The organism is Micromonospora yasonensis (assembly GCF_026013475.1).
Classification (GTDB): domain Bacteria; phylum Actinomycetota; class Actinomycetes; order Mycobacteriales; family Micromonosporaceae; genus Micromonospora; species Micromonospora yasonensis.
Map to the genome: position 1 here is coordinate 1 of NZ_JAPDPH010000015.1, position 57,671 is coordinate 57,671.

At 69.0% G+C, this 57,671-nt stretch carries 37 protein-coding genes and 1 pseudogene (1 of these 38 running past the window's edge); 11 read left to right on the forward strand and 27 right to left on the reverse strand.

What is annotated here, in order from left to right; all coding sequences use genetic code 11:
* The coding region (locus tag ONA70_RS05565; protein ID WP_265005248.1) for a LutC/YkgG family protein at positions 1–415 on the forward strand (415 nt) is incomplete at its 5' end.
* Between the two features lie 96 nt (positions 416–511).
* Positions 512–1,189, forward strand: coding sequence for a FadR/GntR family transcriptional regulator (locus ONA70_RS05570; protein WP_265005249.1), 678 nt, complete (start codon positions 512–514; stop codon positions 1,187–1,189).
* Positions 1,190–1,351: 162 nt separating this feature from the next.
* On the opposite strand, the gene ONA70_RS05575 is transcribed toward ONA70_RS05570, so the two are convergent.
* The 3 genes from ONA70_RS05575 to ONA70_RS05585 all read right to left on the reverse strand — a co-directional run bounded on the left by ONA70_RS05575 (position 1,352) and on the right by ONA70_RS05585 (position 10,782).
* Entirely contained in the window at positions 1,352–4,081 is a 2,730-nt protein-coding gene (locus ONA70_RS05575) for a beta-N-acetylglucosaminidase domain-containing protein (protein ID WP_265005250.1), read from the reverse strand.
* Positions 4,081–6,315 carry an alpha-L-fucosidase gene (locus ONA70_RS05580; protein ID WP_265005251.1) on the reverse strand — a complete coding sequence of 745 codons (2,235 nt, stop codon included), beginning with the start codon at positions 6,313–6,315 and terminating at the stop codon, positions 4,081–4,083. The genes ONA70_RS05575 and ONA70_RS05580 overlap by 1 nt, the downstream gene beginning before the upstream one ends.
* A gap of 123 nt (positions 6,316–6,438) precedes the next feature.
* Positions 6,439–10,782: an alpha-L-fucosidase gene (locus ONA70_RS05585; protein ID WP_265005252.1), complete on the reverse strand. Its 4,344-nt coding sequence runs from the start codon at positions 10,780–10,782 to the stop codon at positions 6,439–6,441.
* Between the two features lie 1,063 nt (positions 10,783–11,845).
* On the opposite strand from ONA70_RS05585, the gene ONA70_RS05590 reads away from it, so the two are divergent.
* Entirely contained in the window at positions 11,846–14,065 is a 2,220-nt protein-coding gene (locus ONA70_RS05590) for a family 20 glycosylhydrolase (RefSeq protein WP_319956154.1), read from the forward strand.
* A gap of 296 nt (positions 14,066–14,361) precedes the next feature.
* Complete coding sequence (locus ONA70_RS05600) at positions 14,362–15,312, forward strand: DMT family transporter (RefSeq protein WP_265005253.1); 951 nt, start codon at positions 14,362–14,364, stop codon at positions 15,310–15,312.
* Positions 15,313–15,748: 436 nt separating this feature from the next.
* Here the strand turns inward: ONA70_RS05600 and ONA70_RS05605 are convergent, their stop codons facing one another.
* The 4 genes from ONA70_RS05605 to ONA70_RS05625 all read right to left on the reverse strand — a co-directional run bounded on the left by ONA70_RS05605 (position 15,749) and on the right by ONA70_RS05625 (position 27,254).
* Positions 15,749–18,427, reverse strand: coding sequence for a glycoside hydrolase family 97 catalytic domain-containing protein (locus tag ONA70_RS05605; protein WP_265005254.1), 2,679 nt, complete (start codon positions 18,425–18,427; stop codon positions 15,749–15,751).
* A 168-nt stretch (positions 18,428–18,595) separates the two neighbouring features.
* Positions 18,596–21,094 carry a discoidin domain-containing protein gene (locus tag ONA70_RS05610; RefSeq protein ID WP_265005255.1) on the reverse strand — a complete coding sequence of 833 codons (2,499 nt, stop codon included), beginning with the start codon at positions 21,092–21,094 and terminating at the stop codon, positions 18,596–18,598.
* A 170-nt stretch (positions 21,095–21,264) separates the two neighbouring features.
* Complete coding sequence (locus ONA70_RS05615; RefSeq protein ID WP_319956155.1) at positions 21,265–23,604, reverse strand: alpha-L-fucosidase; 2,340 nt, start codon at positions 23,602–23,604, stop codon at positions 21,265–21,267.
* A gap of 593 nt (positions 23,605–24,197) precedes the next feature.
* The gene (locus ONA70_RS05625) at positions 24,198–27,254 is read right to left on the reverse strand and encodes a glycosyl hydrolase family 95 catalytic domain-containing protein (RefSeq protein ID WP_265005257.1); all 3,057 of its coding nucleotides are present in this window, start codon (positions 27,252–27,254) and stop codon (positions 24,198–24,200) included.
* 412 nt (positions 27,255–27,666) lie between these two features.
* On the opposite strand from ONA70_RS05625, the pseudogene ONA70_RS37135 reads away from it, so the two are divergent.
* The 4 genes and pseudogenes from ONA70_RS37135 to ONA70_RS05640 all read left to right on the forward strand — a co-directional run.
* A pseudogene (locus tag ONA70_RS37135) lies at positions 27,667–27,813 on the forward strand (IS701 family transposase); the annotation flags it as partial.
* Positions 27,803–28,126, forward strand: a complete 324-nt coding sequence (locus ONA70_RS36865) for a chondroitinase family polysaccharide lyase (RefSeq protein WP_406601148.1) — start codon at positions 27,803–27,805, stop codon at positions 28,124–28,126. The pseudogene ONA70_RS37135 and the gene ONA70_RS36865, both read left to right, overlap by 11 nt.
* Positions 28,127–28,395: 269 nt before the next feature.
* Complete coding sequence (locus ONA70_RS05635) at positions 28,396–31,815, forward strand: outer membrane protein assembly factor BamB family protein (RefSeq protein ID WP_265005258.1); 3,420 nt, start codon at positions 28,396–28,398, stop codon at positions 31,813–31,815.
* Between the two features lie 85 nt (positions 31,816–31,900).
* A complete protein-coding gene (locus ONA70_RS05640) occupies positions 31,901–33,190 on the forward strand; it encodes a HoxN/HupN/NixA family nickel/cobalt transporter (RefSeq protein WP_265005259.1) in 1,290 nt (429 codons plus the stop codon).
* A 95-nt stretch (positions 33,191–33,285) separates the two neighbouring features.
* Here the strand turns inward: ONA70_RS05640 and ONA70_RS05645 are convergent, their stop codons facing one another.
* The 10 genes from ONA70_RS05645 to ONA70_RS05690 form a co-directional block, all read right to left on the reverse strand.
* Complete coding sequence (locus tag ONA70_RS05645) at positions 33,286–33,570, reverse strand: class II fructose-bisphosphate aldolase (RefSeq protein ID WP_265005260.1); 285 nt, start codon at positions 33,568–33,570, stop codon at positions 33,286–33,288.
* A gap of 41 nt (positions 33,571–33,611) precedes the next feature.
* Positions 33,612–34,136: a PfkB family carbohydrate kinase gene (locus ONA70_RS05650; protein WP_265005261.1), complete on the reverse strand. Its 525-nt coding sequence runs from the start codon at positions 34,134–34,136 to the stop codon at positions 33,612–33,614.
* On the reverse strand, positions 34,115–34,486 hold the full coding sequence (locus ONA70_RS05655; RefSeq protein ID WP_265005262.1) for a PfkB family carbohydrate kinase: 372 nt from the start codon (positions 34,484–34,486) through the stop codon (positions 34,115–34,117). Before ONA70_RS05655 ends, ONA70_RS05650 begins: the two co-directional genes overlap by 22 nt.
* Positions 34,483–35,400, reverse strand: a complete 918-nt coding sequence (locus ONA70_RS05660) for an ROK family protein (RefSeq protein WP_265005263.1) — start codon at positions 35,398–35,400, stop codon at positions 34,483–34,485. The genes ONA70_RS05655 and ONA70_RS05660 overlap by 4 nt, the downstream gene beginning before the upstream one ends.
* 1 nt (position 35,401) lies before the next feature.
* A complete protein-coding gene (locus ONA70_RS05665) occupies positions 35,402–36,322 on the reverse strand; it encodes an SIS domain-containing protein (RefSeq protein WP_265005264.1) in 921 nt (306 codons plus the stop codon).
* Between the two features lie 592 nt (positions 36,323–36,914).
* Entirely contained in the window at positions 36,915–40,196 is a 3,282-nt protein-coding gene (locus ONA70_RS05670; RefSeq protein WP_265005265.1) for an NEW3 domain-containing protein, read from the reverse strand.
* A gap of 339 nt (positions 40,197–40,535) precedes the next feature.
* Entirely contained in the window at positions 40,536–41,840 is a 1,305-nt protein-coding gene (locus ONA70_RS05675; RefSeq protein ID WP_265005266.1) for a Gfo/Idh/MocA family protein, read from the reverse strand.
* Positions 41,841–41,845: 5 nt separating this feature from the next.
* A complete protein-coding gene (locus tag ONA70_RS05680; RefSeq protein WP_265005267.1) occupies positions 41,846–42,676 on the reverse strand; it encodes a carbohydrate ABC transporter permease in 831 nt (276 codons plus the stop codon).
* Complete coding sequence (locus ONA70_RS05685; protein ID WP_265005268.1) at positions 42,673–43,659, reverse strand: carbohydrate ABC transporter permease; 987 nt, start codon at positions 43,657–43,659, stop codon at positions 42,673–42,675. Before ONA70_RS05685 ends, ONA70_RS05680 begins: the two co-directional genes overlap by 4 nt.
* A 35-nt stretch (positions 43,660–43,694) precedes the next feature.
* Positions 43,695–44,945 carry an ABC transporter substrate-binding protein gene (locus ONA70_RS05690; protein WP_265005269.1) on the reverse strand — a complete coding sequence of 417 codons (1,251 nt, stop codon included), beginning with the start codon at positions 44,943–44,945 and terminating at the stop codon, positions 43,695–43,697.
* Positions 44,946–45,123: 178 nt separating this feature from the next.
* On the opposite strand from ONA70_RS05690, the gene ONA70_RS05695 reads away from it, so the two are divergent.
* From ONA70_RS05695 to ONA70_RS05705, 3 genes are all read left to right on the forward strand, one after another.
* A complete protein-coding gene (locus ONA70_RS05695) occupies positions 45,124–46,278 on the forward strand; it encodes an ROK family transcriptional regulator (protein WP_265005270.1) in 1,155 nt (384 codons plus the stop codon).
* Positions 46,279–46,553: 275 nt separating this feature from the next.
* On the forward strand, positions 46,554–46,718 hold the full coding sequence (locus ONA70_RS05700) for a hypothetical protein (protein ID WP_265005271.1): 165 nt from the start codon (positions 46,554–46,556) through the stop codon (positions 46,716–46,718).
* A gap of 89 nt (positions 46,719–46,807) precedes the next feature.
* Positions 46,808–47,905: a helix-turn-helix domain-containing protein gene (locus tag ONA70_RS05705; protein ID WP_265005272.1), complete on the forward strand. Its 1,098-nt coding sequence runs from the start codon at positions 46,808–46,810 to the stop codon at positions 47,903–47,905.
* 227 nt (positions 47,906–48,132) lie between these two features.
* Here the strand turns inward: ONA70_RS05705 and ONA70_RS05710 are convergent, their stop codons facing one another.
* The 10 genes from ONA70_RS05710 to ONA70_RS05755 all read right to left on the reverse strand — a co-directional run.
* On the reverse strand, positions 48,133–49,338 hold the full coding sequence (locus ONA70_RS05710; RefSeq protein ID WP_265005273.1) for a CaiB/BaiF CoA transferase family protein: 1,206 nt from the start codon (positions 49,336–49,338) through the stop codon (positions 48,133–48,135).
* 2 nt (positions 49,339–49,340) lie between these two features.
* Positions 49,341–50,810: a dihydroorotase gene (locus tag ONA70_RS05715; protein ID WP_265005274.1), complete on the reverse strand. Its 1,470-nt coding sequence runs from the start codon at positions 50,808–50,810 to the stop codon at positions 49,341–49,343.
* Entirely contained in the window at positions 50,807–52,177 is a 1,371-nt protein-coding gene (locus ONA70_RS05720) for an FAD-dependent oxidoreductase (RefSeq protein WP_265005275.1), read from the reverse strand. Before ONA70_RS05720 ends, ONA70_RS05715 begins: the two co-directional genes overlap by 4 nt.
* The gene (locus tag ONA70_RS05725) at positions 52,174–52,815 is read right to left on the reverse strand and encodes an aspartate/glutamate racemase family protein (RefSeq protein ID WP_265005276.1); all 642 of its coding nucleotides are present in this window, start codon (positions 52,813–52,815) and stop codon (positions 52,174–52,176) included. The genes ONA70_RS05720 and ONA70_RS05725 overlap by 4 nt, the downstream gene beginning before the upstream one ends.
* Positions 52,816–52,825: 10 nt before the next feature.
* Positions 52,826–54,157: an MmgE/PrpD family protein gene (locus ONA70_RS05730; RefSeq protein WP_265005277.1), complete on the reverse strand. Its 1,332-nt coding sequence runs from the start codon at positions 54,155–54,157 to the stop codon at positions 52,826–52,828.
* Positions 54,158–54,161: 4 nt separating this feature from the next.
* A complete protein-coding gene (locus ONA70_RS05735; RefSeq protein ID WP_265005278.1) occupies positions 54,162–54,863 on the reverse strand; it encodes an ABC transporter ATP-binding protein in 702 nt (233 codons plus the stop codon).
* A complete protein-coding gene (locus ONA70_RS05740) occupies positions 54,850–55,581 on the reverse strand; it encodes an ABC transporter ATP-binding protein (protein WP_265005279.1) in 732 nt (243 codons plus the stop codon). The genes ONA70_RS05735 and ONA70_RS05740 overlap by 14 nt, the downstream gene beginning before the upstream one ends.
* Positions 55,578–56,627, reverse strand: a complete 1,050-nt coding sequence (locus ONA70_RS05745) for a branched-chain amino acid ABC transporter permease (RefSeq protein ID WP_265005280.1) — start codon at positions 56,625–56,627, stop codon at positions 55,578–55,580. The genes ONA70_RS05740 and ONA70_RS05745 overlap by 4 nt, the downstream gene beginning before the upstream one ends.
* Complete coding sequence (locus ONA70_RS05750; RefSeq protein ID WP_265005281.1) at positions 56,624–57,655, reverse strand: branched-chain amino acid ABC transporter permease; 1,032 nt, start codon at positions 57,653–57,655, stop codon at positions 56,624–56,626. Before ONA70_RS05750 ends, ONA70_RS05745 begins: the two co-directional genes overlap by 4 nt.
* Positions 57,652–57,671 carry part of the coding region annotated (locus ONA70_RS05755) for an ABC transporter substrate-binding protein (RefSeq protein WP_265005282.1) on the reverse strand (this coding region is incomplete at its 5' end). The annotated region continues 1,146 nt past the right edge of the window, so 20 of the 1,166 annotated nt are shown. The genes ONA70_RS05750 and ONA70_RS05755, both read right to left, overlap by 4 nt.

Here is a 57,671-nt window from a genome sequence, read left to right on the forward strand (position 1 = left end):
CGCCGGAGTGGATCGGCTCGCGGTGCCCGCCGACGTACCCGCGGCCTGGCTGGCCGGTTTCGACGGGCAACTGCACCGCGATGCGCCTCCGCTGCCGCTGGCCGAACTCGACCGCGTGGACGCCGTGTTAACCGGTTGCGCGGTGGCGATTGCCGACACCGGCACGATCGTGCTCGACGGCGGCCCGGGGCAGGGGCGACGGGCCCTGACGCTGGTGCCCGACCGGCACATCTGCGTGGTGCGTACCGACCAGATCGTCGGCCTGGTCCCCGAAGCGCTCCCCCGCCTCGACCCGCGAGCACCGCTGACCTGGATCTCCGGCCCGTCGGCGACCAGCGACATCGAGCTCAACCGGGTCGAGGGAGTGCACGGCCCCCGCCAGTTGGAGGTCCTGCTGCTGGAACCCGGCGGGTGAGGCAGGTAGGCGCCGGGGCGGAGCCTCTCGTGCGACTTTCCCAGCCAACGAACTATCCTGCAGTCATCGGATGTGTCGGCAGGAGGTTCGCCCGCGATGTCGCTGACCGACGACGCGATCGACAAGATCAAGCAGATGATCACCAGCGGCGAGTTGCGGCCCGGCGACCGCCTGCCACGGGAGGCTGATCTCGCCGAGCGCCTGGGGCTGTCCCGCAACTCGCTGCGGGAAGCCGTGCGGGCCCTGTCCCTGATCCACGTGCTCGATGTGCGGCAGGGCGACGGCACGTACGTGACAAGCCTGGAGCCCACACTGCTCCTCGACGCGATGGCCTTCGTCGTCGACTTCCACCGCGACGACACGGTGCTGCAGTTCTTCGAGGTACGACGTATCCTCGAACCCGCCGCGGCGGCGGTGGCCGCCATCAAGATGAGCGACGAGGACATCGGATGCCTGCGTAAGCTCCTCGATGAGCTCGGCCCCACGCCGACGGTCGAACAACTGGTCGCCAACGACATCGAGTTCCACCGGCGGATCGCCGCGGGTTCCGGCAACCAGGTCCTGTGCTCGCTGATCGAGGGGCTGTCCGGCCCCACGCAGCGGGCGCGGATCTGGCGCGGCCTGACCCAGAAGGACGCCGTCCGCCGCACCCTCGACGAGCACGGACTCATCTGCGACGCCATCGCCAACCGGCAGCCGGAGATCGCCCGCGCGTGGGCCACGGTCCACGTCGCCGGGGTCGAGCAATGGCTACGCCAGGCGCTGGCGGAATAACGGCCGAACCCCGGCCCTGCGTATGGTCTTGCGACCGTGCTCCGTGCCTGATCAGGCACGGAGCACGTCGCATCCCGGTCCGGCCCACGCGAGCCCGACAATGCTCCCGTCAGTGGTCCGGCGGCTCACCGCCATTGGCCGACGGTGGCGACGCTACGGCGGTCAGTGCGCCACGGCATCGACAGATACCTCCGCCGCGGTGGTCCAGGGACGGCCCTGAACCTCTCCCAGCGCCACCAATCGCACGTAGCGAGCGGTGGTATGCGCGAACGGGACCCATTTCTCCTTCGCACCAGAGTCGAACTGACCGGTGGCCACCGGGTTGGCCCAGGTCTTGCCGTCCTGGCTCAGGTAGACCTCATAGCGGGAAATCCGCCCGTTGTCGGTGTCCTGCCGTGGGAGGTATCGCAACGCGCAGACGTCCATTGTGCGGCCGAGGTCGAGTTGGATCTCGTGCGGCGGCGGCGGGTTGGAAGCCGACCATGCGGTGTGCCAGAAGGTGCCCGGATTACCGTCGATCGCGTTGGCGCCGGCGCCGTTCTCGCCAGCCGTCTCCTCGCTGTCGACGTAGGTGACCGCCGCCGGACGGGTTGGGCTGCCGGCACAGGTGACCTGCACTGGGAGTTCCTGGGTGACCTGCTGACTGCCGCCAGCCTGCCAGCTGATGGTGCTCGTCACCGTGGCTGCCCGGGCTGCCCGGTCACCCGGCCAGCGCAAACTCACGTCCACGCGGCGCGTCTCACCGGTCGCCACATCACCGAGCTCGACCGTACGGGGCTCGACGGTGCCGCCGTCGCTCACCTGGAGTTGCACCGTCACCCCGGTCGCCGAGCCCGCGGTGCGGTTGGTCAACTCGACCGGCAGGGTGGCGGTCCCGGAGTCGTCGAAGACCACCGTGGCGGGCACCCGCGCCCGGATCGGTTCCCGCACCAGGTCCCCAGCCGCAGCCAGGAAAGTGTCGAGGACGCCGTCAGCGATCTTCACCGGTGCGCGGCCCCAGGAGTTGTCCGGGGGGTCGACGGTTACCGCTGCCGCCCGGTCAGCGAGGTCCTCAGCCGACTCGAGGAGGCGTCGCGCCTTCTCCCCGTCGCCAGCATGCTGGGCGGCGAGCGCATCGAGCGCGGCGACGAACGCTTCACCCCACAGGCCGGTGGCGTCCAGCCAGGGGGCCGCGTCGGCGACGAAGCCCTCCGCCACCGCTCCGGCACGGATCACTTCCGGTGCGCCCGCGATCGCGTCGGCGTATCCGCGAAGAGCAGCGATTGCCCCGTCGCGATCGCCCGCCTCCCAGACGCGCCAGAACTCGGCCAGCTTCGCCCGCAACGCGGGCGCCTGCGGCTGCCACGGTGTGGTGCCGAAGGTCGGCGCCAGGTGATTGAGATCGCCGAAGACCAGCAGCGCTTCAGTCGCGGCCGGATCATCGCCCGCGAGATGGCGCATTGCCTCCCGCCAGTTGCGCCCCGCGTCGTACGCGCGGTCGTTCCAGGTGAAGTCGGCGACCCCGAAGACCGCTACCTTGCTACCCGCCGCCTGGTTCATCGGGTTGGCGACGATGCCGGCGAGGTGGTCGGACAGGCCCGCCTCACGTTTGTCGTACGGCGCCAGCAACAGCCGGCCCCGGGTGTTCCAGTAGTCGTTCACCGGGTAGTTGTCCCAGACGAACACCTCCCGCCCGTACAGTTCGGAGATCCGCTGGGCCTGGTCATTGGTGATGCTAGGGGGCACCACGTCGGTGCCGGTCCACATCACCACCACCTCGGCAACCAGGTCGGTACGCCAGGAGCGCTTATACGGGGTCTCCGACAGGTCGCCGTACTGCGTCGGGACGGTCTGCAGCGGCCGTACGCCGTCGTGGGTGCCGACGAACTCGTGCTGCAGGTAGTTGAGCAGCTCCGCCTGGGCCCGACCGACGCTCGCCTGGCTGGCGGTTCCGTACCGAACGCGGTCGTCGTCGCAGTTGAAGCGCAGCGAGATGTCGTCCAGCGGCACCGAGAACGCGTGAACCCCGATGTCGTACATCGCTTGGAACTTGCCAACGAGCGCCTGGCGGTCGCTGTCTCCCGAGTAACAGATCGTGTTGCCAGGCGACAGCGCGAAGGTGAACCGTACGTGGTGGCGAGTCGCCTGGTCGACAAGCTGCTGCAGCTGGGCGAGTTTCGCCAGCGGATAGGGCTCGCGCCACCGCTCCCGGTGATACGGGTCGTCCTTCGGCGCGTATATGTAGGTGTTGGCTTTCACATCGCCGTAGAACGCGAGCTGGTCGAGACGCTCGTCGTGGGTCCACGGCGGCCCGTAGAAGCCTTCGATGGTGCCGCGTAGCGGCATCGACGGGAAGTCGCTGATCTGCGCCCCGGCGAGCCGCCAGCCGCCGTCGTCACCGGGCAGGAACAACTGCCGCAGCGACTGGACCGCGTAGTACTGCCCGGCTGGATCGGTACCGCCGAGCCCGACCGTGCCGAGCGGAACCTCTCGGCTCACGCGCAGCGCGTATCCCTCCGGATGAGCCGGCGCCGGAGTGGACCCGAGCGCCGCCGCGACGTCCGCGCGCGCGGCACCGCCGAGGTGCACCGTCAGGGCGGCCCGGCTGCTGGCCGTGCGCACCACCTCGACGCGATCAACACCGTGCTGCTTGAGCGAGCCGACCAGCAGGTCACGGGCGGCGGTATCGGTGTCGTCGCCGACCACCACCTCAACCGTGCCGGGGACCACCACGTCTGCCCCCGCCCGGCTCATCTGCTGCGGTGCCGGCGACACCACGGGAAGCTCTGGGGCAGCGGGGCGCTCGCCGCCGCGGGCGCTGGCCGGCACGGCGGTGAGCATCAGCAGGACACTGGTGGCCAGCAGCGCGCCGGGCATCCGACAACGGCCGAGTCCGGCAGCTTGACTTCTCATCAGGCGCCTCCATCCGGCTTGGCCCGCACCTGCACCTCGGCCAGCGACAACGGGTTGCTGGCCGATTCGAGCTGGATCCGTACGTAGCGGCCACGCAGGCCGGCCAGGTCGATTCGGGTCGGCCGCCCGGCCTGGCCCGGCTGGTGCAGGGCGGTGACACCGGGCGCCGTGCGCGCGGCTTCCAGCGAGTCCGCGGTGATGGGCGACTCGGACACCAGGACCCAGTAGTTCGACAGGCGGTTGGCGCAGCAGTCGGTCCGGTTCCAGACCGCGATCTGGTCGATGGCGTAACTGGCCTCGAGGTCCACCTGCCACCACGCCTGGTTCGACGGCTCGGCGGTGTGCGTCACTGACCCGGCCCCGTACGCGCCGTCGGTGTTGCCGTCGACCGCCCGGCTCGGGACGCCGCCCCAGGCCAGGCTCTGCTGCGTCGCCGGCTTGCCCAGTGCGACGTTGGGCAGCACGACTTCGACGGTCCTGGTGGTCCGGGTGCCGATGCGGCCGACCTCTGTGGTGAGGCTGATCGGGTAGCTGCCGGTCGCGGCACCGGCGGGCACGGACAGCGTCACGGGCACCTCAACCGTCTGTCCCGCCGGGATCTCGGGCACCACGGTCCGGGTCGGCTCGATGGTCCAGCCGGCCGGCGCGGCCAGGCTGACCCGTACGTCCGGCGAGGTGGTGCTGCCGGTGCTGGTCAGTTTGACGGTGCCCTGGACCGTGCCGCCCGGGGCCACCTCCCCCGGCGCGTCCAGCGTCGAGCGGATGAGCTGGTGCACGCCCGGCGTGGAGATCTTGAAGACGTACGCGTGCTGGCTGGTGGTGGCGGCCTCGCCGGGCGTGGTGATCACCACGTTGCCCTGCGCGTCCCGTTGCCAGGGCAGCGCCGAACCGTCCGCACCCAGCAGCCGTACCGTGGTCGACTGGCCGAACGGCAGGTCGCCGCCCAGGGTGAGCCGCTCCCCGGGCCAGGCCAACGCGATGGCGTAGAGCGAGCCGTCCTTGACCGTGTAGCGGATGGGCACGTTGCTGGCCCGGTCCTCGGCGTGGCTGAAGTACGTGGTGCCGTAGATCGCCTCTCCGTTGACCCGCAGCCAGGCGCCGATGTCCCGCAGCCGCTGCTGCATCAGCTCGGGGATCGTGCCGTCAGCGCGCGGCCCGATGTCGAGCAGCAAATTTCCGTTCTTGCTGACGATGTCCGCGAGCGAGTCGATCAGCTCGTTCGAGGTGAGGTAGTCCTCCTCCGGCTCGTTGGCGTTGTACCCGTACGAGTGGGCGATGCCGCGGCTGGCCTCCCACTTCACCGGGTCGATGTCGGCCTTGACGGTGTACTCCGGAGTCTGGAAGTCCAGTTCGGGGCTGTCCAACGCGCCGGTGCGGGTCTTACAGCGGTTGGCGACGACGACGTCCTTCGGGTACTGGCGGTTCTTGGCCTGGTTGTAGTAGTCGGCGATCACCGGGGCCATATCCCAGTACGCCGCCGAGCGCTCCCACTGGCCGTCGCACCAGAGGATGTCCGGGTCGTACCTGTCGATCAGCTCACGGACCTGGGGGTGCATGTAGTCGTGCACGTAGTCAGCCACCGGCCCGATCCCCGTGTACGGCACGGACGCGCCGGTGTACGGGTTCGTCGGCTGCCGGCCGGTGTAGTTCGGGTTGTTCCACTCGTAGAGCGAGTAGTAGAAGCCCGCCTTCAGCTTTCCGTCGCGGCGTGCCGCGGCAACCAACTCGCCCGCGAGGTCCCGGCGCGGGCCGCGGTCCACGGCGTCGCGGGTGCCGGTGGCGGTGTCCCACAGCGCCACCCCCTCGTGGTGCTTCGAGGTCAGCACGAAGTACTTCGCACCGGCGTCGTTGAACAGGTCCACCCACCCGGCCGGGTCGAACTTCTCGGCCCGCCAGGCGTCGATGAACCGGTCGTAGTCGTAGTCCGTCCCGTACGTGTCACGGTGGTGCTGGTACGTCGGGCTGTTGCGCTGGTTCAGGTACGCCCAGTACCACTCGGCGTAGCTGCCTCGCGGTCCCCAGGCCGGGACGGAGTAGGCACCCCAGTGGATGAAGATGCCGAACTTGGCGTCGTCGAACCACTCGGGCACCGGATGCGTGTCCAATGAGTCGGCGGTCGGCTGGTAATCCGGTGTGGGCTCCTCCTCGGCGGCCCGGACGCCAGCGGCGGGGAGCCCGAGCAGCAGCGCGGCGGCGGTCAGCACGGCCACGGAGCGCGGAAGCTTACGTTTCACGATCGTCCTTTCGGTTCAAGGCCGGCGGAGGGCGCTCACCCGACAGCGATGGAGAAGAGGTAGATGGCCATCCAGCAGTCGTCGAGGTTGACGTAGGTGCACCCGGCGGTGTCGAACGGTGGCTCAGCCGGTTGTGCTCAGGGTGGTGGTGTACTGCGCCCGGACCTGCTCGTCGGTCAGGGCTTGGGCGTAGACGGCGGCGTCGTCGATCGCCCCGTTGAGCGTGGTGCCGTTGAGCTGGCCGAAGTACGCCTGCGGCAGTGGGATGGTCTGCGGGAGCATCTGGCGGCGTTCCCCGTTGACGTAGAGGGTGGTGCTCGAGCCGTCGGAGACGAAGGTGAGCTGGGTCCACTGCCCGAGCGGCACTGAGTAATCGAACGCGTAGTCGGCGACGCCGACCTTGGTGAAGCCGACCTTGCCGCCGGTGCCGTACTGCTCCAACTTGATGTTGCCCGCTCTGGAGCCGAGCAGGTTGGCGTCGTTGAGCGTTCCGTCCTTGCGAACCCACTGGGTGTAGGTCCACGGCCCGGGGATGTCGAGCCCGCCGATGCCCAGCCCATCACCCCGGCCGGTGAACTTCAGCGCCTTGCCCGATCGGCCGTCGGCATAGGAGGGCACGCCGATGATCTGGGTCGACATGTGCAGGGAACCGGTCCCGTCGAGTACCGGGCGCACGTTCATGCCGGGTGCGCCGTCGTTCCAGCCCTCCGGGTAGGCGGCCGGTTCGAAGGTGTAGGTGTGGACTGGTCTGCCGTCGGTGGTGGGTTGCTGGCTCGGGAACCCGTTCCATCCAGGGGCTTTCCCGATCCTCGCTTTGAGCTGCGTGAACTGGGCGTAGGTGGTGGCGGGAGCGGCGTTGTGCCACATGGTGTTGCCGGCCGCGTCGCGCAGCGGTGCCGACCATTGGTCGGAGTAGGCGTCCGGCGCCCACATCTGGTAGTCGTTCCAGACGTGCACGGTGCCGCCGAGCAGCTTCGGGCTTGCGTTCAGCCGCCAGCTGGTGTGCGCCCAGGATGGATTGCCGTACAACTTGTGCACCGCGTTGGCCGTGACGTAGAGGTTTCCCGACGGTCCGGCCTGGATCCGGTCGTACGCCGCCAGCCGGGGATCGCTGCCGTCGCCGGTGTAGTCCATGACGATGACGTCGGTGTCGACCTTGTGCATGGGGGCGTCGGCGTATTCGAACCCGTTGTAGATGATGGACCGTTTGCCCTTGGCGACGACGTGGTCGTTGACCTGGTTGATGTAGTCATTGAACAGGTCACCGAAGGTGCTGTAGCGGTCGGAGTTGTTGGCGAGGAAGGTCTTGACCGCGGGGCAGTTGACCAGGTTCGGGGGCATCTCGTCCCCGCCGAGGTGTACGTACGGGCTGGCGAACCATGGCATGAACTCATCCAGGATCCGCTCGGCGGCGGTGACCGCCTCGGGCCGCATGATGTTCATCGCGAAGCTCGGGTTCACCCAGCCGTAGACGTACTGCTGGCCGCAGGAGTTGTCCGGTGTGGCCCCCGACCCGTCGGGGTTGGGCCCATGCCCCATGCCGATCTTGAAGTAGTTCGACACCGGGTCGGTGTGTCCGGGGAACTCGAACCCCGGCACAACCTGCACGTTGTTCTCCCGGCCCAGCTCGATAAACTCCCGGATCTGCTCGCGGCTGTAGGCGAACTTCTTCGAGGTGAGGCCGGGCAGGTTGTCGCTGTACAGGCGGAAGCCCTCCGGCTCGACCAGGTGCAGCTGCAGCATGTTCTGCTTGGTCCAGCCCATCTCCCGGATGGTGTCCTTGATGTACTCCGGGGTGTAGTACTTGCGTGCGGCGTCGATGCCGAACCAGCGCTGCGGCTTACTGGGCACGTCCACCGTCTGCCCGTGGGGCAGCGTGTCGTGGCCCTCGTCCTGGCGCAGCAGCTGCAGTACCGTACGGCTGCCGTAGTACAGGCCAGCGGTGGTGTTCGCCTCGATGGTGACCCGGCCGTCGACGGTCAGCCGGTAACCCTCCGCACCCAGCTCGTTCTCCGCGACCAGCCGCAACCGGATCCCGCGATCACTCTCCCGGGTGCCCGGCCCGGCCGCCATCGCCCGCCCGGTGACCGTCGTGTAGTCGGCGGCCACCGTCTTCGCCACCTCGGCAAGCGTCCGGTCGGCGAGGCCGGGCATGCTTGCCCCGGTCGTCGCCAGCGACTTGTGCTCCGCCGGATAGGTGACCTGGGCGTCATCGGCGAAGGTGTAGCGACCCGCACCCGCCTGCCAACTGGCGAGTTCCGGCACCACACCCGGCTTCAACGTCGCCGGCGACGGTTCCCGCTGGTGGTAGACCTCCACCTCGGCCAGGCTCAGCGGATTGGTGGCCGACTCCAGCTGGATCCGCACATAGCGCCCCTTGACGCCGGCCAGGTCGATGACGCTCGGCGTCCCCGCCGTGGCCGCCTGCCGGATCGCGGTCACCCCGGGCGAGGACTTCGCCTCCTCGAGGCTCTGCCCGCGAATCTCCTGCTCGGAGGTCATCACCCAGTAATTGCGCAGCCGATCCGCGCAGCAGTCGCTCCGGTTGTAGATCCGCAGCTCCGCCAGTTCCTCCGCGGCCCCCAGGTCGACCTGCCACCACGCCTGGTTGGACGGCTCCGCGGTGTGGGTGATCGAGCCCTGCCCGTACACGCCACTGGTGTTGCCGTCTACCGCCCGCTCCGGCGCCCCGTCCCACGCCAGACTGCTCTGCTTCGCCGGCTTACCCAGGGCCAGGTTGACCCGCCCGACCTGCACAGTGTCGGTGGCGGTCACCGTCAGTCCGGCCACCGAGGCGGTGACGGTCACCGGCACGCTGCCGGCCGCCGTGTCATCCGGTACGGTGATCTTCACGCGTTGCGTGACCGTCTCCCGCGGCTTCAGCGAGGCCACCGGCTGGGCACCCGTGAGGCTCCATCCCTGCGGCGTGACGCCGGTGACGGTCAGCCCGGTCAGCGTGCTGTCCCCGACATTGGTGTAGGACAGCGTGGCGTCCGCCGTGGCACCGGGCGACACCCGCGCCGGTAGCTCCAACCTGCCCCGGACCACGATCGGCGCGTTCGGGGTGTGGATCCGCAGAGAGTACGCGGCACCGAGCGGATCGACCGCGCTCCCCCCGTCCGGCATCGTGACGACGATGTTGCCCGCGCTGTTGCGGTGCCATCGCAGATCCGCCGGCGCATCACCGACCAGGGTGATCTTCGTGTTGGCGTTCACCGGCACGTCGGCGCCGAGCGTCAGCGTGTCACCCGGCCACTGCAACGCCGTCGCGTACAGGTCGCCCTTGTTCAGGCTGTAGCGGACGGGAACAGCGCTGGCGGGCTCCTCGGCGCGTGTCCAGTACGTCGAGCCGTAGATCGCCTCCCCGTTGGTCTTCAGCCATTGCCCGACGTCGCGCAGCCGGGAGGCCTGCGCCTCGGGGATCGTGCCGTCGGCGTCCGGACCGACATCGAGCAGCAGGTTGCCGTTCTTGCTGACGATGTCGACCAGGTCGTGCACGATCTGGGCGGAGGACAGGTAGTCCTCGACGGGCTCGTTCTTGTTCAGCCCGTACGAAAAGCCGATCCCGCGGCTGGACTCCCACTTGTTCGTCTTGATGTCCGAGACCTTCTCGTACTCGGGCGTTTCGAAGTCGAGCTGGTCACCACGGTAGGCAGGGCCCGGCCTGACCCGGCACCGGTTGGCGACGGCGACCTCCTTGGGCTGCGGGCGCTCAGCGGCCTGGTTGTAGAAGTGGGCCAGCGTGTCGCCCATCTTCCAGTAGCTGGCGTCGCGTTCCCACTCGCCGTCGCACCACAGGAGGTCCGGGTCGTAGTCGTCGATGAGCTCGTTCATCTGCGGCAGCATGTAGTCGGTGACGTAGTCCTCGCCGCTGGCGACACCGGCGTAGGGAATCTGCGTGCCCGTGTACGGGTTGGTCGGCCGCCGGCCGGTGTAGTTCGGGTTGTACCACTCGTAGTTGGAGTAGTAGAAGCCACGCTTCAAACCCGAGCCCTCGGCCGCGTCGAACAACATCCTCGCCAGGTCCTTCTTCGGACCGTGGTGCACGACGCTGCGCGTGCTCTGCTTGGTGTCCCACAGGGCGACGCCTTCGTGATGCTTGGAGGTCAACACGAAGTACTTGGCGCCGGCGTCCTGGAACAGCTTCACCCATTCATCGGGCCGGTAGTTCTCGGCCTTCCAGTCGTCCATGAACTCGTCGTAGTTCTTGTCCGGGCCGTAGGTGTTCTGGTGATAGTTGTAGGTGGCCGAGTTCTTGCTGTTCATGTAGTTGCCGTACCACTCGGCGTAGCTCTTCCGGGGCCCCCACGCGGGAACGCTGTAGGCACCCCAGTGGATGAAGATCCCGAACTTCGCGTCGTCAAACCACTGCGGCGTGGAATGCTTCTCAAGCGAGGCATAGTCACCGGTGTAACGGTCAGGCGGCTCACCCTCCACTGGGGAGGCGACCGACGGACCCCCCGCCATGACCAGTGCCAGGACACCCGACATGGCAGACCCGGCAATCCGAAGCAAGCGCTCTCGACGTCGTCGCATACGTGCGGCTCCCAGCAGCCAGGGACGGGCAACCACCAGACGGGGCAGATGCCATCCGTACCGAGAAAGACCCGATGACCGAGGATCGTAGGCGCGACGCCACTTAGAAGCAACGAGTCACGTCGATCAGGATTGATCGAAAGATCACTACTCGCGGCAGGCCGGGATCAACTGCGAGACCAGCGTCTGGCGGGATCTGGACGATCATCCGAGGCTGAGCCTACGCCGGGCCCAGCACCCCGGGACTCTCCGACGGACGGAGCACCTCCGCTCGAGACATCGGATCTCTGTCCGGACCCGTTCCAGCCTCGGCCAGGTAGTCACGCCGGCCGGCAGGCTGGAATCAACATCACCAACGCGGCAACGGCGGTACGGCGAGCGCGTCCCACGCACCGGAACCGACGACTCACGGGCTCGGCCGTCGCCGACAGTGTGCGACTCACACACCTTGCGTCAAGGCTATGCACATAAATTACGGATGGCGTCCGGCGGGGGGCGATCAACCGCTCACCCCCGTGACAGGCAGGCCATAGTGAGGTATGAATGTTCATGTCTGCCTGTTACTGATCGCTGCGAGGCTTAAATGCGCACGTTTATTCACTCAGCCCGCTGACCTGCAACCCGTGAACGGCCTCCTGACCGTTCAGCCGGTTGATTCCCGTCACCGGCACACCGTGCCGGCACCACGTTCCACCGGAAATGTGGTGCCAGCGAGCCGCGGCGTGCGCCCCTGCTCAGGGAGGCGCCACGACGGTACGAAAGCCGGGCGATCGGCGGCCGCCGCTGATCGCCGTACGGCCGGGGACGGCCACCGGGTCGTCGCGCCGGCCGGGCAAACCCACCACATGGGAAGGGAAGGCTGATGTCAAGCAGAGGACCAGGCAGGCTATTGCGACTCGCCGCGACGGTGCTGGTGACACTGGCTGCGACCACGGTGAGTGCCACGCCGAGCACCGCCACCGCGGCGGGTTCCACCCCGATAGTGGTACCAGCGGTGATCCCTGAACCGACCTCGATGAGCATCGAGCCGGGCCGTTCGTTCCAGGTGACGGCGCGTACGAGTGTGGTGGTGGACGGATCCGAGGAGGCGTTGGCGATCGGCGAGTACCTCGCCGAGCTGCTGCGGCCGGCAACCGGCTACGCGGTGCCGACGTCGCGGTTCAACGAGACCCCGGCGGCGCACGCCATCATGCTGCGGATCACCGACGACGACGGTTCCTTCGGGCCGGAGGCCTACCGCCTCGATGTGACGCCCGGGATGGTGCTGCTGCAGGCCGCCACCGCGCAGGGCCTGTTCCACGGCGTGCAGACGCTGCGGCAGCTGCTGCCGGCGCAGGTCGAGGCCGACTCGGTGCAGAGCGGTCCGTGGCGGATTCCGGGGGTGCACGTGGTCGACCAGCCCCGGTACGCCTGGCGCGCGGCGATGCTCGACCCCGCCCGGCATTTCCTGACCGTAGCCGAGGTGAAGCGGTACATCGAACTGCTCGCGCTGTACAAGATGAACACGTTGCACCTGCACCTTGCCGACGATCAGGGCTGGCGGATCCAGATCGACAGCTGGCCGCGGCTGGCGACCTACGGCGGCAGCACCGAGGTGGGTGGCGGCCCGGGCGGCTACTACACCAAGGACGACTACCGCGAGATCGTGGCGTACGCGGCCAAGCACCAGATCACCGTGGTGCCCGAGATCGACATGCCGGGTCACACCAACGCGGCGCTGGCCTCGTACGCCGAACTCAACTGCAATGGCGTGGCTCCGAAGCTGTACACCGGCACCGGAGTCGGCTTCAGCTCGCTGTGCATCGACAAGCCGATCACCTACCAGTTCATCGATGACGTGATCCGCGAACTCGCCGCCATGACGCCGGGGAGCTACCTCCACATCGGTGGCGACGAGGCGCACGTGACCCCGCACGACGACTACGTCCGCTTCATCGACCGGGTCGAGGACATCGTGAACCGGCACGGCAAGACGATGATCGGGTGGGAGGAGATCAGCGCCGCCGACACCGCGCCGCCCACCGTCGCGCAGTACTGGAGCACGCCGGCCGAGGCGAAGGCCGCCGCCGACAAGGGCATGGAGGTCATCATGTCGCCGGCGCAGAAGGCGTACCTGGACATGAAGTACGACCCGAGTACGCCGCTCGGCCTGAGCTGGGCCGGCTACACCGATGTGCGGGACGGCTACGAGTGGGACCCGGGCAGCTTCGTGACCGGGCTGGACGAATCGAAGATCCGCGGCGTGGAGGCCCCGTTGTGGGGCGAAACCATCGAGGACATCGACGACGTCGAGTTCATGACCTTCCCGCGCATCCCGGGAGTCGCCGAGCGGGGCTGGTCGACCGCCGCGGGACGCTCGTGGGACGAGTACCGGCTGCGGCTGGGCGCGCACGGTCCCCGCTGGGACCTGATGTCGGTCAACTACTACCGCTCTCCCCAGGTGCCCTGGGGCGAGCCGGCCCCGGTCGCGGTCGCCACCGACGACCAGGTGCTCTACGAGCCGGACGGATCCGCCCGCGTCACGGTCACCGTCACCAACCGCAGCACCGGCTCACTCAGCGACCTGGCCGTCGCGCTCGCCGTCCCAGACAGCAGCGAAGTCCAACCAGCCGTCCGACACCTCGAGGTGCTGCCCGCGGGACAGACCCAGCAGCTGACCTTCGACATCTCCTTCGCCCAGGCCGGAGCCCGGGCCGCCGAGTCGGCCACCACCGTCACCTGGCAGGCTCCGGTCCCCGGTGATGTCCGGCTGCGCAGCCCGCTGCGACTCTCCTGCGCAGAGGATGCCACCAGTCCGGTAGCCGTAACGTACGCCGACAGCCAGGAGACAGTCGGCGAGAACGGCGCAGCCACCAACACCATCGACGGTGACCCCAACACCATCTGGCACACCCAATGGCGCGACTCCTCACCCGGTTATCCCCACGAGATCCAGGTCGACCTGGGCGCGGCCAGCTCCGTGTGCGCGTTCCGCTACCTGCCCCGGCAGAACGGCGTCAACGGAACCGTCGACCGGTACGAGGTCTACCTCAGCGCCGACGGCCACACGTGGGGACAGCCGATCGCCAGCGGACGCTTCGGGACCACCGGCCAGGGCGAGAAGTGGGTACCGCTGCCCGAGACCGGTGCCCGGTACGTGCGCTTCGTCGCACTGAGCGAGATCAACGGCCGCCCGTGGGCCGCCGCCGCCGAGATCAGCGCCGACATGCGGTGACGTCCGTACGGTAGAAAGGGTGCGGTCCGTGCCGTCAACCGGCACGGACCGCCCATCGGGCCGGCGGTTCCGCTGTCCACCCGCACCTTCCTCGCCTGGCCGATCTCAGCGCCACAAGCATCAGCCTCGGCCCGGCGAGCCCACTGACCGTGCCGATCCCGAACGATGCGGGTAGAGCACGCTCAGCCGCTCAGCGCTCCCCGATGTGGATTTGGTGAGGCATGTCAACGATGCGACAGGCGTCATGCCAGCACACCTCCTGTCATGTCCAGCACACACCTTCTAGACGACGCGCGTTGAACGAGCAAGGCCGCAGGGTCCGATTGGTTCGGGAGTCGGCTGCCCTGGTCACGCTGCTGGCCTCGACATGGCTGATGGTGGGAGCGTCGCTTCACGAGGCGGGCATTGCAACCGTGTCGGCAGGTCGTACCGGATTCGCTGTTCTGGGCTTGCTGACGCTCACCTGGTGGTCAACACTCCGCGCGTCGTCATCCACGGGTAAACACTCCACCCATGCCGTGGCACCTCGGTACCGATGGTGGCAGGTTGCGCTCCTCGCGCTGTCGGGCGTGACCGCCTACACGGTGCTTTCGACTGTCGCGATCAACCTTGCCGGCCCGGCGTTGCCCACCTTGGTCATGTCACTCACCCCGGCCGTGGTCCTGGTCGCAGAAGGCATGCTGGCACGCGCACGTCCGCCAACACGCACGATCGTCGGAACGGCCCTCGCGGTCGCGGGTGCCGTGCTCTACGTGATCCCCCAGCTCGCGGGAGCACTCGGGCACGACGTCGCGCTCGGGGCATTGTTCGCGGTCGCGGCGATGCTGTCGATGGCGTTCTACGGCCTCTACTTCGCGAGGGTGAACCGAACCTATCAGGGAGCGATGGCACCGCAGATCATGCCAGTCTTCGCGGTCGGGGCGATCCCACTCGCGATCTGGGCCTCGGTAGAGTTCGCGGCTGGAGCCACGGTCAGCTGGACAGTGATCGGGATGCTCGCACTCCTCGGCACCGTGATCTATGTCCCCGCCTACCTCTTGCAGCATCGGATCCTGTTGATCGGTGGACCGTCCTACTCGGCACTCCTCGGACTCGCCGTCCCTCCACTGGTAGGGGTCAGCTCCGCGATGCTGCATTTAGCCGGGGTCCCCCCGCCAATGCAGATCGCTGGCATGGCACTCACGTTGCTCGGGATGTTCCTCGTCATCCGTCGCAAGCTCGAACCAGCAAAGGAAACTATTTCATGATCAGCCACCTCACTTCCACCCGTCGGGGTTGCCGTAGTTTGGTGCCGGGCCGCACGAGGAGCATCAGCCGGCCGAACACCCGAATCATGACCAGGTAGAGCGGTCGAACAGCCACGAACCCGATCATGCCCCAGCTCGGTAAAACCCCAGATCACAGCCTGTGCGTCGAGTTCTGGCACGGACCGCCCCCTGCAACGCGCCGTTGGGCCCGGGGTTGGCCCGCTCCCCTGTCGGCGGCGAGCCTGTCGCTTTCCAGGTGCACATCATCCTCGGCCTGATAGTCCTTGGGTCTGCCGTGATTTGGCCGACCTGAGGTCTGCGTGCGCCGAGGATGATGTGCAGAGATCGCTGGTGGGAACGCGGATCCGGCTCACCGCGGCGCCGACTGCTGCGGCATGTAGCTAACTGTGCGGGTGAGAACAGACCGGCGGGTGGCTCAGCCGCAGACCATCCGGGCGTCGGCCCAGTCGGCGTGGTCGAAGGCGTTACCGTCGCCGCCGTCGGTGACCCGAAGCGTCAGTATCCTGACCCCCGTCACGTCGACATCGATGGGGCGGGCGCTGTCGGTGCCGCGGACGACACCGGTGTCGGCGATTCGCCGGCCATCGCCGAGCACCTGATACACCACCGAGCCACGCTGGGCCGTCTCGTCATCGATACCAACCTCAGCATGGAGGGTGCGACAAGCACGGCCGAGCCAGATGGTGATCTCGCTGGTCGCGTGCGCACCGAGGCCCTTGGCGTACGTCTTCCCGTCAATGGTCAGGGTAGCGCCGTCGGTGGCACCGTTCTCACCGTTGGACTTGTCGCGCTCGACCGGCCCCCACCCGTTGGACACGCTCAGGAACGGCAGGTCGCTGAGATATGCGGTTCCGCTCGGGGTGGGAGGCGGCACGAACAGCCGAACTACCTGCTCCACATGCACCGGGCGGTCCGCCGGGTCTTGGGGGACGCGGTAGGTGGCTACGACCGGTAGGTCGACATAGCCGTAGCCAACCTGCTCCGGTGGCGTGACGGTCCATTGACCCTCGATGGACCAACCGTCCCGCATATACGGCTTCGACACCGTCGCACCGTCGACCTGCCACCCGGAGGGCGGCATCACGCGAAGCTCCACGTCGGTGATCGGCCCGTCCGCCGACAGGGTGAACGTGCCGCTCACGTCGATGGCGCCGCCCGGTTGCGCGTCCGTCTCGGTCGGGGTCACCGTGAGGGACGTCTGCGGCACCTGCCGGACCGGTTGATCGCAGGTCGACGTGTCCGCACGGTACCTGCAGATCGCCGCGACGAACCCGCCGTTGGTGGCTACCGGCACCGCGAGCGTGTCCTTTGCGCTGACGATTTGCGTCTCCCGGATCAGGCCGTTCGCCCCGTCGCGGAGCGTCTCCACCCGCCACTGGCCGTCGGGCAGGAAGCTCAGCGGCGTCTGGAAGGTCTTCGCCGATACGGCGGAGATCGCGCCGAGGTACCAGCGGTCACCGGCTCGCCGGGCGAGGACGACCTCCTTGCCGGGACGGCCGCTGAGCAGGCGAGTCTCGTCCCACGCGGTGGGAAGCTGGTTCAACATCCGCAGCGCCTCGGGCTGCATCTCGTAGTTCTCCGGCTTGTCCGCGCCGTGCTGCCAGCCGGACTCGAAGACCAGGAACGTCGCCAGCTCGTGCGCGTCGGTGGTGTCGAGGTCAGTAATGCCGAAGATCGTGGGCGTGGTGTCCATGCTGCCGACGACGTTGCGGGTGAACGGGAGCGTCGTGTTGAGCACGGCGCGGGTCGTGTCCGGCGGATTCAGGGTGAGGTACTCCAGGCCGTGGACCGCCTCCATGCTCATCACGTGCGGCCAGGTGCGCTGGATGCCACGGGGGATGGTCGCACCGTGGAAGTTGACCATCAACTTCAGCTCGGCGCTCTTCGCGAGCACGTCGTCGTACCACTTGAACCGCGCCTGGGAATCCGATTCCATGAAGTCGATCTTCACGCCGGCCACTCCCCAGGACTTGATCAGCGGCAGCGTGGTGTCCCGCTCCTGCGCGGTGTCCAGGTTGTTCCAGTGGAACCACAGCAGAACCTCGACCCCGCGGGCGCGCGCGTAGCGGACCAACTCCGGCACCCAGCTGCGATTCCATCCCTCATCGATCAACACGTACGACCAGCCGTTGCGCGCGGCGAAGTCGATGTACTGCCGCTGACGGGCCGGGTCCCGCGGGCTGCTGTGCTCCGACAGCCACGACCAGGCGACCGCGCCGGGGCGGATCCAGGAGGTATCGGTGATCCGGGCCGGCGGGGCGAGGTCGTCGACCAGCGTCGAGGCGGTAACCGTGGCCAGGTCACCGACGATAGCGGTACGCCACGGCGTGGCCAGCGGGCCGGCGCTGGTGACCTGCGCGTCGGCCAGCTTGATGGCATACGTACCGGACCCCGCCTGATGGGTCAGCCGGCCACCGGAGTACCGGCCGTCCACGTCCGACTCGGTGAGCAGGACGTAGGCGCCGTCCACATCGAACAGCGCGGGGAAACCGAAGTCACCCGTCGCCGCAGCGCCGGCGGTCGTCTCAACAGGCCTAGTCTCGTAATACGTGACGTACGGCTGCAGCCAGGCGGACGCACCGGTGGGCAGGGAGAACGAGGAGGCCTCCCGCTTCACCGTCACACTTCCCGCCGTCGGCAGGACGTACCGGTAGGCGACGCCATCATCGGAGACGCGGACCACCAAATCCATCCGCGCACCGCCCGGACCGGAGAACGACAACGTCGACTCCTGGAACCTGGCACGCCGCTCACGCTGCTTTCCCGTGGTCATCACGTAGTTCTCGTTCACAACCCGGTCAGTGCGCCCCAGAAACTCCAGATCCCTGGTCAAATTGGCGGATGTGGTCTCGAGACCGATCTGGGCCGGCGCGAGCACGGTCTCACCCTGGTAGGTGGCGGCAAATGCCAGCGCCCCGTTGGCATCGAGCGAGACTCGCGCCGAGGCGGGCGCCGATGCCGACGGGCCGGTGACCACCCAAGTGGCCGGCTCCCCGGCTGCCTGGGCAGGGGCGGTCGGCATGACCGCTGCCGCTACAAGCAGCGACAGCGCGTAGACAACGGGGAAAGTGCGGGGAGAAACAACCAACTGCATCGGTCCTCCTGTACTTGAGTTGCCGAGCGGGCGGGTAACACGTCGTTCTATGCAATCGGGCAGTGGATCGCCGAGTGTTCCCAGAAGACGCTGAAGGCGTCAGGTCGGAGCACGGAGGCTATCGGCAGGCAGGGGCAGACGGCGCTGCCCCTGCCTGCCGGAGCTCGATCAGCCGGTGGCGAGCGTGCTGTCGTCGCTGGCGTTCGGTGCGGTCGAGCCGGTCAGGCCATCAGACTCGACGTTGCTGCTGCTGACCTGAGCGGGGACGGTGGCCTGGGCCGGGCTGGCCTCGGGTCCCTCGGCCGGAGAGTTGTTGGTGCCAGCCTGCTGCAGGCCACCGGAACGGACTTCGAAGCGCCACAGCGAATAGCCGAAGCCGGAGGCCCGCCTGATCCCTTGCATCCGCACGTACCGGCCGGTCACCGGTGCGAAAGTGAGCTCGTCGACGCGGGCACCCGACGGCTTGTCCCGGATCGCCGCGACCGTTCGCCAGTTCGTCGCGTCGTCCGACACCTGAAGGTCGTAGTCGCGACCAGAAGCCGTCTCCCAGTCCAGCAGGACGCGCTGAACGGGCTGCGGGGATCCGAGGTCCACCTGAATCCATTCCCCGTCCCGGTAGGCGCTGGCCCACCGGGTCTTGGCGTCTCCGTCGGTGGCGTTCTCCGGTCCCAGGCTCGGCACCTCCGACGACGATGCGGTGGTCGGCCGGCGCAGCGCCAGGTCGGGTGCGTCGAAGACGCGCATGCTCCACAGGGCGTACCCGTCCTGCTTCTGGTTGGCCTGCGTGCCGGTCAGCCGTACGTGCCGGGCGGTGACCGGGTCGAAGGTGAGCGTGTCGATTCCCGCGGCCTCGCGGCCCGTACGGGCGGCGACCGTGGTCCAGGTCGCGCCGTCGCTGGACACCTGGACCGCGTAGTCCCGTCCGTGCTCGGGCGCCCAGTCCAACTCGACCTTGCTGACCACGACCGGCTTGCCGAGATCCACCTGCAGCCAGGCCTCGTCTCCCGGGCCGCTGGCCCACTTGGTGGTCCCCACCCCGTCGAACGCGGCGGCCGCATCGCCCGCCGAGGCGGTCGCCGGCCGGCCCACGCTCAACTCTCCGTTCGCCGCCGTGGCCAGCGTCGTGGCAACCTTCGTCAGCCCTGTGCCCACGCCGAGCCTACGCACCGTGCCGAGGAATGTGCTGTACGGCGCGCCCGACTTCGCCCCACTCCACATCTTCTGGGCAAGCACGCCGAACGTGGGCTCGACCAGCCCGTGCACATCAAGTTCCGTGTAGGTGGCCAGGGTCAGGTCGTTCCACACCGCCGACATGGCACCGAGCAGCTGGGGATCGCCGGGGGCCACACTCTGCCCGCCAGGGAAGACATGCGGCTCCCACTGGTCGTAGAGATACTTTCCGTCCAGGCCGTGGCCGTGGTAGTAGCCCGCGAACGGGACGATGTAGAGCAGGGCGTCGTTGGTGTTGATGAAGGACGAGTACCCGTCCCGCTTGATGGCCTGCGGCCCGTACCAGCCGTTGTTCCAGCTGTTGAGGGTCACGTCGCGGTCGTATCCGTCGGCGTTGGGGGCCATGACCGACAGGCTGCCCCAGGCCCGCGGATGCTTGCCGAGGGCCCGGATGTGCGCGGCCATCTCGTTGAAGTAGACCTTGTAGCGCGGCTTGTCCACCGTGTACTCGTCCGCCCCGAAGTGCACATCGGGACTGCGGAACCAGGGCACGAACTCGCCGAACACCGATTTCATGAACGCGGTGGTCTCCGGCTTGGACAGGTCCAGATGGTCGGAGTCGCCGTTGTTGAGGCCGAGCGACGGGCGGAACCGGATGAACGCCAGCGAGTGGGCCGGCGCGTCGATCTCGGGGATGATCGTGACGCCGTTGACGGCGGCGGTGTCCTCGAAGGAGTCCCAGTCGGCGCGGTCGTAGGCGCCATCGGCGGAGGCCAGGCCGGCGAGCTCGGGGTTGTCGGTCTTGAGCCGGAACCCGGCCTGGACCTCACTCCAGGGCCGCCCTCCCTTGAATCCGTTGTCATTGAGATGCAGTTGCAGCTGGTTGAGCTTGAACCAGCCCATGAGCCGCAGGTAGTCGCGGATGTAGTCGGCGGTGAAGAACCGCCGTCCGACGTCCAGCATGAAGCCGCGCACCTTGTAGTTCGGCCAGTCCACGGCCGCACCCACGGAGATCGAGTCGCGACCGTCGTCCAGCAGCAGGAGCTGCAGCAGAGTCCGGGTGCCGTAGAAGACGCCCTTTACGGTCGGCGCGGCGATCGTCACGTTCTGGTCCGTGACCGTGAAGGTGTAGCCCTCCTCCGCGAACCGCGCGCCGCCCTCGGCATCGGTCAGGGTGGGGTCGACCGACAGGACGATGTCGCCGTCCTGCGGGATTCGCGGGGAGACGTCCAGCTTCCGCCCGGTCACCTGTTCGAGGTCGGCCGCCACCTGCGCGCCCGGCCCGGCGAGCTCGTCGCCCTGCTGCTTGGCGAGCACGATCCGGCTGTGCTTGCGCAGCTCGAACGTCCCGCTGCCGCCCTCCCATTCCTGCAGCGCGGGCACGACGGCGGGTTTGGCATTGACGGCGGAGACGGGTTCGGCTGCTGCCGGCGCTCCCATGGCGACGAACGCCGGAAGCGACAGCAGGCAGACGAGCCATGTTGGCCGCAATTTCATGCGTACCTCCAGGGGTGGTGGGGCCGTTGGGAACCGCGATGGGACGGCGACGCGAGGGGCAGGGCCTTCGCGAGAGGATGGGACCCGGGACATCGACGGTGGTGCGGCGTGTCGCCGTGCCTTCGGTCCGGGTGGCGTTACTGTGGCCGGCGCGACGCGAAGGTCCCCGGTCAGTCGTCTGGCGGGAAGACCTGGACCTCGTTGATCGTCAGGTAGTTCGTGCCGGCGAGTTGGATCCGCACGTACCGTCCGGTGGCGTTGACGGGCACCGTCGTGGGTCGGCCGGCCGGCGCGGCCTGCATGGTGCTCCAGACGCCCGGTGCGGTGAGGTCCGCGGCGGTGAGTGGGCGATTCGGCAGCGGGCTGTCGGACACCACCAGGTGGTAGTTGGCCAGTCTGTCGGTGCAGCAGTCCGCGCGGTTCCAGACCGCGACCTGCCCGACGGGCTGGCTGCTGCCGAGGTCGACCTGCCACCAGGCGCTCTGGTCGTTGTTCGTGTGGCTCAGATTTAGGTGGAGGCCGTCGGTGTCGCCGTCGACCGCGTTGGACGCCGAGAAACTGACGCCGCCCAAACTCGGGTAGGTGCTGGACTGCACCGCCGGCTTGTTCAGCGCGAGGTTGGGCCGCTGCACGTCGACCCTGGTCCGGGCCGTGAAGGTGGTGTTGCCCACGGTGGCGGTCATGGTGATGTCTTGTTGGCCGAACGGCGCGTCGGCGGCCACGCTGAGGGTGGTCCGGAACCGCTGCGCGCCGCCTCCCGGCGACGCGTCGAGTTTGAAGGTGGACGGCTCCAGGCTCAGGCCGGCTGGCGCGTTGATGCCGACCTCTCCGACCGGGTTCGACTCGTCGCCGGTGTTGGACACGGTCACCGTCATCGGCACCGTGTCGCCGCGGTGGACCTGCTTGGTGACATCGCTGCTGAGCCGCAGTTGGGGCATGCCGGGGGTGGAGATCTTGAAGGTGTAGGCGTGCCGGCTCGTGGTCGCCTCGGCGCCTTCCGCCGGCATTGTGACGATCATGCGGCCGTTTTCCCGGTGCCAGGCGAGTGGCGCGCTGTTCTTCGCGCCGAGCAGCGTCACCTGGGTGCCCGGGTTCGCCGGGATGGTGTCCGCGAGGTTCAGTTGCTGGCCCGGCCAGTCGAACGCGGTGACGTAGACCGCGTTCTTCTTCACCGTGAACCGCACCGGCACGTTCGCCGTACGGTCTTCGAACTGGTTCCAGTACGTGCTGCCGTAGATCGCCTCGCCGTTGATCCGCAACCAGTCGCCGATCTCATGCAGCTTCGCCTGGTGGTCAGCCGGAATCGTCCCGTCGGGCCGCGGTGACATGTTCAGCAGCAGGTTGCCGTTCTTGCTCACCACATCCACCAACTGCTCGATGAGCCGATCTGCGGTGGGGACCGGGTAGCCGGGCTTGTCCAGGTAGAACCAGGTGCCCATGGTGGCCGAGGTTTCCCACTTGAACGGCTGGATGTCCGACAGCACCACCTGCTCCGGAGTCAGGTAGTCCGGCTGGAACCGATCGGTGTGGCTACCCTGGTCGGAGATACGGCAGCGGTTGTTCACCACGACGTCCTTGGGGTGCTGCCGGTTCATCGCCTGGTTGTAGTAGTGGGCCAACGTCGGCATGAGGTTCCAGTACGCCGCGTTGTGCGTCCAGTCGCCGTCGCACCAGATGAGGTCCGGATCGTAGTTGTCGATTAGCTCCTTCATCTGCAGGTTGAGGAACTCGGGGTAGGTCGCGAAGGGCTTGTACCCGGTGTAGGCGATCGGTGCCCCGGTGTACGGGTTCGTCGGCTGCCGGCCGGTCTCCGCGGGATTCAGCCACTCCCAGATGGAGTAGTAGGCCCCCCGCTTCAGCTCCGGCGCGCGTTCCTTCGCCGCCGCGAACAGTTCACCGGTGAGATCCCGGTGCGGCGCCTGCGCCACCGAGTTGCGGTCGGAGTACCGGCTGGGGAACAGCGCATAGCCGTCATGGTGCTTCGTCGTCAGCGCGAAGTACTTCGCGCCGGAGTCCTCGATCAGATCCACCCACGCGTTCGCGTCGAACTTCTCCGCAGTGAACCGGGGAAAGAAGTCGTCGTAGTTGAAACCTTCGCCATAGGTGTCGCGGTGATGCTGCCAGGTGCCGCTGCCCCGCCGGTTCATCTGGTACTGGTACCACTCGTCATACGCCGGCACCGAGGTCGGTCCCCAGTGGATGAACACACCGAACTTATCGTCGTTGAACCAGTCCGGCGCCGCGTGCTGTGACAGCGACTGCCACGTTGGCTCGTAATCCGACGCACCCTGGGCAGCGCTCGTTGGCGTCGCAGCACCCAGCAGCGGTAGGACGCACAGCGCGGCGAGCCCGGCTCGAAGGCGTACGCCAAATCTCATGTGATCTGTCCTCCTGACCCGGGTCGACAGGCGTCGACGCCATGCACCTGAACCCATCTGGTGAGCGTCCGTTCGCCGGGCATCCGCGGACGATCGCCCCGGCGCGGCACGCATCGATGAGCCTGGTTTCATCAGCGTTCCGCCTACCCTAGGGGCTCGTCATAGATCGCGCAAGATATAGGATCGGTGCGATCGATCCGGACTGTGATCAACGGCATCAGCCCGTCGCCACGGCGACGGCGACCTCGTCGCGGCACATGAGCCCATGGCGGGCACATCGCCATCGACAGCCGCTTCGCTGCCATCGCGCTCGGCCGCTACGCCGCACCCAGGTCGTCGAGGCACGTACCTTCGACCCGTCCACACGGGAAGACGCCGGCGTTGTCCACCAGGACGACGAACCGTCGTAGTCGGCCACCCCTCAGGCGCATAGCTGACGCACCTGGACCGGGCCGCCGGGCCACCCGTCCGCCGCTACGAGCAGGCCAACCCCGGTGCCCTGGTCCACATCGACATCAAGAATCTCGGCATCATCCCGGATGGCGGTGAGTGGCGTACCCAAGGCCCCGGGCATGGCAGACGCAACCGCCCGCCTCACCTCGCGGACCCCATGACGCCTGGAGCGGCACCCGGCTTGGCTTCGCATTCATCGAATTAAGCCCCGGGCCCGTGGTCGCCAGACGGCGTCCACGGGGCCGGGGCCGGGAAGTGGTGCATGCGGGGGGTCAGCGACCGCCTCGCTCGCGCGGGTTCACCGGCTTGACCCGCACGTCCTCGCCGTTGACGCGGACGATGACGGTGCCCTGGTCGCGTGCCCGGTCGGCCACGACCGTGAAGTCCATGACGCGCCCGTCGCGCCAGGTGCAGCTGACCTCGTAGCCGCCGCGAGCACGTAGACCGGTGAACGAGCCGTCGGCCCAGTCTTTGGGCAGCGCGGGCAGGAGGTGGATGACCCTCTCGTGGCTCTGCAGGAGCATCTCGGCGATCGCACCGGTGATCCCGAAGTTGCCGTCCATCTGGAACGGCGGGTGGTTGCAGAAGAGGTTCTTCAGCGTGTTGTACCGCAGGAGGCCCCGGAGCATGTACCGCGCCCGCTCGGCGTCACCGAGCCGCGCGAACAGCGCGGCCCGCCAGGGCCAGGTCCACGATCGGCGGCTGTCACCGGAGACGGTTGCCTCGCTGAACGGGATTCCCTCGCGCTCGCCGCACCGCGCCTTGAGCGAGACGAGAGCGGCTGCCGCGAGGTCGGGCGACACGTCGGGCGTGATCTGGCGCCCCGGGAACACCGCGAACAGGTGCGAAGTGTGGCGGTGGATGTCGTTCGGGTCGTCGCGGTCGGTCTGCCACTCCTGTAGCTGGCCCCACCGGCCGATCTTGTTGGGCGCGAGCCGGGACTGCAGGTCGGCGATGGTGGCCCGGTACTCGGGGTCGACGTCGATCGCCGCCGCGCAGTCGAGGTAGTTCTGGAAGAGATCCCAGATGATCTGCTGGTCGTACATCACGCCGTCTTCGCGCGGGCCGTGCTCGGGCGACCACCCGTTCGGCGAGACGAGCTCGCCGGTCTCGTTCTCGACGAGCCGGTCCTCCCAGAACTGGCAGATCTCCTTGATCATCGGGTAGGCGATGCGGCGCAGGTAGGTGAGGTCCTGGGTGAAGGCCCAGTGCTCGTACAGGTGCTGCGCGTACCAGGCGCTGGCGACGGTGTTCCACTCCCACGCGTTGCCCCCGAAGATGCTCTGGCTCGTGCGAGCCGTCCAGCCTCGGGTTTCGGCGCCGAAGGCGTTGCGGGTCGCGACCCGGCTCGGCACCGCGACCTGGCGTACGAACTCGACGAGAGCCTCATGGCTCTCGCTGAGGTTGGTGGTCTCCGCGCCCCAGTAGTTCATCTGGATGTTGATGTTCGTGTGGTAGTCCGACGCCCACGGGGGCTGGTTGCTGTCGTTCCAGAGCCCCTGGAGGTTGGCAGGCAGGCCGCCGGGCCTCGAGGAGCTGTGGAGCAGATACCGGCCGAGGACGAACATGGTCTGCTCGAGCCCGGGGTCGGACTTGCCGGTGCCGTAACGGGCGAGCCGGGCGTCAGTCGGGAGAGCGGTGACCTCGTCGTCGGTGCGCCCCCAGTGCACGGAGACGCGCCCGGCCACGGCTCGGGTCTCGGCGACGTGCGTCCCGCGCAGGGCCTCGTAGGACTGCGCGGCTGCGGCGTCGAGGGCTGCCATGATCGCGGGCTGGGGGTCCGGTCCGCGCCACTGCGCGGCAGCGTCGAGCTTGTAGTCGGTGCGCGCGTCGAGGAGCAGGGTCATGCGCGTCGCCGAGCGCACCCGGAGCTGGGAACCCGTGCCGGTCACGGAGCCGTCGGTTTCGGCCACCCGGAGGACGGCGGCATGCTTCAGGCCGTTTCCCATGGTGCCGCGGAACTCGACGGTCCGCGCTGCGGCGTCGACCGTCGTGGACGCACCCTGCGCGGAGGTGAGGGCGAGGTCGCAGTCGAGCGCGCCGGCGCGCTCGGCCTCGTAGTGCAGCACGAGCAGGTCGGCCGATCGGCTGGCGAACGCCTCCCGCAGGACCCGCTGTCCGGGGGAGCCGAACCACGTGGCGTGGATCCCGGACTCAAGGTCGAGCGCCCGGCGGTACTCGACCACCGGGCCGAGCGTCGCCGTGTCGAATCCGGTGCCGACGAGGCGGATCTCGGCCACGCGCACAACCGAGGACCCGGACGCCGGTCGCAGCGTCAGGCGGTACCTGGTGAACGCCTTGGGCGTGCCGACGGTGAACTGTCGACGCTCGCCGCGGTCGAGGGCGGGCTGGGCGTCGCGCTCGTCGAGCAGCGTCCACGCCTGGCCGTCAGTGGAGCCCTCAAGGGTCCACGAACCGGGGTCCTCCTCAGGAGTGTCCAGCGCGGCCGTGAGGCTGTAGCCGGTGACCGTCGCAGCTGACGCCAGGTCGGCCTGCCACACCGCCCCGGCGGTCGCGTCGGCCGCTCGCCACACGGTGGAGCCGTCCCCGTCCACGGTCCGGGAGATGTCCTGCCCGATGCCGGCGCCGTCGGCATGGCCGGAGGGCGAGGAGACGTAGAGGCGGCCTCCACCGAGGTCGACCCCGGCGAGCCCGATCTCGGCCACCTGGAAGTGGCTCACCCCGGAGCGGGGCGTGAACGCGAGGCGGTAGAAGCGGTAGGTCGTGCTGTTGGCGCAGGTGAACTCCTTGGTCTGGAACCGGCTCTCGAAGGGGCCGGGCAGTGAACGGGTGTCGAGCGTGGTCCACGCGGACCCGTCCGTCGAGCCCTGGAAGGTCCAGGCCTGGGGGTCTCGGAGGGGGACGTCGTTGGCGCTCGTGAGCTGGTAGGTCGAGACGGCGGCGGATGCGGTGAGGGCCACCTGCCAGATCACCTCCGACGGGGGACGCTCGATACACCACTTCGTCCGCGAGTCGCCGTCGACGGTCTTGTCCACCCCCTCGGTCGCGGCGGTCGTGTAGGGACCACCAGGGGCGGTGATCTCCGGCCGGGCACCGAAGGAGAGCATGACGTCACCGAAGGCCCGGTAGGAACCGAAGCCGGTCATGCTCGTGTCGAAGGCGCCGTCGGGGCGACCGGCGAGGGCATTGTCGTAGTCGTTGACCCCACCCCAGAGGCTCTGCTCGTTGAACTGGATCCGCTCGCGGTCGGGCTGGCCGAACAGCATGGCGCCGATCCGGCCGTTGCCGATCGGCAGCGCCTGGGACTGCCAGTCCGTGGCAGGGAGCCGATACCAGAGAGAGTGGCGGGCGAGCGAGGTTCGATTCACCGGCGCCAACCCGGCGGATGCGGTGGCCGGAGCCCCGACGGTGGCCGGTGCCGCCGACGCCGGAGCCGTCGTGGGCTTGGTAACGAGAGGGGTGAGGGCGAACGCGCCACCGAGTCGCAGGACTTGGCGCCGGTTGGGGTGGTACGGGGCCATGGACGAACTCCTGAACTTCAATGATCGGGTCTATTTGCGGCGGAATGCGGACGAATGATCACGCCAGGCGTGCCTGGAGCTCAATCTGACAGGATAAAGGTCGGATGTCTAGTGCGGCGGCCGCCGTTTGAGATGTCGCTGCTCTGGGAGGCTGGACGCGAAGCGGCCACCGCATGATCGTCTGTACCTTGTGGACATAACTTCAGATCTGGCGGTGGCCGCAGGCCACAGCGTAAATCCTGGTGCCGGGGAGCGGGTCATGGCCGGGGTGCTCGGGTGTTTCGTGGGCCGCTTCGGACGGGTGGAGCCGCGCCGGCGTGCTGCGGCGTTGGTGACCGGGCTCCTGGCCGATCTTGAGGTAAAGACGTGTTGGCAGTTGGCGGAGCAGGCCGGGCATGCCCGGCCGGGCCGGCGAGCCACCGAACAGGCCGCGCACGAGCGGTGGAAGCAGGCGTTGCTGCGGATCCGCCGTGCATGCCAACAGGACCCAGTGGCCGTTGTCGATCGCCACGCGGCATCCCACCGGCCTCACCGGGCTCAACATCAACCCGTTCCAGGTGATGATCGAGGCCGGCTCACCGGATGGCTCGGCCGCTCTCGACCCCGAATTCGGGCGGGTTCCTGCGCCTGCTACCGCCGAAGCCGAGTTCTGCGCAGCTGGCGATGGCCAAGAGGCTGGCCGACGCCGGGGTGACAGCAGAGGCCGACCCCGAGGGTAACTGGGCGATGAACTATGCGGCCCTGGCGATGCAACCCGCGGGTGACCGTCGAGTCTGTCTCCGCGACGACGGTCGTCGGGGTGCTGTGCCAGCACGGCAAAGGGGGGCAGTTCCGGTTGAGGCCGGCCTGGACGACGCAGTAGGCATGAGTGATTTCGCAGGATTTCGTCAAGACCCGATCACAAACGATCAGGGCGCCAACCATCGTTCAACCCCAGCCACCCGGATGTTTCGCTGCCGGACTCGTACCGCCCGCACGCTTCCTGCACATGAAACCAATCCGCGCAGCGGCAACAGCCGGTCTTGTGCTGCTGGCCTTCGTACTGGGCCTCGGCGCACAGCCCGCATCCGCGCACGTGTCGCCACAACACGCCGAACTCGTCGTCTCCACCAAGGAGAACGTCACCAGCGGGAGGCTGATCGTCCACCGCGACGTGGTGTCGCCCGAGGAGGCGGGCGCCTGGGCATCACGCCTGCTGACCGCATCCTGCCCGGTCAGCGGTTCCGGCGTGGCCGGCGACAGCGGCGGAGTCCCCGGCGGTGTGGTGGTCGAGCTGGCGTGGAGCTGCCATGTCGACAAGCTCGACCTGACGTCGATGCTGAAGGAGGGCGGACTGACCCAGGCCATCGTCGAGTTCGACGGGAACACGGTCGACGCGACCGTGGCCGCCCCGGTCGTCGATGCGACAGGCGCCCACGAGGCCCCCGAGAGCCCTGCCTTCCCGTGGCGCCCCGTGCTGCTTGGCCTGGCCCTCGCCGTTGTCGCGCTGCTGGCCCTCCGCTCGGCGCTCCGGCGTCGCTCGCAGTTCCAGCGCCCGCTGCAGCCGCCGGCCGGCAGCCGTCGCCGTAGGCGGCTCGTCGCGGCCGGCGCCGCCGTGGTGGCGGGTCTGGCTCCGTCCGGCACATCGTTCGCCGCCGACGCGGCGACGACCGGTGACTGGGTGTCCGTCCAGGGCACGGTCTTCAAGGACGTCAACGCCAATGGCGTACGGGATCAGGGCGAGGCCCCGATGCCCGGCGTCGATGTCACCGACGGCGCTGTCTGGACGACGACCGGCGCCGACGGCTCGTACACCCTGCAGATGGATCTGACCCGCCGGGAGACCGATCTCGTCAGCATCGTCTCCCCCAACGGCTACACCCCCGCTCTGCGGCAGGACTACGTCCCGCAGTTCTTCCACCGGGTGCCCGACAGCGGCCCACGCACCGGCATCGACTTCGCCCTCGTACCGGACGAGAACGCCGCCAACCCCACCGAGAAGTGGTTGATGGTCTCCGACACCGAGGTGTCCAACACTTCGGACGGCGCCGCCCGCTCCACGCTGCCGGAGTGGACCGGCCAGGTCGAGGCGATGTCCGAGGTCGACGGCGCGTCGATGGTGATCACGACCGGTGACCTGACGGTCACCGACTACGCTCAGGAGCCACGCCGACAGGGCGGCTACGACATCCTGCGCAAGGGCCTGACCGACGGCAAACTCGGCCTGCCCTACTACCCGACGATCGGCAACCACGACTTCGGCGGCACCGCCGCCTCCCGGGGCTATGCCGGCAGCATGGACTACTGGCGGCAGAACATGGGCCCCGAGTGGTACAGCTTCGACCGCAACGGCCGTCACATCGTCGTCCTCGAAGACAACTACGACTCCAGCGGCCTGAAGCCGCAGCTGGAGTGGTTGCGTGAGGACCTCAAGCGCCACGCCGTGGGCAAGCAGGTGCTCGTCTTCGCCCACCGGTCCCTGTTCACCCAATGGGGACCCGCCGCCGGCATGCAGCCAACCATCGACGAGCTGGCCAAGTACGACGTGCGGATGTTCGCCGCCGGCCACAACCAGCAGGCCGAGTACCGCCGTGGCGCCTTCAACCGCTCGGTCGAGGTCAACAACCAGGGCAAGTACGGCATCGACGGCTCCCACCCGGACTACAAGATCCTTGACTTCAAGGACATCACCGACGACCCGCGCACCAAGCGCAACGAAGACACCGGCTATGTCATGGGTACGCACCGGCAGTTCGACATCGATGACGATGCCGCGCTGGTCAGCCCCGCACAGGGCAGCGTCCACCCCGCCAGCGCCAAGATCCCGGTCGAGCTATACGCCGAGGACGACGGCCGTACCCCGGCCAACGCGACCCTCACCATCCGCGACAGCCGCGGCCGTATGGTGAAGGAGGAAATCGGCCTGAAGTTCGGCGCCGGCAACGCCCGGACGGGCATCGAGAACTGCTACACGGCACCCGGCGGCACGCCGGAGCCCTGCCCGGACGCCCGGATCTCCTGGACCCGGGTCAGTGACCGCATCGAGGGCCTGGGCCCGGGTACGTACACGGCGGAGATGACCGCCGTCGACACCAAGGGCAAGGCGTGGCCCACCATCGAGAACACCTTCCAGGTGCTGCCCGACAGCCAACTGGCCAGGCCCAGGAGTGGCCAGGACTGGACCCGTCAGGGCCGCGACGAGGCGGGGCGGTCCGCGAGCGCGGACGATCCGGGCAGCGAACTCGACCTGCGCTGGGCCGCCAGCACCGGTGAGCAGTTCAACCTCAACGGATCGGTGATCGCCAACGGCAAGGTGATCGTCTCCTCCCGGGCGTTCGACTCCCCGCACAGCATGGTGCTCGCCTACGACCTCACCTCTGGCCGCGAGATCTGGCGGACCTACCTGGACGGCGACGCCGAGTCGGCGCCCACCCTGCACGACGGCAAGGTCTACCTAACCACCGCCGTCGGCCGGATCTACGCTCTCGACGCCGAGGACGGCCACGTCGTCTGGCAGTCGATCGACCGTGAGGAGCAGCACGGTGACACCGTGCGCCGCTACGGCCGCGCGGGCGGACCGGTCAGCGTCTTCGCGCTTGCGGGCGCGGACCACCGCTCGGTCGCCGTCTACCAGGACGCGTACATGATCCGCTGCCGTGACGCCGAGACCGGCGGGATGCTGCCCGGCGGCTTCGGCGCCTCGTTCGCCTGGGGCCAGTTCCACAGCACGGCGGTCCGCCAGCCCGGCTCCAACACCGCCTACCTGCACACGGGTTCCAGCAACACCCTGGTCGCCATCGACCTCTCGGCCTGCAAGAAGCTGTGGGAACAGAACACCGACGGTGGCATCGACAGCCACTCCTCCCCGGTCCTCACCGACCCGGCCGATGGGAACCCTCAACTGGTGACGGTGACTCAGAGCGGTGCCCGCGGGCACGACCTCACGACCGGCAACGTCCTGTGGAAGTCCGCCGCGAACGACCCCTGGACCTGCGAGCCCGGCAAGGCACCGCTGACGAGCCCCGCCGTCTGGGGCGACATCGCCTACATCGCGGGCCGCGACGGTGTCATCCGCGCCTACAACACGAAGGCGGCCGACCCGGCCAAGCCGCTCTGGGAGACCAAGGCCGGCTACCTGCCCGGGGAGAGCCCCACGGACGACAAGTGGCGGGTGGCCAGCGGCTGCGCCACCAACACGGGGCCCGGATCCCCTGTGATGCACGCCCTGGTCACCAAGGACCTGGTGTACGCGGGCACCTGGGACGGGCGGCTGGTCGTCCTGGACCGCGCCAACGGCAAGCGGCTGGCCGAGTACAACCTCGGCGGCGGGGTGACCTCGGCACTGTCCATCAGCGGTGACTGGGTGATCGCCCTCACCGACGACGGGTCAATCCACGCTCTGGCGGCCCGGCACGGCCGCGGCGGCTGACGACCCGATACACCGCTCTCGCGCCGGTGCGCGGCCTCCCGGCCTGGGAGGCCGCGCACCGGGGCAATCCCGATGGGACACCACTGTGCACATCTTCAGCCACCACTGCTCCAACCTGGCACGCCTCCTCCTCGTCGGCGCCCTCACGGCGCTGGCGCTGCTCGGTCTGCCAGGCACGGCGGACGCGCATCCTTTCGGTACGCCCCCGGTTGCCGGGATCACCGCCGACGGGAAGGCGGTCGTGGTCATCTGGTCGGCCACGGAGGACGACTTGGCCGTGCTCCGCACGAAGTCCGGCGCAGCCGGGACATCCGAGGCGCAGTACCTCGGCTCGCACATTCGGCTGAGCCAGGACGGCCAGCCCTGCCCGCTCGACCACGCGGACACCGCACGCCTCGGCCAGGACGGCGCCCGCCTCCGCTACCGCTGCCCAAATCCGGTAACCGCGATCGCCGTGACCATCACCGCGCTGAACGACGTCGACCCGAGGTACCGCACCATCTCCATCACGGAGTCGGGCAGCGGCGGCCTGCACACCGCCAGTGAGCCGACCCGCAGGCTCACGCTCAGCCCGCCCGCCGGTGGCAACTCGGTCGTCTCGGACCGGCGGAAAGGGCCGTTCAGCATCTGGACCACGGACCTTTCCGGACTGCTGGAACACCGTGTCGTACTGCCCCTGGCGCTGCTCGTCGCGGCCCTGGTGGGCGCCTTTCACGCGTGTGCCCCCGGGCACGGGAAGACACTTGCGGCCAGCTTCCTCGTGGCAGGCCGGGGAAGGGTACGGGACGCCGTATGGCTGGGCATCATCGTCGCCGTGATGCACACCGCGTCCGTCACCGCACTCGCCGTCGGATGGTGGCTCGCCGCGGAGAACGCTCCGGACATCGCGGCATTGACCGGCTGGCTGCAGTTGATCGCTGCCCTGGTCGTGCTGGGCGTCGGGGTGGGTCTGCTGTGGCGTCACCTGGGCAACCGAGGCCATGCGCACGGCCACAACCACGGGCACGGCCACCGCCACTCCCACCCCGTGCCTGGTGAATCCCTGCTCAGCTGGCGCGGCCTTGTCCTGCTCGGCACATCCGGTGGTCTACTCCCCTCGCCGTCGGCATTCCTGGTCCTGCTCAGTGGCCTGCTGACCGGCCGGGTCTGGGCTGCGGTACTGATGGTTACGGCGTTCGGAGGCGGGATGGCGTTGGCCCTGACCGGGGTCGGCCTGATCGTGCTCCGCGGACGCGACGCGCTGCTGACCCGCGCCGCCGACTCGGCCAAGCTGCGCAGGTGGACCCGGCGGGCGCCAATCCTCGCCTCCTCGGCGGTAGTGCTCGGCGGCAGCCTGGCCGCCGTGCTCGCCGCAGGACGCATGCTGGTTCCTTGACCGGCGGTTGGTGGGCTGGCCGCCGATGGCCCGTCGCGAGGCCCCGTGGGTCGAGGCCACCAGTTGCTAGACGGCCGTGCTCGTTCTTAGCGGAATCAGCCTATATTCAAACGCGGCTCGCTCGTCGCATGGTCGAGATGAAGAACGCAGCTGGCGTCCGACCGCTCGGCGATGGTCCTGGTGGCCAACGCGATCGGGGCGAGGGACCCGTGGTAGCGCACGGCGTTCTCGCTGATCTGCAGCACCACCGGCAGGTCGGTGCGCTCGGCGGCGGCGACCAGGGCCTCGGCGTGCTCGACCTGGATCACGTTGAACGCCCCGACACCACGCCCGGTGTGGCGCGCGTCCCGCAGCACCTGGTCAAGTCGTACGAGCGTCATCTGTCTCCTCGATTCGCACTCTCGCCGCCAGTCGCGGCACCTCATGGGGATCCACCTGGGCCGGCGACCGGGTTCAGTACCGCGGCGGCCGACCAGGCCACGGCGTCGCCCAGCATCCGGGGCCAGCCGTGCGCACGTTCGATCCCGGCGGCGACGGCAGCGACCGCCGCGTCGCCGGCGCCGGTCGGGTTGCCCGCCAACCGCTGGCCCAGGCCGGCGCGGTAGGCCGGCCCGTCGGCCGGAACCGCCAGGACGCCGTCGGCGCCGAGGGACACCACCACGTCCCGAGCACCGAGCCGCCGCAGCACCTCCGCACCGCGCAGCGGATCGTCGACCCCAGTGACGGCGAACAGTTCGTCGAGATTCGGTTTGACGACGTCGGGGTGAGCGGCCAGCGCTCGGCGCAGCGTCTCCCCGTCGGCGTCGACGATGCATCGGGCGTGCCGGCCGTGAGCGAGTTCGACGATCTGGGCGTACGCGTCGACCGGCAACCCGGCCGGGAGGCTCCCGGAGACCACCACGACGCACGCTGCCGTCTGCTGAATCAGCTGATCCAGCAACGACATGAATATCCGCCACTCGCCCGCGGGCACCGTGGGGCCTGGCTCGTTGAAGATCGTCGCGTCACCCTGCGCGGTGGCGACGACGTTGACGGTGCGTCTGCTCTCGCCGCGGCAGCAGCGTGGCGCACCGCGCGGGCGTCGAGGTCGGCGCGGATGTCGGCCCCGATCCCGCCACCCGCCAGCCCCGTGGCGGTCACCGGGACCCCGAATGCCGAGAGCACCGACGCGACATTGATCCCCTTGCCACCGGCCCGCTGGCGGACCGCGCTGACCCGGTGGCTCGCATTCGGCACGAGGTCGGGCACCTCATAGGTGATGTCCAGCGCGGCGTTCAGGGTGACCGTGATGATCACAGCGCCTCCCACGTGAGACAGGCCGCGCCCAGGCAGCCCGCGCGGTCGCCGAGGGCGGCCCGCTGCAGGCGGGGGCGGCGGTGGAAGGTGAGCAGGTCGTCGACGCTCCGCCGCAGCGGCGCCAGGAGCAGGTCGCCGCTTTCGGCGAGCCCGCCGCCGATCAGCACCAGGTCGACGCCGGTGACGCTGACCGTCGTGGCGATCGCCCGGGCCAGGGCGTCGACGGCGCGGGCCCAAACGGCGGCGGCTTCCGGTTCGCCAGCGGCGGCGCGGCCGGCCACGATCTCGGCGCCGACCCGCTGCCCGGTGTCGCGGGCGTACGCCTGCTCGACCGCGGCCGCCGACCCGACCGTCTCGAGGCAGCCCCGGCTGCCGCAGCCGCACACAGATCCCTCCGGGTCCACGATGACGTGGCCGACTTCGCCGGCCCATCCGTCGGCGGAAACCAGGCGGCCGTCGAGCATCAGCGCCCCCGCCACGCCCGTGCCGACAGGCAGGAACACGACGTTACGGGCACCGCGCGCGGCACCCAGTCGCGACTCGGCGAGCAGACCGGCGCGCACGTCGTGGCCGACCGTGGCCGGGATCCCGAGGGCGCGGCCGACCGGTTCGGCGACCGGCAGGTCACGCCAACCCAGGTTGACCGACAACCGCCCGATCCCCCGCCGCTCGTCGACCACACCGGGCACGACCATGCCGCACCCCACGAGCGTCGGCTCTCCGCCCTCGCCCCGGGCCTGGTCGAGCAGGGCCGACACGATCCGGCTCGCCACCGACCCGATGTCGGCGGCGATATCGGGCGGCGTCCGGTGGGTGATCCGGGTGAGCTGTTGATAGGACCGGTCGACCAGCGCGGCCTTGATGCGGGTGCCACCGACATCAATGGCCGCGACCACTTCACGCGAGTCGGACACGCTACCACCCGGCCGGCGGCGCAAGGATGATCGAACGGGTCAGGTGCCGAGGGTTGTCCGGGTCGAGGCCCGCCCGGCGGGCCTTGGCCAGGCAGAGCCGATGCACCCGAACCAGCTCGGCCAACGGGTCGACGTCCCGATGCTCGAAATGCGCCCCGGTCGCGCGTACCTGCTCAGCCAACCCAACCGGCACGGCGCCCAACGCCCAGACCACCCGTCCAGGTGCGGCGATACTGACCGGTCCGTGCCGGTACTCCATGGCCGGATACGACTCCGTCCAGAACTGCGCCGACTCGCGCAGCTTCAACGCCGCCTCCTCGGCGAGCCCGACGGTCCAGCCGCGCCCCACGAAGGTGACCTGCTCGGCGTCGGCGAGCCGCGCCAACGCCCGCGCCTCGTCCTCGGCGAGCACCGCCGCCGCGTCCGCGATCGCACGGCTGAGGTTCTCCCCCAGCGAGGCCCGCAGCAGAGCCAGCACGGACGTCGCAAACCGCGTCTGGACCACCGACCGCTCATCCACCTCGGAGAGTAGGATCACGTGGTCGGCCAGCTCGGTCACCGGCGTACCGGCGGTGGCGACGATCGCCGACGTGCTCACACCACGACCCTTGAGCGACTCCAGCACGTCGATCACCTCGGTCGTGGTTCCCGACCGACTGATCACCAGAACGGCATCGTACCCGCGGCGCAGCTTGTGCTCACTCGCCGCGAACGCGTCAGTCTCACCCAGGCCGGCCTGCTCACGCAGCGCCGCGTACGCCTGCGCCATGTAGTACGACGTACCGCAGCCGATCACAGCGACCCGGATGCCAGCAGGCGGAAGGGCGGCGGCGAACTCGCCGACCCGCGACACCACGCGCGACCAGCCGTCCGGCTGGCCGACAACCTCGCAGAACAGGTGACTCTGTTGATCAACCGTCATGACGTTTGTCTCTTTCGGATGGAGGGGATTGGGAGGTTTCCTCGCCCGCTCAAGGGCGGGCGACAACGGGCAGGACATGCGTCAATGTGCCGCCCCCACGACCTCGGCACGCCGCTTGTCGTGCAGCGCCCACAGCTCGGCGACCGTGCAGGGCTCGGCCGCGGTGCAGGTCGATCCGGGGCCCGCCGGTGTTGGCCCGCCTGACTGGCGGCTCCTACCTGACCCGGATCGCTTCACCGCTCCGCCCCCGGCGGGAGCCCCCGTCAGCTAGCCCCACCCCGACCCACCTCCCTCACCGGCTTGCCAAGCCGACACGCGAAACGCGGTCACCCCGAATTCACGGCAGTTCGGTGCGAAGCACGGGTCGATGGCGCGCCGCCGCCGTGATGGTCAGCGGCGACGGCGCGCCATCGGAGGCAAGGCGGTCCGCTAGGCCGCCTCGACCGCCACGTACGTCGTAGGCTGTTCGCTGCTGCCGAGGTGGGTCTTGCCAGTGGCCCAGTCGCGCGCGGCGCTCAACCAGCGGGTTGCGGCGATCCAGCGGCTTCGCGGTCCACCTCAGCCCGCAACACGGTCATGAGGAGTCCGTACCTCAGACAGCGGCTCCTATCGCGAAGACATGCACGGTCCCCTCCTTCGGCAGGGTAACGGCGACGACCCGCTTCGATGAGTCGACCTTGAATGAGTAGGCGAACACCCGGTATCCGGCGCCAAAGTTCGCCGGCCCCGCCTGCGTGTTGCGGTAGTTCGCGGTGGCGACCAGACTCGCGCCGCCGTTGATGGGGTCCGACGAACAGCACCAGTTGGGGAACTCCACCCCCGCCTCGGCGGAGGTGCCGTCGTCGTAGTGCACGGTCACCGTCCCGACGGCCTGCCCGATTCCTGAAGCGAGCAGCCCTATCCGTTGGAATTGCCCGCTGAGCTGAATCGTCGGAGCTCCGCCGGCGACGTTGTCCGCCGATCCTCGTGCGGCGGCAGTCCAGGCGTATTCGATGCCGTCGTGCGTGATCTTGGCTCCGGGCGTCAGTCCCACCTGCGCCAAGGCTTGGGCGGAGAAGCTGTTCCCGCCTCCGTCGTAGTTGCCTGGTTTGGGGTTGTCGTCGCTGGTAATGCCGATGTTGTTGAACGCCGACTCCAGCGTCTGGTGGACGGCCATCACGGTGATTTCACTCGTGGCCTCCTCCGTCGCGGGCCCGGGTGGGGCGAGGTAGTTCGCCACCGCCGTCACGCCGTGGTCGCCCGGTGCCGCGTCGGTCGGCGGGGTCACCGTCCACGTGGCCGCGATGTGGGTGCCTGCCGGCACTAGGTCGAAGACGGTCGGGGAGGTAGCTTCGACGTCCCAACCGGCTGGGACGTCGAGCCGCAACTCGAGATCGCGGATCGGCGTCTTTCCGGCGTTCGACAACCGGGTTTCGAGTTCGACGCGGACGCCGGGCAGTGCCGGTCCATCGGCGCCGCGCAGGTCCAGGTGAACGGAGGTAACCGGTGCCGGTCGTACGTCGATCTCGTATTCAGCACGAGCCTCGGGAAGGCCGTCGGTGCTGTACGCGGTGACCGTGAACCGGCTGGGCTTGGCGAGAACCGGTGTCCCGGTAATCCCTCCGGTGTCCTTGTTCAGCTCCAAGCCCTCGGGCAGGGCGCCAGCCGTGACCTCGTAGCGCACCGTTGCCGGCGTGTTGGTGGTCAGCCGCGTCTCGTAGAGCTGGTGCAGGGTGGCCGGCGGCAACGGGTCGGCGCTCAGTTTGGGTGTCGGAACGACGACCTCCTGGGCGTCGCCCACGGGCTGGCCAGTGGCGTTCAGCTCCTGCAGCGACCACTTCACCCCGGGCTCGGCGACGGTGAGGTGCCAGTACGTGGATTGGTCGCGGAACCGCTCCTTCTGTTCGTCGCTGAATGCGCCGAGGTTACGAGCGGTCTCCCATTGCTTGATCGCGTCGAGCACCTTGTCGGTGTTGGTCCCCCCGCGGGTCAGGCTTCCAACGCTCGTCTGGAAACCGGCGCCAGCGTTCAGTCCGGCACCGCGAGCCAGCTTGCTCTCGACGCTCAGCAGGCTTTCCGAGCCGCCCAGGCTGATCCAGCCCAACATGCCGGGGAGGAAGTTGGCTCGGTAGAACTCGTTGTTGATGAAGACCTGACTCATCGAGGTGGATGCGACCTCACCCCAGCTGGCACGGGTGATCGCGTCCCATGTGTTGGACGTCATTCGACTGGTCTCGGTGACGAAGCCGTCCTTCGCCTCGTTCTTGGCATACGCGCCGTTCACCAACCTGGCCTGGCCGAAGTTTCCCCAGCCCGACAGTGACGCCGACTCGAGGCCGTCGTAGGAGTTGGAGAGTATTCCCGTGGCGTTCCACGCGGTCGCCAACCTGTCGGCGATCTCGTCGATGATCGGCAGACCACCGATCGCCCCGCCGTATTGGTTGATGATCACGCGCGCGGTTTGATCACCGGCCGCGTGATCAGTGGCGACGGATCGCCACTGTCCTCGGCCGAGCCCGCTCACCTTCCACTCGTCACCAACCTGCTGGGCCGTCGCGTAACTGACGAACTCGTCGCCGATGCGCAGTAACCGGCCCTGCACACCCTTCGTGAACAAGCCTCCATCGTCCACATACAGTGCCGTGTCGGTGGCCGCCACGGGACGGGTCAACGTGGCACGGCCTCCGAGTGCGAGGCGGCGGTCGGCAGGCGGTGTGACGTAGGCGTCGTTGGTGCTGATGAAGTCGGAGATCGTGTGCACGCCCAAGTGCACGCCGTTGGCTTTGGCCAACTCCACCGCGGCCGCGGCGCCGGCGTCACTACCGCCGAGACTAGAATTGAACTGGTAATGGCCGGTCGTCTGCCATGGCCCCACGGCGTTGGGCAAGGAGTAGAGGTACTCGATGCCGGCCGCCTTGGCGAAGCGCGCAGCTGTCGGGATGTTTTCGGTGCGCAGGTCGCCCAGCACGAGGAATGACTGGCTGCTCGCCTGCGCGGCCTTCTGCCACTGGCCGTCTTGGGTCGGGTAGGGCAAGCCCTCACCCGCTGCGATGGCCGACAGCACCGTCGGGGTAAGCTCGGGTGAGGTGCCGAAGAGAGCGATCTTCGAGCCGACGATCTCACCCTCGATGCCCGGCAGAGGTCCGACGGGGATCGGGTACCCGTCGACATTTTGCCGCACCCGCTCCTTGGTGTAGTCGTACGTGAACGCCCTCAGCACCGAACCCCAGGGCGTCTTCCCTGCGGCGCTGTATTCTTCGTGGGGCCACACCTCCAGCCGTGACGGGTTATTGTGGACTTCGCTCTCCCAGCCGTACTGCTGATACTCCTGCGGCCATGTGCCTTCCGTGCGGTCGTTCAGCGGCCGCAGCCCTACGGCAAAGGCGTCGTCGTGGACGACACCCACCACCTCGCCGATAGTCTTGGTGATGGATGTGGGCAGCGGACCCCAGAGCAACGTCTGGACATCCGCCCCGTCCGGTCCTTCGACGCTCACGACGTCGAAAGTCGTGTAACTCGTCTGGTCGCTCATCCGGACTTCGACCTTGAAGCCCACCGCGTCGTTCGCAAAGGTCAACAGGCTGGGATCGCGCTTCGCGCGGGTCACCTCGGTCGGTCGTTGTTGCTTGCCGTCGATCACCAGGCTGACCAGGGACGCGGAACGGTCTGGTTCGAGGTAGTCGAAGCCGGTTCGCGTGTCCCGAAGGCCGACGACGGTGCCCGCCGAGTCGAGTCCGACAGAGAGGTATCCCGCGGGGATCTCGATCGCCGCTTTCGTGCTTTCAGGGGACATGGCGCCTGCCGCCGCAGTGGCTGCGGCAGGCACAGACACCAGCGAGGCCAGAGCCAATGCCCCAGCCGCGACGACGGAGCACCATCGGCGTTGAGGTTGCATTGCTGTCTCCTTCCCACCTCTGGTTGAGGCGTTCGTTCAGATCGGATTCCCGCCCGTACTGCACGGGTGCAGACAGTCGTGCAAACATCGGATCATTGGGTGGAGAGGTTAGGGTCGATATCCGAGTGGGGTCAAGCTTTGTGGCCAGCTCTTAGGCGGGCTGCAACATTGGGGCGCGCTCGCTCATCGACGGGACTAATCATCCGATGTATACGGGATCCGGACGCCTAACTGTTGCCGCACCCAGGCCCGGCTCCGCTCACCATGCCGCACGGCCAGACACTGCAGATCATCCTCTATAAAGGACGGAAGACCCGAAGATCGTTTTGTGGGCACCTCTTACAGCGGCACCACCTCCCCGGTCCGCCGAGCGCGTTCGGCGGCGAACACGACCCGGTGGCTCATGAGGCTCGCGTCGATGCCGGAGACGATGAGATCGGGGCGGCCACCGTGCAGCGCGTCGATGTAGGCGTTGACCAACCCCGCGTCGCCACCGGCGTGGCCGTCGGCGGCCGACGAACCGTCGAGGTCCGTGTCGATGACTGTCGTGCGTTCGGTACGGAAGTCGTAAACCTCGAGGTGCCGGCCATCGCCGGTGAGTTGGCCACGGGTACCGAAGATCTTCGTACGCCGGTTCTCGAGCGGGGTGAAAGCGGTGAGGGTGAATGCCGCTGTGGTGCCGCCGTCGAACTCGAGGTTGACCACCTGGTGGTCGACCACGTCGTTGTCGCTGTGATAGACGCACCGCCCGTACGGGCCATCCGCCAGGGCGGCCGTGACGGCGTCCTCGGTGAGCTCCCCTGCGGTGACGACACTCGCGTAGTACTGCTTGGCACCGCCGTGTCGTAGCCCGTCGAGGTACATCCGCGGCGCCGCGTAAACGCACGTCTTGGTGAGCGGGCAGGTCAGGCAGCGGTCCGTGGCCCCGGCGGGCGCGTTCGACGACGTGAAGTGGGTCAGCGAGCCGAACGACGACACGCGGCGTACCGGCTGGCCGACGATGTCGCACAGCCAGTCGATGTCATGGCACGACTTGGCCAGGAGCAGGAATGCCGACTCGTCCTCTCGGCGCCAGCTGCCGCGGACGAACGAGTGGACGAAGTGGTAGTAGCCGATCGGCTCCAGGTGCTGGATTGACACGATGTCGCCGATCGCGCCGTGGGCCAGGAGCTGCTTGAGCGCGACCGTGTAGGGCGTGTACCGCATGACGTGGGCGATCGCCAGAGCCGTGCGGTTGCGCCGGACAGCATCGGCGATCGCCTCGCAGTCGGCCTCTGAGGTGGCCATGGGCTTCTCCAGCAGCAGTTGGTAGCCCAGATCGGCGAGCGCGACGGCGGCGTCCTTGTGATCCAGGTCCTGGACGGCCACCACGGCAACGTCCGCCATTCGCGGCAGCTGCGCGAGGTCGCGCCAGTTGTCGAACTGGCGTGCGTCGGGGATGCCGTACCGGTCTGCGAAGGTTGTCCGCACCCGTATCCGGGGTTCGGCGACCGCGGTCACGCGGGCCTGGTCCGGGCGACGGGCGGCGAGCGCCGCGTAGGCCGATCCTCGGGCGCCGGCACCGACGATCACCAGCGACAGCGGCCGGGTCATCGGCACGCGAAGCTCACCGGTGATGAATGGTTCGGCGGCGGTTGTGGTCACGATGGTCATCCCTTGCTGGCCCCTCCCGTGAGGCCCTTGACGAAATGCTTCTGGAAGACGAGGTAGAGCAGGAGGATCGGCAGCGTGGCCAGGAACATCAGCGCGAAGACGGCGCCGAAGTCCTGCTGGTGCTCGCCGATGGCCCGGTAGATGCCGACGGTGACGGTGGTGCCCTCGGCCGGACCCAGGATGATCAGGGGGTTGAGGAAGTCGTTCCAGACCCATACGCCGAGGAAGATCATGACGCTGGCCGACGCCGGTCGCAGCAGCGGAAAGACGCACTGCCAGAAGACCCGAAGCTGGCTGGCGCCGTCCAGCGCCGCGGCCTCCTCGATCTCGATCGGGATGGTCTTGACGAAACCAGCGAAGACGAACACTCCGAACGGGACGTAGTAGCCGACGTTGACCAAAACCAGTCCGGCTACGGAGGTCATCAGTCCCGTCGCGCGCAGCACGTCGGTGATCGGGGTGAGGATGACCGCCGGTGGGATCATCAACCCGGCCAGCATGATGATCATCATGATCCGCGGGCCGAGGCCGGTGTTGCGGGCGACGTAGTGCCCGCACATCGCCGACAGCACCGTCAAGATTGTCACGGACACCGCCGTGACCTCGACGCTGTTGACGAGCCCGTACCAGAACAGGTGGTCCGGTCGCGTCAGCACCTGCCGTATGTTGTCCAGGGTGGGCGGGACGGGCAACCCGGCCGGGTCCATGACGATGGTGTCGCCAGACTTGAATACGTTGACGAGCACCAGGTAGAGCGGCAAGAAGAACACGGCGGTCACGAAGACCGCGACGATCGCGCGCAGCCAGTGCGGGTGGCGTCGGCTCATGCGGTCACCTCCCGACGCTGCAGCAGTCGCAGGGCCGCGGTGGAGACGACCGCGACGACGACGAGCATCACGGTGGCGACGGCCGAGGCGTAGCCGATGCGGTTGCCCACGAGGCCGGTCTGGATGACCTCGAACGCTATGGTGCTGGTGGTTCCATTGCCCGGGCCGCCGTTCGTGATCACCTGGACCTGGTCGTAGACCTTGAATCCGGAGATGAGCAGCATGACGGTGTTGATGGTCAGCGCCGGCGCGAGCAGCGGCCAGGCCACCCGCCTGAACCGCTGCACGGGTCCGGCTCCGTCGATCGCTGCGGCTTCGTGCAGCTCCTGTGGTACGCCCTGCAGGCCGGCCAGGAAGACCACGACGCAGAAGCCGAGCATCTGCCAGACGATGATCCACGCGAGCGTGTAGAGAGCTACGTCCGGGTCGGACAGCCAGCCCGGCGGATGGTCGACACCAAGCTGGCGCAGCGCGGAGTTGAGCAGGCCGTCATCGGTCAGAATCGCCTGCCAGATCACACTGACGACGACCGAACTCAGCACGACCGGGGTGAAGAAGACGCCGCGCAGCGTGTTGTAGAGCCAGCCGCGCCGGTCCAGCAGTACGGCGACTGCCAGCCCCAGCGCGTTCGCGGCGACCGTGACGATCGCGGTGATGAGCACCGTGTTCGTCAGCACTTTGTGGAAGTCGGCGTCCGCGGCGAGAAGCCGGTAGTTGCGCAGGCCCACCCATTGCGTCGGCGGATGGTACGGGTTGTGGTTGGTCAGACTGTGGTAGACGGTCACGGCGACCGGGAGGAGTACGAAGCAGGCGTACAACGCCAGCGCCGGGGCACCGAATACCCCGAAGGACCCCAGCCTGGTCCTCACCCGGTAGCGGGATGGCCGCACATCCCTGCTGGCCCGCGCCCGCGCCGTCTCCACTCTTGAAGACGCGCCTGTCACCGCCATCGAGGGGCTCCCCTTTCGAACATCCGGCGGCACGTGTAGCGCCGCCGGGCTTCACCCACGCGTGGTCGTTACTGCTTGGCCTTGGCCCACTCGGCGTCGAGGAAGGCCGTGTACTGTGCGGCGTCCTTCTTGCCTGTGATCAGGTCCTGCACGCCGATGGCCGCCTTGTCGGCCAGGCCGGGCAGCAGCGAGCCGTCACCGCCCTCGACGGAGAAGGCGTTGACCACGCCGTTGGCGCCGACGGCCTGTTGGTAAGCGGCGACCGTGGCCTTGTAGACCGGCCCCATGTCGGCGGGCGGCTGGTAGCCCTTGATCGCGATGATCGACCCGTCGGCCTTGACGCTTCCGTCGAGGTTCGCCTGGTCCAGCATGAACGCCAGCGCCCACTTCTTCGCCAGGTCCACATTGGGTGCCTTCGTGCTCACGCTCATCCCGCCGCCGGTGTAGGCCGGCACGACGACCGAACCGTCGTCGGCCGGCCAGGCGAACACGCCGACCTCGAAGTCGAGCTTCTTGGCGTCGGCGGAGGCGGCGAACCAGGAGCCCATCGGGTACATGGCCCCCTTGCGGTCGCGGAATGCCTGCTCGGTGTCCGCGTAGGAACGGCTCAGCCCCGCCGGATCGATGTAACCGGCCTTCGCCAGATCTGCGACCTTGCCGACCGCCTTGACGAACAGTGGATCGGAGAAGGTCGTCTTGCCGGCCGCCCGGTCGGCCAACCACGTCGGCTTGGACTTGTAGACGTCGGTGGCGACGCACGCGATCAGCGGGTACATGTCGGCCCACGTGTCCTTGCCGCCCCCGCCGACCACGAACGGGTTGATGCCCTTGGCCTTGAGCTTGGCGCAGGCATCCAGCAACTGCGCGTAGGTCTGCGGTGGCGTCGTGATCCCGGCGCTGGCGAAGGCGACCTTGTTGTAGTAGACCAGCGGAGTGGGCTGCGTGTTGTACGGCAACTGGTAGATCTTGCCGTCGATCGGGTTGGAATGCGGGGAAACGAACGCCGCCAGGTCCTCGTCGGTCCACGCGACGAACTTGCCCGCCTGCGCGAATCCGTTGGGGTTCACCGCGATCATGATGTCGGGCAGTTGGCCCGACGCATCGAGTTGCTTGACGTATCCGGTCCGCTCGACGGTCGGCGCGACCAGCTTCTTGATCGTCACGCCGGCGACCTTCGCCGAGGCGCGCGCGATCGCCGCATCCCAGTACGCCGCGTCCAGGTTGGGGGTCTCGAATGTCAGGAATGTCAGCTCAGTCCCGCTCGCCGAACTGCTTCCCTGCTTGCCGCCCGCCGTGCAACCGGACAGCGCCGCGGCCAACCCGGCTCCGCCGAGCGCCAGAAACCCTCGCCGGTCCATGCCCCGCTCCTCTCGCCGCGTCGACTTGATACTTAAAGAAGTTCCTTTAATATCTGAGTGACGGCAGTGAACATGACCGGCCCGGAGGGTGTCAAGAGCCCGGATCAGACGACACCGGCCGGAAGGACGGAGCAGACTTGTGCGACCGAAGGCAGGCGATCCCTCACTGCTGCGGCGACTCAACAGCGCCGCAGTGCTGCACACGCTCTACACCGGTGGGCCGCTGACGCTTACCGAACTGGCCAGGTCCACCGGGCTCTCGCGACCCACGTGCGAGGAGGCCGCCAACGAGCTGGTCGGGCAGGGCTGGGTCACCGACTTCATCCCGGAGCCGCGTGACCCCCGACCGCCCGGCCGACCGGCCCGGCGTCTCACCTTCCGCGCCGACGCAGGGCGCGTCCTCGGCATCGACATCGGCGCGCACAAGATCCTGGCCCTCGTCGCCGACCTGCACGGCACCATCCTGGCCCGCCACCGCGCCACGGTCGACCCGGACATGCCCGCCCCCCGCCGACTACGCAAGGTCAACGACATCCTCACGGCCTGCGTCCCCGCGCTCGATGGCGCGGCATTGTTGGCCACCGTCGCCGCCTCCCCCGGCGTCATCTCCGGCGACGGGCACGTCCTCGCTTCCGTCCTACCCGACTGGACCGGCCTCGACCTCCGCGCGCAGATCGAGCACCAGGTGACCACCGCCACCGGCGGCACCCTCAGCGGGCCCGTCGCGGTCGAAAACGACATGAAATTGGCGGCTCTCGCCGAGCACTGGTGCGGCGCCGCCACCGACGCACGCGACGTCATCTACGTCCACGCCGGTCATCGCATCGGCGCCGGAATACTCATCGACGGCAAGCCACACCGCGGCCACCACGGAGCGTCGGGCGAAATCGGCACCCTGAAGCTCCTCGACTGGGAGAATTCCTACCACCGCCTGCTGTCCCACCAGTCCACGGTTATGACAGAAGTCGAAGACGGCATTCATGCCGTCTTCGACGCGGTACGCGACGGCGATTCCGCCGCCGCCAAACGTGTCGACCGGTTCGCCCTCGACCTCGCCCAAGGCGTCGCCGCGATGGCCCTCACGGTCGACCCTGACCTCGTCGTGGTCGGCGGCGGAATCTCGCAGGCCGGGCCGCTGATCGTTGACCCCGTCCGCCGCTACCTCGATGAACTGTGCCTGTTCAGCCCTCAAGTACGGGCATCGTCGCTCGGCAGCGAGGCCGTCGCCCTCGGCGCCGTCCGTTCTGCCCTCCACCACGTCGAGCAACGCCTCTTCCAAACCGATGCGGCCTAACCGCTCGGTCGATGCTGCGATTCGGCCCGAAGGACAGGGACACGGGGCATGTCATGCGCGTCACGGCGGTGAGCGGCGAATCAGATCAGGCCGAGCGCGAGCTCGTCTCCGCCACCCGGTGGAAGCCGTCGATGTTGGCACCGGACACGTAGCTGCCGGGCATGCCGTACTCGTCGGCGGTGGCGTAGCAGCCTGCGGGGTTGCAAATGCGGTCACCGGGGGTTGACCTGGCCGGACGTGGTTCCTAACAGGGATGCCTGGCACCATCGTTGCTCGTGTCGCTGCGTCTGATCCACCTCGTGTGCTGCCGGATTGCCGGTTGGCAGTTCTTGCTGGCCGGTTGCAACGCAGCGAAGAACGTGGAACTTCTGGTCCTGCGCTACGAGAAGGAGGCCTGCGCCGACAAACCCTGCCCTTGCCGAAAACGTCATCCGCCCTGATGGGGAGCCGGGGTACCGGTTGGTCGGCGCCGGTTACCGGTGCTGGCGCTGCGCGCAGCCGGGTGATCGCTGCGGCATGATGGGCAGCCGTGCTGCTCCGACTGGCGTACTTGAGCGTGACGAACGGGTTCGCGATGCTGCGCCTGCTGCCGATGAGCAATCGGGACAAGGATGTGGAGATCCTTGCCCTGCGCCATCAGATCACGCTGCTGCAGCGCCAGCTGGGCCAGGAGAAGGTGCGGTTCGACGCGACTGATCGGGCGTTCCTGGCGGCGCTGCTGCACTGGCTGCCGCGCGACCTGCTACGCCGAGTGCGGCTGCTGGTGCGCCCAGACACGGTGCTGCGCTGGCATCGCGATCTGCTGGCCCGCCGGCACGCAGCTGCCTCGCGGCCCAAGCGTCCGGGCCGGCCGCGCACGGTTCGTTCCATCCGTGCCCTGGTGCTTCGCCTGGCTCGGGAGAATCCCAGCTGGGGCTACCGGCGTCTGCACGGCGAACTGCTGGTGCTGGGGGTGAAGGTAGCCGCGTCGACCGTGTGGGAGATCTTGCAGGAGGCCGGGATCGACCCGGCGCCCGAGCGGGCGGCCAGTACCTGGGCCGACTTCCTGCGCTCCCAAGCCAACGCCCTGCTGGCCTGCGACTTCCTGGAAACGGTCACCCTCACCGGGACACGGATGTACGTGTTCGCGGTGATCGAGCACACCAGCCGCCGGATCCGGATCCTGGGCGCCACCGCGCGCCCGACCGCCTCCTGGATGGTGCAAGCCGCGAAGAACCTCGTCATCGACCTCGAGGACACCGGCTGCCGAGCCCGATTCATGATCCGCGACCGGGACGGCAAGTTCCCCGAGATGTTCGACGCCATCCTCGCCGACGCGGGCATCGACGTCGTACTCAGCGGCATCCAGATGCCGAGAATGAACTCAATCATGGAACGGTGGGTCCAGGCCTGCCGCCGCGAACTACTGGACCGCACCTTGATCTGGAACCAGCGGCACCTGCTCCACGCCCTGCACGAGTTCGAACAGTTCTACAACGGACACCGCCCCCACCAGGGCATCGCGAACGCACGCCCGTTGTACCCATTGCCCGCGCCGATCGCCGCTCCGGACAAGCTGGCCCACCTTGACATACGAAGACGCGATCGCCTCGGCGGCATCCTCCACGAGTACCAGCATGCCGCCTGACCTGTGCGGATGGGTTTTTCGGCAAGGACACCTGTGCGACGCCGGGTGACACGGCGACGGTCAGACCGGCGGCGAGGACCAAGCCGGTGAGGAGACGGAACCTGCGGAGCACGATGGCCTCCAGTGTTTCGCTGAGCGGAACGTCGCGTCACCACCACGATCTGGGGTTTGACGCTAGACGGTCAACGCCGTGTCAATATCCATGACATCGTTCCGCTCAGCGGAACCTAGCCCACCACGCCGCGCTCCCGCAGGGCCGCCAGCTCCTCCGCCGACAGGCCCAGCTCGTCGCCGAGAACCTTCTCAGTGTCGGCACCCAGCGCCCGCCCGGTGAACCGAATCCGGCCCGGCGTACGGCTCATCCGCCATAACAGGTTCTGCATCCGCATCGGACCCAGGTTCGGGTCGTCCACCGTGGCCACCAGCTCCAGCGCCCGCACCTGGGGGTCGTCGAGCAGCTCGCTCGGCTTGTACACCGGGCCCACCGCAGCGCCCGCCTCCTCGAACGCGCGCAGCACCTCGTCCCGCGTCCGCGCCCCGATCCACTCCCCCACGTAGCCGTCCAGCAGGTCGGCGTGCTGCGCCCGCTGACGGCCGGTGGCAAACCACGGCTCGTCGATCACTTCGGGGTGGCCGACCAGGGTCAGCACCCGTCGGGCGATGCTGTCGGCGCTGGTGGAGATCGCCACCCAATGCCCGTCAACGGTCCGGTAGGTGTTGCGCGGCGCGTTGTTGGCCGACCGGTTGCCGGTGCGCCGCTGGTCCACGCCGAGCTGGTCGGCGTAGATCACGCCCGGCCCGACCGCGGTCATGATCGGGCTGAGAAGGTCGAGGTCGATCTCCTGGCCCTGGCCGTCCTTCTCCCGCTGGAACAGCGCCATCGAGACCGCCGCCGCGCCCGCCATGCCGGCGATGGAGTCGGCTAGGCCGAACGCCGGCAGCGTCGGTGGGCCGTCCGGCTCGCCGGTCAGGTGAGCGAAGCCGCTCATCGATTCGACCAGCGTGCCGAACGCCGGCCGCGACGCGTACGGGCCGGACTGGCCGAAGCCGGTGACCCGCAACAGGATCAGCCCCGAGTTGTCGGCGGAGAGCACGTCGTAGCCGAGCCCCCAGCGCTCGAGCGTGCCGGGCCGGAAGTTCTCGATCACGACGTCGGCGGTGGCGGCGAGCTTGCGGAAGATCTCCGCTCCGGCCGGGTCACCGAGATAGAGCCCGACCGTCCGCTTGTTGCGGGCCACCATCTTCCACCACAGCGGCTGGTCGTCCTTGGCCAGCCCGTGCCCGCGCATGCCGTCGCCGCGGCCCGGGTGCTCGATCTTGATGACCTCGGCGCCGAAGTCGCCGAGGATCTGTGCCACCAGCGGGCCGGCCAGGATGGTCGACACGTCGAGCACCCGCAGGCCGGCCAGCGGTCCGTCGTCCACGGTGGGCATGCTCACCCCTGGTACGGACGGTGTACGTAGCGGCCGCTCGGGGCGCCGACGATGTTGCCGGCGTCGAGCACGCGCTGCCCGCGGACCCAGGTGTCGGTGACCCTCGCGCCCAGCTCGAAGCCCTCGAACGGGGTGTATTCCTGGGTCGACTCGGAGTCGGCCGCGTGCACGGTCCAGCTGGCGTTCTCCACCAGGCACAGGTCGGCGTCAAAGCCGACACCGATGGCGCCCTTGCCGGGCAGGCCGTAGCGGCGCGCCGGGTTCCAGGCGAGCAGCTGCGCGATCCGCTGGTGCGACAGGCCGCGCTTGCGCCCCTCGGAGACCAGGCCGGGCACCAGGTATTCGGCGCCGCCGAAGCCCGACTTCGCGGCGAAGACGTCGTCGCGCGGGTCGCCGAACTTCATCTCGTCCTTGCAGCACGCGTGGTCGCTGACCACCCAGTCGACGCTGCCGTCGAGCACGTACTCCCAGAGCGCCTCCACGTCTTCCTGGGGTCGCAGCGGCGGGTTCACCTTGCCGCCCAAGCCGTGCGCGGTGTCCACGCTGGCCAGCAGGTGGCCGATGGTGACCTCACGACGGAAGTCGACGTGCGGGAACGTCTTGGCCATCAGCATCGCGGCCCGCAGGGCCTTGCGCGACGAAAGGTGCAGCAGATTGATGTTGGGCAGCCCGGTCTCGTCGGCCAGGAACGCCGCGATCGTCACCGCGAGCCCTTCCGAGTGCGGCGGCCGCGATGCGCTGTAGGCGGCCAGGCCGGACAGCGAGGCATCCTGCTCGACCAGCTTCGTGTAGGCGGTCATGATCTCGGCGGTCTCGCAGTGCAGCGACAGCGATACGTGCGGCGCCGCCTCGGTCAGCTTCTCCCGCGCCGCCTGCACGCCGCGCATCACGAACTCGAAGTGGGCGAGGTCGTAGCGCTCGTCCGGCGGGATCATCAGGAACGAGCTTTGGGCGGTGGACCGCCCGTGCAGCCCGTGGCTGCCGTAGAACATGAAGATCTTGAAGGAGGTGACGCCGAAGTTCTCGACGATCGCCGGGATCTCGTCGATGTGCTCCTTCATCATCGGCGCGAGGTGGAAGCCGTAGTCGACGAACGAGCGCCCTTCCGAGGCCGACAGCACGTGCGGGAAGAAGTCGGCGTACGAGCCGCCCCGGTTGAGGTAGTACTGCCCGGTGCGCATGTAGGTCAGGCCGGTGGTCACACCGCCCTGCGCGCTGGCGCGGCTCTCGGTGGTGGTGTCCTCGGCCAGCGGGTTGTAGATGCCCCAGTGCTGGTGCGCATCGACCGCGCCCGGGTACGCGAACCGGCCGCGACCGTCCACGACGGTCTGCGCCTCGTCGGCCGGAATGTCCGCCTCCAGCCGCACCACCTTGCCGCCGGCGATGCCGATGTCGAGCCGGTCGCCGTCGGGCGAGCCGGCGTCGGGCCGTACCACGGTGACGTTCTTGATCAGGGTTTCCAGCGGTTTCATGCGTTTCCTTCCGTGGTTCCGGCGACGTGGTTCGCCGCGAGGTAGGCGAGGCCGAGGGCGGGCAGCAGGCCGTTGCCGGCGAGGTAACCGGCCGCGCCGTGACCGGAGATGCCCGCTGCGGCGCCGCCCGAGGCGTAGAGCCCGGGGATCGGCACGCCGCCCGGGCGCAGCACCCGGGCGTGCTCGTCGACCACCAGGCCGCCCTGGGTATGGAAGAGCGCCGGCACCACCCGAGCGGTGAGGTACGGCGGTTCCAGTGGTGCTTCGAAGAAGGTGCGGCCGAACCGGTCGGCGCGCTCGCCGCGCGCCACGGCGGCCGTCTCGGCGAGTTCCGCGGCCACGGCCTCGGCCGGCAGCCTGGTGACCGACGCCAGGGCGGCGGCGTCGGCCGCGTCCAGCAGCGCGCCCGACTCCACGCTCTGCCGGAAGTCGGTGAACGGCAGGCAGGCGTCGTGGATCCGGCGGTCCAGCACCAGCCAACCGAACGCGTCCGGGCGGGCCGCGAGCACGGCGGCGTACTCGGAGTAGCCGGTGGTCTCGTCGCCGAACCGCCGGCCGGTGGTGTCCAGCAGGAAGGCGCCATGCATCACGGTCGCCCAGCCGACCAGCGTCGCGGAGCGGGCCGAGAGGGCGGCATGCCCCTGGTATGCGTCGAGGAAGGCGCTCTCCGCGCCGAGCGCCCTGCCGATCCGCAGCGCGTCGCCGCGGGACGTTTCGCTGCCGTGGTAGACCGCCTTGGCGATTTCCGGCAGGTGCTCGGCGACCAGCGCCCGGTCGGCGCCGTAGCCGTTGGTGGCCAGCAGCACCGCCCGGGTCGGTATCTCCTCGCGCGTGCCGTCCGGCCGCTCGACCACCGCGGCCCGCACCCCGCCAGCGTCGACCAGCACGTCGACCAGGCGGGCCGGCACCAGCAGGTCGATGCCGGCCTTGGCCACCTGCTCGACCAGGTGGTCGAGCAGCACGGTGCCGTGCCGGCCCTCGACGGTGTGGCAGCGGTCGGCCGAGTGGCCCGGGTAGTGGAAGTCGGTGACCAGTGACAGCTCCAGCCCGACGCCGTCGGCCAGCCACTCGACGAGCTCGGCGCTCACCGCGCCGAGCGCGCGGGCGAGCCGCTGGTCGCCCTGCCCCTTGGTCTTGCGCGCGACGTCGGCCGCGAACAGCTCGGCCGAGTCGTCGATGCCGGCGGCCCGCTGCCACCGTGAGCCGGCGCCCGGGATCATCGCGGTCGACATCGAGGTGTTGTTGCCCCGGCGGAAGTGCTTGCTGGCCTCGACCACCAGCACGTCGAGGCCGAGCTGCGCGGCGCGCAGGGCGGCCACCAGGCCGCCTCCGGCGCCGGCGATCACGAGGTCGGGTCCGGTCGTCACGCGCCCACCTCCCCCGCGCCGATCAGCCGCAGTGCCAGCGCGGTCGGGTCCACCACGCGGGCCGGCAGGCTGACTCCGGAAGGCAGGTCGACCGCCGAGCAGCCGTTGATCACCGAACGTGCGCCGCCCGCGGCCAGCGTGCCGACGGCGGCGCCGAGTGTGCCGGCCCAGCGGGAGCTGTCGGCGATCGCGTGCACGTCGAGGTCGAGCATCTCGACGCCGAGCAGGTCGGCCGACCAGCCGTAGACCCCGGCCCGGGCCACGATCTCGTCGGCGATCGCCTTGTTGCGGGCCACCGCCGCGGACTTGCGCCCGGTCAGCACTGCCCAGCCGAGGCTGAGCCGGAGCAGCCCGAAGACCGGCACCGGCAGGGTGCCGGCGAGGTCCGCGACGCCGGGGTCGAGGACGCAGTCCGGCAGCAGCGCGTCGAAGCCGGCCGGCGCGCCGCGCAGCGCCGCGGCGACCAGCGCCTCGCTCTCCCGCACCTGCGCGTCGGTGTCCAGGGCGCGCGGCGCGTCCGGTCCGATGTCGTGCAGCACGACCTCGACGCCCGGCGGCGACAGCGCGGCGTAGCGCGCCTGCCGGCGGGCCAGTTCCTCGGCGTCGACGTGGATCGGGGTCACGGCGTAGATCCGCACGGTCTTTCTCCTAGATCTCGGCGAGGCGGCGCAGGTCGGGCCCGACGTCGGCGCTGGCGGCCAGGCCGGCGGCGACCTCGTGCACGGTCCGGACGGTGTCGGCGTCGAGCAGGCGGCCGAGCAGCGCGAGCACGTCGCCCTCGGCCATCGGGTGGTGGGCCGCGTCGCCGACTGGGTTGGGCACCTCGACCGCCCCGGGCGGCGCGCTGGCGGTGCGGATGGTGACCCGGGCCGCACGCTCGTCGGGCAGCCGGGCGTCGAGGTCCGGAGCCACCCGCAGCACCACCTTGGCGGCCAGCGCGCGCACCCGCGGGTCGTCGCGCTGGTCGTCGGCGGAGACGGCGGGGTCGACGGTGCCGTGCACCAGCGCGGCGGCCACCACGAACGGCGTCGAGAACAGCGCGGCCAGCCGGCTGTCCCAGCTCGTCCGGCCCAACCCGCCGGCCAGCGAGTGGGTCTCGACCAGGACCTCCTCGACGGCGTCGAGCGCAAGCCCGTCGGCCCGCATCAGCAGGGCGGCGTCGGCGGCTGGATGGGTGAAGGAGCAGGACGCGTGCCGCTTGAAGTAGCCCAGCTCCACGTCCCAGCGCGCGCCGAGCCCGTCGGTGAGCGGCGCCGGGTCGAACCGGCCGAGCACGTCGCCGAGGGACACCGCGGGCGTACCGGTGTTGCGGGCGACGCCGGCCGCGGCCATCCGCGCCGCCGCCAGACCGGACACATTCGATGCTCCCAGCCAGGCGTCGCGGACCGGGTTGCCGTCCAGCGCGCTGGCGAAGTGTCCGGCCACCGGCAGGCCGGCGCCCGCGTCGATCGCCGCGGCGACGCCCTCGCCCGACAGGCCGAGCAGCCGCGCGCAGCCGGCCGCCGCGCCCGCGACGCCCCAGCTGCCGTGCGGATGCATGCCGGCCCGCAGGGTGGTGGCCCGGCCGAACCGCGCCGCAACCTCGTAGGCCGCAAGCAGCGCCGCCATCGTCTCCGGACCGGAAGCGCCGAGGTCGGCGGCGAGCGCCAGCACCGCAGGCAGCCCGTGCGCCGCCGGATGGCCCTTGGCGTATTTGTGCCCCTCGTCCAGCTCGAGCCGCGCCATCGCCGTCGCGTTGAGCCAGGCGGCCGCCTCGACCGTGGTGGTCCCGCCGCCGCCGACCAGCGGCGCGGGCCCGGCCGCGGGGCGCCATGCGGCGGCCAGCGCCCGCTGCTCGGGCTGCCGGGCGCCGACCACGGTCACGCCGAGCGAGTCGAGCAGCACCAGCCCGAGCCGGTCGCGGGCGGCGCCCGGCACGTCGGCCCAGCGCAGCCCGGCGACCCAGGCACCGAGCCGCGCCACGGATTCGGTAGTGGACATCGTGCTACAGCCCCAGGTATGCGGTCCGGACCCGATCGTCGCGGGCCAGCTCGGGTCCCGGGCCGTCGAGGACCAGGCTCCCGCTCTCCAGCACGTACGCCCGGTCGGCCAGGTTGAGTGCGTGCGCGGCGTTCTGCTCGACGAGCAGCACCGAGACGCCCCGGTCGCGGATCGCCTTGACCGCGTCGAGCACGGTCCAGGTCAGCTTCGGCGACAGGCCGGTGGACGGCTCGTCGAGCAGCAGCAGCCGCGGGCTGGCCATCAGCGCCCTGCCGATCGCGAGCATCTGCTGCTGCCCGCCGCTGAGCGTTTCGGCGGCCTGGGCACGCCGCTCCGCGAGGATCGGGAACATCTCGAAGACCTCGCGCAGCGGCTCGTCGAGCGGTTTGCGGCCGCGGGTCCAGCCGCCCATCCGCAGGTTTTCCTCGACGCTGAGCGGGCCGAACAGCGCCCGCCCCTCCGGCACGTGCAGCAGGCCGCGGGCGACCAGCTCGCTCGGGCGTACGCCGTCGGCGCGTTTGCCGTCGAACGTGACCGTGCCCGCGGTCGGCTTGACCAGCCCGGAAATGGTCTTCAGTGTGGTGGTCTTGCCGGCACCGTTGGCGCCGACGATCGCCACGATCTCGCCCTCGTCGACCCGCAGGTCGAGCTCGTGCAAGATCTGCAGGCCGTGGTAGCCGGCGCTGAGCCCCTCAAGCTTGAGCATGCGGGTCCTCCCCGAGGTAGGCCTCGATGACCCGTGGATCGCGGGTCACCTCCTCCGGCGCGCCGGAGGTGAGCACCCGGCCCAGGTCGAGCACGAGCACCGAGTCCGACAGCCGCATGACGGCGGCCATGATGTGCTCGACGAAGACGAGCGTCACGCCGTCTTCGGTGCGCAGCCGTTCGAGCAGCTCCATCACCGGTGCCCGCTCCGCGGGCACCAGGCCGGCCAGCACCTCGTCGAGCAGTAGCACCTGGGGCTTGCTGGCCAGCGCCCGGGCCAGTTCCAGCCGCTTGAGCGCGGCGGTGGGCAGGCCCTCGGTCAGCGCGTCGCGCCACCGGCCGAGACCGACCCGCTCGATCAGCTCGGCGGCGGTGGTCCGGGCCGTCCGCTTGGCGGCGCCGCCGGCCAGCACCGCGACCGTGACGTTCTCCAGCACGGTCATCGAATAGAACGGCCGCATCAGCTGGAACGTCCGGGTCATGCCGGCGGCGGTCACCTTGTGCGGCGCGTGCCCGGTGATCTCCTTGCCGTTTAGGTGCACCTGGCCGGAGTCCGGCCGCAGCGCACCGGCGATCAGGTTGAACATCGTGGTCTTGCCGGCGCCGTTGGGCCCGATGACGCCGAGGATGCTGCCCTCGGTGACCTCGAAGCTCACGTCGTCGACCGCGCGCAGGCCCTTGAACGACTTGGAAATGCCGTCGACCCGAAGCAGTGTCATCGTCGGGACCACCTTTGGCGGATCGTTCCGTAGATGCCTTTCGGCAGGAGCAGCACGATGACGATCAGCAGTGCGCCGTAGACGATCACGTCGAGGCCGCTGCGGCCCTGCAGGAACTCCAGCGCGGGCGGCGGGTTGCGCAGCAGCGTCGCCGTCACGTCGTTGAGCGGGCCCATCACCACGGAGCCAATCACCGGGCCCCAGATGGTCGCCACGCCGCCGATCACTGCGGGCAGGATGGCCTGGATCGACACGCTCGACCCGAATGCCAGGTCGGGGTCGATGAACAGGAAGTACTGCACGTAGAAGGCGCCGGCGACCGCGGTGATGGCGGCGGAGAGCGCCATCGCCAGCAGCTTGTAGCGCATCACCGGGATGCCGATCGCGGCCGCCGCGTCCTCGTCGTCGCGGGCCGCCTTGGCGAACTGCCCGGCCCGCGAGCGGACGAACTGCACGCTGACCACGAGCGCGATCACGGTGAGCCCGAGCGCGACCCAGAAGTAGTTCGGCGAGGTCGGCTCGAACTGGATCCACCACCACGAGGTGTCGGGGCGCAGCGGGACGTGGTAGCCGACCGCGCGGTTGACGAAGTCGCTGTTGGTCGCCCAGAGGCGGAGCATCTCGGAGAACGCGAAGGTGGCCAGCGCGAAGTAGGCGCCGCGCAGCTTGTAGCGCAGCGCGAGGAAGCCGATCAGCGTGGCGAACGCCGCGGCGATCACCATGCCGGCGAGCATCCCGATCCACGGCGAGACCTGGTGCTCGACCAGGAGCCAGGCGCCGGTGTACGCGCCGATGCCGAAGTAGGCCGCGTGCCCGAAGCTGAACATGCCGCCGAAGCCGCTCATCATGTTCCAGCCGATGCTCATCAGGGCGAAGATGAGCACCCGCACCGCGACCGAGGCCTGCGCCGGCGGAAGGATCAGCGGCAGCGGCACCAGGAGTACGGCGAGCACCGCGATGGCCAGCAGGTGCCGGTTCCACGGCAACCGGGGCAGCGGCTTGCCGGCCGCTGTCTCCGGCGCCGATGCGGCGGTGGTGGTGGTCATGCCGACCTCCGGAAGAGTCCCTGCGGGCGCAGGAAGAGCACGAGCACGAAGACGATGAACACCGACAGCAGCGGCGACTGTCCGGGCAGGTAGATGCCGCCGAGCTGCTCGGCCAGCCCGATGATCAGACCGCCGGCCAGCGCGCCGACCACGTTGCCCATGCCGCCCAGCACGACCACCACGAAGGCCACGATGTTGAACAGCGAACCGGTGGTGGGCTCGATGGTGACCAGCGGCGCGACCAGCGTGCCGGCGGCGCCCGCGCAGGCGGTGCCGAGCGCGAAGGTCACCGCGTAGATCACCCGGGTGTCGATGCCGACCAGCTGTGCGCCGGTGTCGTTGGCGGCCACCGCGCGGATCGCCGTGCCGAGCCGGGTGCGCTGCAGCAGCAGGTAGAGCAGTCCGGCCAGGATCAGCGCGCCGACGAAGGCGAGGATCCGGGACAGGTTGGCCACCGCGTCGAAGATCGGCACGCCGCGGTCGCCGGGCAGCGCCACCGAGCGCGGGTTGGCGCCGAAGAACAGCAGCAGCGCGTTCTCGATGATCAGCGAGATGCCCAGGGTGATCAGCAGCTGGTTCTCCAGCGGCTTGCCCATCGCGCCGGCCAGGATGCCGCGCTGCACCAGCACGCCGAGCAGGAACATCGCCGGCACGCTGACCGCGAGCGCGAGGTAGGGGTGCAGCCCGGCCTGGGTCAGCCCGAACGTGAGGAACAGGGCCAGCGCCAGGAAGCTGCCGTGCGCGAAGTTGACGATGTCGAGGACGCCGAAGATCAGCGTGAGGCCCATCGCGATCAGCCCGTAGACGCCGCCGATCAGGATGCCGGTGGCCACCGCCTGGACGACGACCACCCCGCTGCCGGAGCGGACGTAGGCGAGCACGACCGCGAGCACGATCAGCGCGGCGATCACCGCGATCCGCAGCCACGGCACGGCGCGGGCGGTGGGCGCGCGTACCTCGTCGGGGTCCAGGGTCGCCACGCCGCCGGTGCCGGCGGCGACGTGGCCCTGGTCGGGTGACGAGGTCACTGGCTCTTGAAGGCGG

Coding starts and splice junctions, on each gene's coding strand:
- ONA70_RS05570 (WP_265005249.1), top strand. CDS start 512: ATGTCGCTGACCGACGACGCGATCGACAAGATCAAGCAGATGATCACC.
- ONA70_RS05575 (WP_265005250.1), bottom strand. CDS start 4,081: ATGAGAAGTCAAGCTGCCGGACTCGGCCGTTGTCGGATGCCCGGCGCG.
- ONA70_RS05585 (WP_265005252.1), bottom strand. CDS start 10,782: ATGGCGGGGGGTCCGTCGGTCGCCTCCCCAGTGGAGGGTGAGCCGCCT.
- ONA70_RS05605 (WP_265005254.1), bottom strand. CDS start 18,427: ATGCAGTTGGTTGTTTCTCCCCGCACTTTCCCCGTTGTCTACGCGCTG.
- ONA70_RS05610 (WP_265005255.1), bottom strand. CDS start 21,094: ATGAAATTGCGGCCAACATGGCTCGTCTGCCTGCTGTCGCTTCCGGCG.
- ONA70_RS05615 (WP_319956155.1), bottom strand. CDS start 23,604: ATGAAACCAGGCTCATCGATGCGTGCCGCGCCGGGGCGATCGTCCGCG.
- ONA70_RS36865 (WP_406601148.1), top strand. CDS start 27,803: ATGCCCGGCCGGGCCGGCGAGCCACCGAACAGGCCGCGCACGAGCGGT.
- ONA70_RS05635 (WP_265005258.1), top strand. CDS start 28,396: ATGAAACCAATCCGCGCAGCGGCAACAGCCGGTCTTGTGCTGCTGGCC.
- ONA70_RS05645 (WP_265005260.1), bottom strand. CDS start 33,570: ATGACGCTCGTACGACTTGACCAGGTGCTGCGGGACGCGCGCCACACC.
- ONA70_RS05650 (WP_265005261.1), bottom strand. CDS start 34,136: ATGTCGTTGCTGGATCAGCTGATTCAGCAGACGGCAGCGTGCGTCGTG.
- ONA70_RS05665 (WP_265005264.1), bottom strand. CDS start 36,322: ATGACGGTTGATCAACAGAGTCACCTGTTCTGCGAGGTTGTCGGCCAG.
- ONA70_RS05670 (WP_265005265.1), bottom strand. CDS start 40,196: ATGCAACCTCAACGCCGATGGTGCTCCGTCGTCGCGGCTGGGGCATTG.
- ONA70_RS05680 (WP_265005267.1), bottom strand. CDS start 42,676: ATGAGCCGACGCCACCCGCACTGGCTGCGCGCGATCGTCGCGGTCTTC.
- ONA70_RS05710 (WP_265005273.1), bottom strand. CDS start 49,338: ATGCCCACCGTGGACGACGGACCGCTGGCCGGCCTGCGGGTGCTCGAC.
- ONA70_RS05715 (WP_265005274.1), bottom strand. CDS start 50,810: ATGAAACCGCTGGAAACCCTGATCAAGAACGTCACCGTGGTACGGCCC.
- ONA70_RS05730 (WP_265005277.1), bottom strand. CDS start 54,157: ATGTCCACTACCGAATCCGTGGCGCGGCTCGGTGCCTGGGTCGCCGGG.
- ONA70_RS05735 (WP_265005278.1), bottom strand. CDS start 54,863: ATGCTCAAGCTTGAGGGGCTCAGCGCCGGCTACCACGGCCTGCAGATC.
- ONA70_RS05740 (WP_265005279.1), bottom strand. CDS start 55,581: ATGACACTGCTTCGGGTCGACGGCATTTCCAAGTCGTTCAAGGGCCTG.
- ONA70_RS05745 (WP_265005280.1), bottom strand. CDS start 56,627: ATGACCACCACCACCGCCGCATCGGCGCCGGAGACAGCGGCCGGCAAG.